The sequence below is a fragment of the uncultured Methanobrevibacter sp. genome (genome assembly GCF_900314695.1).
GTDB lineage: Archaea > Methanobacteriota > Methanobacteria > Methanobacteriales > Methanobacteriaceae > Methanocatella.
Genome location: NZ_OMWD01000020.1, coordinates 1 through 42,256 on the forward strand (window position 1 = coordinate 1; position 42,256 = coordinate 42,256).

A 42,256-nucleotide genomic window follows, 5' to 3' on the forward strand; every position below is an offset into this window, starting at 1 on the left:
TGATATAAAAGTTTCTATAATCAAATTTCACCACATCTACAAAACTTACATCATACCCGAAAAACTCAAGTACTCACAAAAGCACATTCATTATAATAATAATTTAATTAATACAATAAATATGATAAAATATAGCTACATGCGGAAAAGCAGTCATCATAGTCAGAATTGTAAATACAATATGACTTAAACCAACGCCATAAAACATATAGCACATCTAATACAGACGGAAATTATACTAACAAATTCAATTAAAAATCATTGCAATTAATATTTAAATAATTAAATACAAATATAAAATTATAAAATTTGTATTTTACTAATCATATGAACGTATATTTTTAAAAAAGATAATATTATCAAATATAACTATAACATTTAATAAAAAGTTTCGTCATACTTCCATCGAACAATCAAGTATTACAAAAAATAAAATAATTAATACCATATTTGATATTATAAATATTTCAAGACATCCCCAACAGATAATATATAAAACTTTCTATCTAATTCAAATAATAATTACTTTATATATAGGCTAACCAAAGATATTATTGGTGATAAATTATGAAATTTGGTATAGAATTCGTACCTCAAATACCTTTAAAAGAACTCGTAAGATTAGTAAAAATAGCAGAAGATGTCGGTTTTGAATACGCATGGATCACTGACCACTACAACAACAAAAACGTATACGAAACCTTAGCATTAATTGCAGCTGAAACTGAAACCATTAAAATGGGTCCTGGTGTAACCAACCCATACGTAAGAAGCCCAGCAATTTCCGCTTCTGCAATCGCTACTATCGACGAAATTTCAGAAGGAAGAGCAACCTTCGGTATTGGTCCTGGTGACAAAGCAACTTTCGATGCTTTAGGAATTGAATGGACTAAACCTGTATCCACTATCAAAGCAGCAATCGCTGACATTAACACCTTATTAGCAGGTGAAAAAACTGAAGCTGGAGCAGCTTTAGGTGGAGTTAAAAAAGTACAAGATGCAATCCCTATTTACATGGGTGCACAAGGACCTAAAATGTTAGAAACCGCTGGAGAAATCGCAGACGGTGTATTAATTAACGCTTCCAACCCTAAAGATTATGAAGCAGCTATGCCAATGATCAAAAAAGGTCTTGAAGCAGCTGGTGGAGACAAAGCATTCGACGTAGGTGCATACACTGCAACCTCTATCGGACCAGACTCAGACGCAGCTAAAAACGCAGCTAAAATCGTAGTTGCATTTATTGCAGCAGGTTCACCACCTCCAGTTATCGAAAGACACGGATTACCTGATGGATTCAACACCCAAATGGGTGAATTCTTAGCTAAAGGTGACTTCGGCGGAGCTATTGGTGCTGTAACCGATGAAGCACTCGACGCATTTTCCGTATGTGGTACTCCTGATGAGTTCATCCCTAAAATTGAAGGCTTAGCTGAAATGGGTGTAACTCAATACGTAGCAGGATCCCCTGTAGGTAAAGACGTAGAAGAATCCATTAAATTATTAGGAGAAGTAATCGCAAGTTTCTAAACTTGCTACTTTTTTCTTTTTTTATTTTTTTAAACCTTTATACACAACTTAATAACATACTATTTTTCTAACACAATTTTTAATTATAACAAAACCATAATTATATAATATTCATTTATTATATTGCAGGTATTATAATGGAAATTGAAAATTTATGTAAAGAAATCAGACAAAGGGCTTTTGAGCGAAAAGATCCAAAGACTCCAGAACAGGTTGGTGCCAGCTGGTACAATGATGATTTAACATACAGTGGCGTTTCAAAAACATTATTCATCATATTGCCAACACCAGGCTGTGCATGGGCACTTGGAGATAGTGGCGGATGTACAATGTGCAGCTACGTATCAGATTGCACTCTGGAGCCAATCGATACACAAACAATCCTTAGAATTTTTAACGAACACCTACAAAGACATCCAATAGCTGAGGAAGATAAGATTTCAGTTAAACTCTTTGCATCAGGCAGCTTCTTAAACCCATATGAACTTCCTAAAGATGCCCGTGATGAAATTCTGAAAACATTGGTTGACCTTGGAAATGTCAAAGAGATTATTGTTGAGTCACGGCCAGAATATGTAAAAGAGGATGTACTTGATGAAATTTTTGAAATTATAGGAGATACATTATTTGAAGTAAGCATTGGTCTTGAAACTTCAAATGATTATACACGACTTAATAAAATCAATAAAGGTTTTACAAAAGAAGACTTTGAAAATGCAGTCAAATTAATGCAAAACATGTCTGAAAACAAAGGATACAATTTGAAATCTAAAGCATACATCTTTGTAAAGCCAATTTTAATTTCTGAAGCACAGGCAATTGATGAAGCAATAGAAACTGCTCGATATTGCGATTCAATTGGAGTAAACAGACTTTCATTCTGCCCTGCAACAATTCATGGAGGAACAGTTATCGAAAGATTATGGAGACAAGGCGCATATCAGCCACCATGGATCTGGTCTTGCATTGAAATAATCAATACAGTACGTGATGAGTTGGACATACCTGCACTTTTGGACACATCAGGATTTGGTTCAAGAAGAGGCCCATACAATTGTAAAAAATGCAATAAAGATTTAAAACATATGATAATAGCCAATAATTTAACACAAAGTAAAATAGAATATGACTGTGAATGTAAAGAAGAATGGTTAGCTGAAATAGAAAATAGTGATATGAACTCATCAACCGTTGAAATAAAACACATTCCATTATATTAATATAATTTAAAATAGTAAATAGTTATTAGGAGGAAAAATTATATGAAAACTAAATTCATTAGTTTATTAGCCATTATTCTAGGATTACTTATTATAATATTTCCAGTAATGGGAATTGTTGGCGTTAATGGCTTAATTAGCTTATCAGTATTATTAGTATCCATATACTTGCTTATCGTTGGAACCAGCATAATTGATTACAATAAAACCGGAGCAATATTGAATTTGCTTTTGGGATTAATACTATTGCTGTTAAGTATCTTTTTAATATACAATCCAGCATTCCTTGGAGTTATAGCAGGATTGACATTATATATTGCTGGAATAATGTTGATTGTTGTTGGACTTGTTTCATTAATTAATAACCGTAGCACAAGATATGGTTTTTACATTGGAATAGCTGGAGTAGTTCTTGGATTATTATACCTGATTATTGGAACATTCATTACTGATCCTATTGTTCTTGGTACATTAATCGGAGCATGGTTAGTGATTAGCGGAATTTTAAAGCTGATGGATGGCTAAAGACTATCCATATAATTTCTTTTTTTTTTGGTGTTTATATTGATTGGAATCAGCGCTGATTTTGACCCTGTTCACAAAGGTCATGAAAAATTAATCAAGGAAGCATGTAAAATTGCAGACAGTGAAGGCAAAAAGGTAGTTGTCTATCTGAATAAGGGATTTAGTGCGAATCATGCCCCATTTTTTGTAAATTTTGAAGCCCGTCGTGAAATGGCACTGGCTTTAGGTGCAGACGAAGTCAAATCATTTGAAGGGTTGCACCACAGACTTATATTATCATACAGCGTCCCAATAAGACTCCAGCAAATGATTGATGATGGAGTTACAGATTATATTACTTCAGCAAGCATCAGCCTTGATGAAATCAAATCCAAAGCTCAAAAATTCATTGATGAAGGCAACTTCGTTGGAATGCCAAAACATTATACAAACAGAAATGAAATTCGTTGGTATGCATTAAATGAATTTTTAGGATCCAAATTAAATTTCCATGTAGTGAAGGAGTTGAATAAATCCGAATACTCCGGAAGATTAATTAGACAGTCAATTATCGATAATGGAATGTCCATTCCATCAAATATTTATAAAGTACTCCCAAAAACCACTGTTGAAATTCTTGAACGGGAAATTGCTTTGGGCAATGTTCCGGGCAATAGAAATTGGGACGAAATATATAAAAGAATGAACACATATTCCAGAGGAAATCTAGAAAAAATAGCTTACCTGAATGGGAAAACCATTAATGAAATTATTAAACGAAGAGTTTACAGAGACCCAGAATCAATTTGGGCAGTTTTCAGAAGGTCTGAATATGGTCCGGTCATGACTCGCCTAGCCATCAGTTCCATTGAAATGAATGTCAGCAAAAAAGAAGTAATGGATCTTATGAAAAGTTATGAAGAAAAAGGAGTTATTCCAGAAAATCAGAAAGTTCAAAAGGTAATTGACAGAGCATGGTATGTTGCAAGCATGACAGATGAAGGTGTTAGTGCTCGTGAAGCTAATGATGAGTTTAGAAGCAAAAACATTGCCGTTGATGCCCCGTCAACTCTGGAAGCGGGACTTAACTTAACCAAATTTGAAAGCAAAATCACCAAAGAAGGCATTGCCACTGACCTGTATGTTGACAAAAAAGGAAAAATTTCAGTTCAGTTCAAAAGTGAAGGAAAAAAGATAAAAACCAATTTAAGATTGCCTGCACGTGAAGTGACATATTTAAGATATATTATGGATTCTCATTTTATTCCGGTTAACGGAACTATAAAAAAAGCTAAAAAAGGGTTTAAAGTTATGGTTACAATCGGCTGAATTTATCCAAAGCAGCTTTAACCATTATTAGTTCGTTTTGACTGAAACACTCGATAATTTCATTTAATTCTTCACTTTTTCTTTTTGAATTGGCTAAAGTGTTTTTGATTCTGGACAATGAACGGTTCTTAAAGTCACCACCCTCAGTTACGGAAATTACATCAAAAAATTCATCTTCCAGATTATAATTTTGAGCAATCTGATAAGATTCTATCAGAAGTGCTGAAAGTGTTTTGGTATAAGTGCTTCTGAGTAATTTTAAAATAGCAACATCACCGATTTTATCACTTATCACCACAACATCCAAAAAATCATTCAAAAACAACAATTCATCAGCGCTTTTACCTGAAATGTAAAGTGTTGGATTGTCAGAATCAATTTTTCCAATAATTGCCCCATCAATCAAATTATCAACATATTTGTCAATTTCTAAAGTTGACTCTGGAGAGATATTGTTTAAATCCAAATAGATTCCTTTCACGCATTTACCGTATTTCTTAGCTATCTCTATGGATGATGCTGGAGATGTGGCTGAAATCAATAAATCCGATTTGGCTGCTACCTCCCTAAAAGATGACACCACATCCACATCCGAATTGTCAATGGATTCGATAGTGGATTTTGACCTGTTTTCTTTGGATGTTATAAATTTAATATCATCTAATTTAATTAACTTTACAAGATTTTGACAAACTTTTCCAAAGCCAATCAAACCAATTATCATAAAATCACTTATTTTTTAAAAAGAAGCATATCTTTTAAATTGACACCAATATCACGAGCAATAGTATTGCATTTAGCACATAATAAGAAATAAACATCTTTATCAGATAAGTCGATTTCAGTCAGTCCTTCATAATTGCCCATTCCCTTGGATATGACAAATTCATGAGAGTCAAATATCTGCCTAAATTCATCTGAGATTTCACTGTCAACATAACCTACAGTTCCAGCACCAATCTCCACAATTTTTCCAAATTCATCAAGGCCTGCTTCAAGAGCTTCCTTCATGCATGCATCATTTAAGATAGGTTCTGATTTAACTGCAATTGTAATGTCCAATTCATATTCCTTAATTTTTGCCATCAATAATTTATCAAAGACTATTTCGCCAGTGTTATCCACCAAATACAATACTTTATCATGTTTTTTGAGTGAATTTTCAAATTCAACAATATCCTTAACGGCAAGTTCATCATTTAAGGAATCATTTATTATTGCATCTATATCATCATCTAATGTGAATGCTCCAAAATCCAAGATATTACCTATGATAGCTATCTTCACATAATTTTCCAAACTGTCATTTTCTTTGAGAATTTCCTTTACAATAGGCAAATATTTTAAAGCTATTTCATTTCCTTGGATTTTTTCCCTAAAATATGGATCTTCACAGCCTGTTTTGCTCTTGATAATATTGTGCATCATGGACCCTGTTTTATTGGAATTGGTGTCTTTTGAAAAGTTATCCGCCAAAAAATTAAATATATCATTCATGATTTCAATTTTAAGCAAATCATCATCACAGGACAAATCCATTGCTTCACGAGCCTGCCTTAAAAAACAAGGGCCACATTCATAACTAATCTTCAATATTAACCACCATAAATAATTTGAACTAATTGAATTTCATCACCATCATTGATTACCGTATCTTCAATGACCAAATCGCCATTCTGCTTTGATACAATGGTTTGTGGAGACAAATCCATATCGTTTAATAAATCTTTTATTGTATAATCATCATTGGGTAAATCCCTTTTCTCATCAATACTTTTATATTTTAAAATAAATGACATTTAATCACATCCCAATTCTTCTAAAAATGAACATGCTTTGCATAATCTGTTTGCAGAAGGTTCACCACATCTTTCACATCTGCCATGAGCATAATCTTTTTTAAGCTCTTCCTTTAAGATTCCCTTGATTTTATCATATCCTCTCAGAGTTGAGTATTTTATTGTAGGGTGCTTTTCTGCCAATTGGTTGATGACTTCTGAAACTTCACCTCTGAAAGATTGCATCGCATATGGGCAGCTGTCAAAATGAACTTCCAATTCTTTGGCAACGACATAAATACCTATTTCACGTTCCGGAATTTCCCTTAACGGTTTGATTTTAACTGTGAATTCTTCAGCTTTGGATTCAGTTTTTGCACCTAATTTGGTTAGATTGTCAGTGTTTCCTTCAAGATAATTCATCATGATGGCCTGCACTTCATCATCCAAATTATGCCCGGTTGCAATTTTAGTTGCTCCCATTTCACGAGCTGCCTTGTTAATGATTGTTCTTCGGAATACTCCGCAATATGTGCATGAGCCCTTATGATTTTCCCTTTGCATTATCTCATCCAAAGTGATGCCGTATTCCTCCTTTAAAGACACAACCTTGTGTTCAATACCAAGGCGCTCCGCATGTCTTACTGCAATATCCACGCCATCCTGGCGATAATTGTCAATTCCCTCGTCAACAGTTACGGCACAGATATCGATGACATTCATTTTGCGAAAACTGTTAAGAATCTCCAATGTGGTTACACTATCCTTTCCGCCTGAAAGAGCTACCAAAACCTTGTCTCCCTTGTCCAGCAATTTCTCTTTTCTAACTGTTTTAATAACTTTTTTTTCAATTGATTCAATAAAACAGTCCTTGCACAATAGCTGACCGGATTGTTCTCGTTTAATAATAACTTTTGGATTGCTGCATTTACTACATTTCATTTTATACTACCTACATTTGCTCTACAAATTGAGCCAATTGGTTTAAAGTATTTACCTCAAAGACCTGTGCTCCAACATCCTGATACAGTGAAACACAGCTGTCAACTACATCCCATTTATTTCTATCTTCAGGATTCAGGATGATGACCTTTTTGGAATCCCTTACAATTTCTTCAAGCACATCAACACTTGCAGGTTTTCCATTGACTTTAGGTCCTGACCAATCACGGCAATCAGACAATATGATTACATAAGATTTATTGTTGATTTTTGCCATGTCCTGAAACTGTGTGAATGAAGAGTACATGTCTGAAGTTCCATGAACCATCATGTTTTTAACTCTCAAGTCCTTAACTTTAACAAAGGAATCCAATAGGTATTCTTCCTTTAGTGCATGAGTGGTTTCAATTACCTTATTGTCAAATTCGAATGTTCTTGATTTTTTGAATGCTGTTTGGGCTGAAAACATAAGCATGAAAAACCAGCTGCTGATCCACTCACATGAACCGCTTATATCATTTAAAAACAGGTGCTCGTTTTTATGTGGTCTCGGTTTTGCCTTAACAAGCTCAAATGGAACGCCACCATACTTCAGATTAGCCCGGATGGTCCGCCTAATATCAATTTTATTGGTGTTGGTTTGAACTTTCCTTCTTGAACGTTTATTTGCAATTCTTTTACCTAATCTCTGACAGATTTCAAGCATACGCGGGTCGAACCTGTTGAGCTTGGTTAAATCCTTGTTCATCAGCTCGCCGTCTCTTTCAAGCTGCTTGACCTCTTCAAGAAGCGGTTGGCCGGACAACATCTTCAGCTTTTCATTGTTGATTCTTTCCTTATTTAATTTTCTGAAAGCATTATTGTTCTTTTTGATGACATACTTATTGGATTTGGGTCCGGCACCCTTATATGCAGTTCCGCGCATATCCTTTTTTGGATTTTCCTTTTTAACTTCCTTTTTAAAGATTCCATCAAAAACCTTATTGAATCTTGGAATATCGTATTTGTCTTTGACATATACCGACATCAATGCGTTTTTCAAAAGCTGCCTGTCATCTTCACCCAAAGCCATATAAACCTGAACTGCTGATTGTGTGCTTCTTACACTGACCGGCAGCCCCTTTTGCCTAAGCTGAGCGGATAAAGTTGCAATTTTATTAATCATTTTATCTTTTATCTAAAATATCCTTAACAACTCTTTTTTTATCGCTTTCATTTTTGATGGCTACACCAATACTGTCTTTTAAAGACTTGTCCATATCTTTAGTTCCCAGATTGGAAACAGATCTGACCCAATCGACAGTACCCCTTACAGAAGGTTTTTTCATTAAATTGAGATTGCGTATTTTATGGACAAGATTAACTATGGTTGATACGGTTTCATCATCAGCTTCAGGTATTTTTGATTTGACAATTTCAATTTCCCTTTCAACAGTAGGGTAAGGAATATATAAGAACAAACATCTGTCTTTAGTTTCATCAAGCAGAGATCTTTGAGAATTGGATGTTAAAATAACAATCAAATCATTTTCAAGTTGAAAAGTTCCTAAATCGTTAATGGTAATTTCCTGTTCGCCCAATGCCTGAAGCAGAAAACTTTCCACTTCTTCATCAGCCTTATCAATTTCATCTATCAACAGTACTGAATCGTTCTTATTTAAAAATGCATTAAGCAATGGTCTTCTAATAAAAAATTCCTCATCAAAAATTTTATCTTCACCATTTGAATCATTTTTTGCAGCTTCCAAATGCAACAATTGTTTTTGATAATTCCATTCGCCGACAATTTGTTCAAAAGTAATGCCTTCATAGCATTGTATTCTGAAAAAATCCCTTTCAAAAGTTTTAGCTATTACTTTGGCAAGTTCTGTTTTACCTACTCCCGGAGGACCTTCAATAAGCATTGGCTTTTGAAGAAATAACGCCAAATATAAAGTAGTTGAAATTTCGTCATTAGAGACATATTCCGCATCCAATAATCTTTTGTCAATATCTTTTATAGAAATGTTATCAACCTGCAATGTGAAACCTTCATAAAATTTAATTATACATAAAATTTAATTATAAAATCATATAAACTTTATTGTAACTTTTTATAAAATGAATTATTAAATTAATAATATAGACAAAAAATGGAGGTAAAAGATGGAAAAAGAAAATACGATTATTATTGCATTAGTAGTTCTTATCATTATTGTTGCTGTAGTGGCCGTATTTGTTACTGGCGTAGGAATGCACTTAAATAATAGTGACCCTGTTGTAAACAAAACAGCTTCAAATACAACACATACTAAAAATATTACTGCAAATTCAACAGCTACAAGCGATTCTTCATCTGGTGAATCAAACGGTCCAGTCCGCGATACTGGAATGTCTGCTCCTAGCGAGGATTCCAGTGATTCAGGATCAAGCAGTGAATCAAGTTCAGATTCTTCATCACAAGCAAGTTCAAGTGAATCAAGTAGCACTCCTCAAGCAGGACAATCTGCAGACGCTGCCAATTCAGGCGACTTTGATTAAAACTATTTTTTTAAATCGTCAGGATTTTTGAATAATTCAAAATCCTGAACATAATCTTTACCCGTAACCATTGCAATTTCTGCTTTTTTAAGTTCAGAACCCAAGTATGCTGCATGTTCCATACGGGTAACCAATTCTTTTGTAATTATTTCTTCATATATTTCTTTTGCAGTATGGCCGGTGATTACCAAATCAGCCTTATTCTTTTTAAAATGAGTAGCTATGATGCGACTTTCACTTACGGTAGTTCCATAGTCAACTGTGATTTTAAAGCTTCCTGCCTTATCCCTAATAAATTTCAATGGCCTTTCCTGTTTGATTTCAGGAACTCCATCAAGCTCATTAACAATTACATCATTTCGTTTATGCTTATCCTTAAATACGACCATATTAATTCCCAAATCCTTCGGGATAGATTTTCTATTTTTTGCAAGAAACATCATTTTAGATGCAGTAGCCAATTCATAGACACTACCTCTTGTTTTACCACTTTCTTCAGGAGTAAACAGAATGCTTGCACCCAATTCCATACCAATTCCAGCAAGCAATACATTTACACCGCCAGAATCAGCATCCATTAATTCAGTGACATTGCCTACACCAAAAAACATTGGCGCCTTATTGGTTTTATGAAATTCATGGCAAGCTATAAATGATTCGACAATACTTGAACTGTTGACCGGATCCAAAATCAAATCTGCAACATATGTTAAACCTTCAGTATCCTTGATTAACTGATGCATAGCTTCAACTCTTTCAGAAGGGGATTTGGGAGATTTACCCTGTGAAAAATTGGTCGGAAGCAACACTGCAGGAATATTTTTTTCTATCAGCAAATCTTTAATTTCAGAATTGTTCCCCAAATCCAAACTCAAAACAAAATCAATCCCATTTTCAGCTGCAACTTTGATTTCTTTAGGATTTAAAGTGTCAATGCTCAATGGCCTATCTCCGACAATTGGGCGCAACGTTTTTATCAGGTCGGGAATTTTATCTGAAAAATCCTCACCGGCAGCCATTCCAATGTCAATCATATCCGCTCCGGAATCAACAAAATATTGGCATTTGTTAATCAATGCTTCCTTGGATAGGAATGGTGCATTGGCGATTTCTGATAAAACTCTCATTGGGAAATCCTCACCCACAGGAAGGTTTCCAATTAAAATATTATTAGGTTTTTCAAGAAGTTTGGCGATAGTTTCATGGTCTTTTTCAAATTCTTCAATAAATTTGAATGCCTCATTTCTTTTTTCTTCTTCAATCAATTTATCTGCAGGTTTATCTTCAGAAAGGTCAATGTTTCCTATTAAATTTAAAACCATTGCCAAATCAGCACCGTCTGTAGATCCTTTAAATGTTGGAATTCCAAGTTCTTTTGTAATTTCTTTTGTTCCTTTTTTAATCAATCCAGGAACCAAAATCATGTCAATTTCATCCAATTGATTTGAAAAGTTATTTTTTACTTCCTTAATTATTTGTCTAGGAGTTAAAAATGCAGCAACCTGAGTATTGTCTGCAATATGAACTATTATATCTTGTTTTGAATCTGAAACTACTTCTTTGATTAAAGGATATGCCAACTCACCAGTGATTATTAAAACTTTCATGTTCTCCCCACACATTTTCTAATAATATATTATTAAATAATTATTATATTAACTCTTTGAAAATTAATTATCCAACAATAATAAGAATTGTTAAAAAACTTATAATAAATTCTAGAAAATATAATAAAGACATAAACTGATTTATTAAAAGGATAAACAAAAATCTAATTATTCATTCAAAATTAACCAACAAATTTACTTAAAAAATAATAAAATTACATAAAATTTATATATTTTAGAATTTATAATGATTATACATGATAAATATATGGAGGAAAAATTAATGATTGAAATTCGTTTTCATGGAAGAGGTGGACAAGGTTCCGTAACTGCTGCTGAAATCTTGGCTAAAGCAGCATTCAAAGACGGAAAATATGTTCAAGCTTTCCCATTTTTTGGAGTTGAACGTAGAGGAGCTCCAGTAATGGCTTTTACAAGAATTGATGATGAGCCAATCGATTTGAGATACCAAATCTATAACCCGGATTATGTTTTAGTTTTAGATGATGGTTTATTGAATGTAGTGGACGTATTTTCAGGAATTAAAGACAATACCGAAGTTATTATTAACACTACAGAATTTAAAGGCAGTGGAGAACACAAAGTATACGATATTGATGCAACTGGTATTGCACTTGATATGTTAGGACGTAATATTGTAAACACAATTATCCTAGGATATTTTGCTAAAAAAACCAATGTAGTAAGTATTGAATCTCTTGTAGAAGTGATTAGAGAAACCTTCCCTGGAAAAATTGGTGAATTGAATGCGGAAGCTACTCAAAAAGCTTACGAAATGGGGTAAAAAGGTGAGATGATGGTAAATATAGGATGTGTAATAACAACACCAGGAAGTAGTAAAAACAACAAAACTGGAAGCTGGAGAACATTCAAACCTATCTTGGATAAAGAAAAATGTATTGACTGTGACAATTGTATTGTATTTTGTCCAGATTCCAGCGTGAACAAACAACATGATATTGATTATGATTACTGTAAAGGATGTGGAATTTGTGCATATGAATGCCCATCCGATGCAATCGAAATGGTAAAAGAATAAAGAGAGTGATTTAATGATAAGAGAAGTAATGACCGCAAACAAAGCAGTTGCAGAAGCTGCAAGATTGGCTAAGCCACAAGTTATTCCTGTTTATCCAATTACTCCACAAACTACAATTTCAGAATATTTAGCACAATATGTTGCTGATGAAAAAATAGATGCTAAATATGTTAAAGTAGAATCAGAACACAGTGCAATAAGTGCTGCAGTTGGAGCAAGCGCTACTGGAGTAAGAGTATTTACAGCAACATCTTCACAAGGATTAATGTTAATGCACGAAATTTTATTTGCAGCAGCAGGTATGAGAACACCATTCGTATTGGCTGATGCAAACAGAGCAATTTCTGCACCATTAAATATTTGGAACGACCAACAAGATTCCATTGCACAAAGAGATGCAGGATGGTTACAAATATATGTTGAAAATGCACAGGAAGCATTGGACACTACTTTAATGGCATACAAGATTTCAGAAAATCCTAAAGTATTACTCCCATCAATGGTATGTTTAGATGGATTTATTTTAACCCATACAGTCGAACCTGTAGAAATTCCAGACCAAGAACCTGTAGATGAATTTTTACCTCCATACAATGCTCAACATGCATACCTTGATCCAAAAGACCCAATGTCCATTGGTAACTTAGCTGACCCTGATTATTATCTTGAAGCTAGACACGACATGCAAGTGGCAATGGAAAACTCACTTGAAGTAATTCAACAAACCTGTGATGAATTTGCAGAAATATTTGGAAGAAAATATGGTCTTGTTGAACCTTACAAAACTGAAGATGCTGAAATCATTTTAGTTGCTATGGGTTCACTTTGCAGTACCATCAGAGTTATTGTTGACCAGTTAAGAGAAAAAGGTGAAAAAGTAGGTTTACTTAAAATCAGGGCTTACAGACCTTTCCCAGTCGAAGCAATTGACGAAGCAGTTAAAAATTGTGAAAAATTAGCAGTGATTGATAAAAACGTAACCTTCGGTATTGGTGGAGCATTATACACCGACATTAAAGCAAAAATACACAAAGAAGCTTACGGATTTATTGCGGGTTTAGGTGGAAGAGACATTACACCTGATGCAATTTTGGAAGTTTATGAGAAAACTAAAAATGTGCCTGAAAAAGAAGTCACATGGATTGGACTTAAGGAGGAATAGATATGGTGGACATACCTGATAAAAATTTATTGGCACCTGGACACAGAGGATGTGCAGGTTGTGGAGCATCTATTGCAGTCAAATTAGCTTTAAATGCTTTAGGAGAAAATACTGTAGCTATTTCTGCTACCGGTTGTCTTGAAGTTATGACTACACCATACCCTGAAACTGCATGGGAAGTTCCATTTATTCACGTAGCATTTGAAAACTCCGGTGCTGTTGCATCCGGTGTTGAAAGTGCATTAAGAATTCAAGGAAAAGAAGATGTTAATGTAATCGCTTTCGGTGGTGACGGAGGAACTGTAGATATTGGTTTACAATCCCTTTCAGGAGCTATGGAAAGAGGACACAACATGACTTACATCTGTTATGATAATGAAGCATACATGAACACAGGTATCCAAAGAAGTGGTGCAACACCATTCGGTGCAACAACTACTACATCCCCTATGGGAAGCGCCAGTTTTGGTGAAGACAAACCTAAGAAAAACATGCCTATGATTATGGCAGCACATGGAATACCTTATGTTGCTACAGCATCAATAGCATTCCCTGAAGATTATGTTAAAAAAGTTAAAAAAGCTGCAGAAACTAAAGGTCCTGCATATATCCATTTACAACAACCATGTACAACAGGTTGGGGATTCTCTTCTGAGAAAACCATCGAAATGGGTAGATTAGCTGTTGAAACTGGATCTTGGATTTTATATGAAATCGTGGACGGCAAATTCGAAATCACTTACAGGCCTGAAGAACGTAAACCTGTAAAAGAATATTTAGCCCCACAAAAAAGATTCAGACACTTAAATGATGAAATAATTGATAAAATACAAAAATATGTCGATGCAGAGTGCGATGAACTAGGCTTATAGGAGGAAAAACAATGGAAAAAATTTCTGTAAATAGCAACTTATGTGATGGATGTCTCAATTGTGAAAGCATGTGCGCATCTGTTCACAGTGCTAGTAGAATAAAAATTATAGAACATCATTCTCTATTCTATTCCATTGTATGTCAACACTGTGAAAGTGCACCATGTATTAAAATCTGTCCAACCGATGCAATCAGCGACGAAAGTGTCGATACAGAGAAATGTATTGGTTGCGGATTATGTGTAATGGTTTGTCCATTCGGTGCAATGACTTTCCAAGCCAGCATTGCTGAAAAATGTGACCTCTGTGCTGACAGAGACGAAGGGCCTGCATGTATAAAAGCATGTACTAAAAGAGCTATTTCCGTTGTTGATCCAGCTAAAGTCAAAGCTAAGAATCAAGAAAAATTCTTGTCCAAAATGGCTGGATTATATGAACCGGAAGGCAAGAAAAGTGGCTTTGTCCATGTAATTACAAGTCAAGCAAGAGCAAGACTTGTTTTAGAAGAATAAAATAGATTATGTTAAATTCAGGAAATTGTACAAATTGTACAACCTGCGGAAGTTGTCAACAAACACCAAATGTTGACACTCCCAACTTATTTTGTATGCACTGCCAACCATCAGAAGCACCATGTCTAAAAGCTTGCAGTGAAGGAGCTATTGAAGTTTTAGGCGGCGCCATCACAATAAATGGTGAAAAATGCAATAAATGTGGAGACTGTGTTGAAGTTTGCCCAATTAATGTAATTAAAATTTAAATATCTTAAAATCAAAAAATAAGATTATAAAATTTACAAGGGTTTTATTTTGATTTCTAAAGATACAATTAAAGATACTGTTTATGAACTTTACAAAGAGGCAGTCATTGTTCTAGGTGAAGATGTTAAAAAATCACTTGAAGATGCTCTTAAAATAGAAGAACATGACCTTGCAAGATTAAATATTGAAGCTATCTTAAAAAATATTGAACTTGCAGAAGAAAAAGGAATTCCGATGTGTCAAGATACAGGTCTTCCAGTAGTTTTCGTAAAGTTAGGTAACGTTGAAGTTGAAGACTTGCGCGGCGGAATTGAAGAGGGAATAAAAAAGGCTACAAAAGAAATTCCAATTAGGCCAAACATCGTTGATCCTTTAACCCGTGAAAATACAAACATTAACGTTGGAGATTACATCCCGCCAATCGATATTGAACTTGTTGATGAAGATTATCTGGAAATAACCATATTGCCAAAAGGATTCGGTTCAGAAAACAATAATGCATTAAAAATGGCACTTCCTGCTGAGGGAATAGAAGGCGTGAAAGAATTTGTTGTCGAATCCGTTTTGAAAGCTAAAGGAAAACCATGCCCTCCAACTGTAATTGGAGTTGGAATCGGAGGAACTTCCGATTTATGCCTAAAATTAGGTAAAAAAGCATTGCTTGGAAAAGTAGGCGAAAGAAATCCAGACCCACAATTGGCCAAATTGGAACAGGAAATTTTAGATGAAATTAATGCGTCAGGAATCGGTCCAATGGGACTTGGTGGAAAAACAACAACATTAGATGTGAAAATCCTAAAAGCACATACCCATACTGCAGGCCTTCCAGTAGGAGTTTGCGTCCAATGTTGGGCAGACAGACATGCCACAGGAAGAATATATGACGAATAATCATATTTCCTAATTTTTTTAAAAAAAAAAAGTTATCTGAAAGATCTTGGAGTGGTTGACCTTGGAATATTTTCATGAAACTCAATTGAAACATCCATAATCTCAACTGAAATGTCTCCCATTCTTTCAAACGCTTTTACAACCCTAAATAGATAAATGAAATAGTTTGAACGCTCTTTTTCATCAAATGAACTTTCAGCCATTTGAGTTGCAATCAAATTAATTGCCTTTGATTGGAGAATGTGTATAGAATCTTCCAGCTCCATCAAATCATCTTTTAACTCTGTTTTTCCTTCGATAAATGATTTCATAGCTAATCGAATCATCTTTTGAGCAGTTTTATACATCTTTTTTAATTTTTTAAGAATATTTTCATCAATTTCATAAACATCATTAATAACAAATTTTGCAATATGACCGCAGTAATCTCCAATCCTTTCCAAATCGTATGCTACTTCATTATAAAGCATTGATTTTGAAAATTCGGAATGTTTATCAATACTAACAATGGTTTCAACAGATGTTCTAATTTTTTCAACCATAGTGTTAGTAGCATAATCCATTTCCAAAGCGCGATTGGCTTTTTCCTCATCATATTCCAGAACTGCATTGAAAGACTCTTCAAGTTGGGAATGGACATGCTTGGCCATATTATTCAACATATCATTAATCAAAACATTTCCGGAAGTTTCTTTTGGACTTATATAATCATTCAAAGATTCAGCTATTCTTTCATAACCTTTCAAATCAATCATGTATGCTCTTTTAACTGTACCATCCTTAACAAGAGGCTGTAACAATTTAGTAACATATCTGCGAGTGATACCCAATTGTTCGGCTATTTCTTCTTGAGTAGCTGGATTTTCGTATAAAATAAGATCCAATATCTCCTTCAAAGTTTGGTCCTTTTTACTCATGTTATCCCCTATTTCTTATATTCATCAAGCAAATCATTTGATTCGAATTGTATGTTTTTTGAAGACTTGTTAATTCCTGACTCTGTTTGAGTAGCATTTTCGTTATTGGAAACCTTATTTACTTTAGGTTTAAAGGAATGGCCCTTATTTTCAACCAATTTTTCTTCAAAATCTTTAATTCTGGATTTATGAGCGGTTCTTTTGTGAACATATTCATCTACTTTTGGTGAAATTTTCCTTTTGAATGTAGTGCTCTCTGTTTGAGGATTTTTTCTAACATGCACAACTCTTCTGTGAGTTGGTTCTACATCATTTTCAAAATATTTGCTATATTTCTCCTCAAAACTTCCGTCATTTATGCTGTCTGCATATTTTTTAGAATTATTATCTGATTCCCTGGCGGACATTAAAATTCTGACAATTACAAATACGAGCAGAATGAATGCAATAACAGCTATTGGAAAATCAAAAACTGCGAATATCGGGTGATACAAATCAGTGATTTGATTTCCCATATCTACAAAACCTCTTGCCAAAAATACTATACCTATTGCAGCTATAATCACCCCATGAACCTTTTTAACATTTTCAGGTTTCAATACCAATGGGTAAACACTTATGACTATTAAAGCTAGACCTAAAATCCTGTATAGATTATTATTAGCAAAATCTTGAAGGGAGAGATAAGCATTCAGGAAGGTACTCGGTAGAATTCCAAATTCGGCTAAAAATGAACATATCAACAATAGCTGAATAAGAGAAATAACTATAAGTGGAAATACATAAGCTACATCCCATTCGAAATCATGTTTAATTTTTACATCAGACACTGGTTTTTCCAATGCTTCAGAAAGCATGTTGTAAAGAACGGATGATATAACTGAACCTATTACAGTACCCGCAACTCCCAAAACGGAAGTCAATACTGCTACAAATGCTGAAATTAAGCCAACTAATATTAACTTAGAATAATTCATATATTCCCACCTCAATAGAATTTATTTAAAAAATTTAATTTTTTTCTTAAATAAATTTATCTTTTCAAATATTTAAAGTATTGTAAATTCTTATGAAAACCTTGAATAACAAGGAATTTTAATTAAAAATCAACTAATTACCAATTATATACTAATTAACCTACAATTAAACTGATAACAGAATATTGAATGTTGAAAATCAATTATTAAAATTTTTATAATGATTTTGAAAAATAAATTTTTAAAAAAAATATAGAGATAAACAAGCTTTAGGGGGGATTCGAACCCCCGACTTCCACCTTACCAAGGTGGCGCTCTACCGGCTGAGCCACTAAAGCATTATCGAGAAAATAAATATAAAATAGTGCAAGGGAAGGGATTCGAACCCTCGAAGGCCTATACCAGAGGATCTTAAGTCCTCCCCCTTTGGCCGCTCGGGCACCCTTGCATACAATATTGATATTATCCTTCATAGTATATAAACGTTATGGTAAATTCCTAAAATTTAGACCAAAGCATTGTTAATTGAATACAACCATAATGAAACTGAAGTCAATATTAATATTAATATAAGCCAGATTACCAAAAATAGCTTTTTAGGGTCAGATTCACCTTTAGTAATGTATTTTTCACCTTCAACATCACTGGATCTCTCACGAGTATTTTTATAGAAATCATCATTTCTCAAATAATTGTAAAACATTCTTGTGATAAGATAAAATATGAAAAACATGACAAGGCCTATTATAGGAAGCAACCCTCCTTTCAAAAACATTACTGAAATCGCTGAAAACAGAAGGCCTAAAAATACAAAAAATAATCCGGATAAAATTATTGAAACAGTCTTGTTAAAAATCATAGATTCACCATTAATTTGCAAACATTGAAATTTAGGAATGCCTAATTAATTATTTACTAAAAAACTATATAAATCTTAAGATAATTATATTTAATTATATTTTTTTAATAAATTTTAATTGGTGTATTAATTGAAAGTTGACATGGAAGAGTGTGGAGTTTGTGAAGATTGTATTGATGTGTGTGTAGAAGAAGCCATTACAAGAAGAGCATACACCATAATCATCGACCCTAATAAATGCGATAACTGTGGAGAATGCGTTGACGTTTGCCCTGTTGGAGCCATATACGAAGAATAACGATTTATATGAAGATAAAATTTACATTAGTTGATTATATTATAATTATATTGGTAATATGTGCAGTCATATTTGCATTTATACATATAACAACTGATGACTCCTCAAATATCCGAAAAACTGCTTTTGATTCATCAACAATAAACAAATTACCTGAAACTTACCTAAATTATTACAAAGACGGACATATAGTTAAAGCTACAATCGAAGGTTTCAACTCAACAAACGGCAATAAGACAACATTAAACGGCACTGTAAAATGGGTAGATGAAGGAAGCACTGTTAGAGTTCTTATTGAATCAAATAACAAGACATATCTTGCAGGATTATATAAAAATGTTCCTAATGCAGATATCTATATTGACAAGATATCCATAGAAACTGACGGCAGCGTTTACGACAATCTAACAGAATTCAGTGTTAATGCCAAAAATATTACCTCATTAAACGATTTAAGAAAGAACATAACCAATGCCAATTATGATATTTCAACAACAATTGCAACAAATCCTATTAACAACGGCAAAATGCAGGAACTTGAAAATGTAATCAGCATGCACAGTAAACGATTGGCCATTAAAACCACCAACACCGAATTTGAAAATCAGTTGATTATAACAAAAGCTGATAAGCAAACTTTGGATGATGGAAACAGTGTTTTAGGAAACGTAAGTGGCGTTACTGAAAAAATTACTATCAGAATCTATAATTGCAGCGACAGTGATATGCAAAATATTAAAAATAACTATGATGTTACAAATATTCGAAATTTTTAAGTTGTGTAAACCATGAGTGTGATTTATTCTACTTTAACTTCACTGATAAATAAAGTAAGTGATGAATTTCGCAAATCTTTTTTATTTACAATCATCTTTACCATTTTAGGATTTATTGAAGGCCAGTGGGTAAACAGCTTTTTTAAAAAATTATACCCTAGTGAAAACTTTTTAAATTTCTTAAATAAAAACAGAATACTTAAAAACCACATTTTCAATCCTTTAATAGTGCTTTTTATCTTTGCAATATTTCTATTGCTTGCTTTAAATTCCGTTTCGACCAGCCTGGCCATAACATTAATGTTGGCTTTCGCAGGATTTTTTATTGGATCTGCTGTAATTCCAAGATATTTTTTAAATGACACAAGAAATATTCTGGAATTTAAAAGAAGAGATATGTATTCTATCGGATTTTGTTTGATACTTATCAGCATAGTATTTTTCTTTGTAAGCATAGCTTCTGTAGGAGGAATACCACTTTTAAAACCATCAATTAGATATCTCTTAAAGCCCATATTAACCATGCCAGTATTTTTAATCATTCCAGGAACCTGTCTTGTTGCAAGCTCATATCTGAAAGATTATCAGGATGAAAAAATCACCCGTTCACAGGCAAGATTCAGATTCATTTTTTTGCTCGCCATGGACTGTGCATTATTATTGCTTCTAGGTTATAGGACACCACTACTTGCAGCATTTCTTGTCATAATTATCATAGGTTTCTATGGAAATATTGTTTCTCTTTGGGAAGTTGTAATTGGAGCATTAGTTGGTGTAGGTGCAATAATAGGAATAGGTTATTTTCGTTCACTTGGAGAGCTGACAATAACCTCATCAACCAGCCCGATATATAGCCTGCAGACAAGAGCGGACTTTACACTTCACGTGTTGAATTTGCTTGACTTTATTGGAGGAAACTTTGGCGTGACCCATGGCCACATGCTTGCCAGTTCAATTCCTGGAAGTGATTTGGGGCCAAGGATGATGGTTGGAAAGCTTATTGCATGGAGAACCGAAGTGACAATCACACCAACATTAATCGGGCAAATGGTGGTTGATTTTGGAAAGGTTGGAGTCTTTGTTGAGATGACAATCCTAGGTTTCATTTTAGGCATAGGATTTAAACTAATGCAGAAAACCAAAAATTACTTCTATATCGGAATTTACTCACTGATTTTAACATACACAATTTTAGGTGTAGAAACCGGACTTCTCGACATTCAAGTCATAGTATACTTTGCAATTGCAATTCTCATTTATTTAATTAATATCAAAAGAAGCCACATCTAATCTTTTTTTAGGTTTTCATTATTACTATTTTTAAAAGATAATACAAAAAAGTATTACTTTAATAACATTTATATATTAAAATTCAGTTTAAATATTTAATGTCAAGAGATGAACAGGATTTATTAACCATTAAACTTAATAAAAATCCCAATTAACTTGATATTACTAAAAAAAAGAATGAATAATACTTTTTAGTAATACTTGGTTTATAAACCAAATAAAAAAAAGTATTACTTTTGGAAATAATGGAGGAATTTAATTGCATATACCAGACGGATTTATACCTATTTCACAATGTATAGTATACTATGTAATTTTAATAGTTGCTCTATACTTCTCCGTAAAATGGGCAAGATCCAATTTAGACGAAAAACGCATACCTCTTTTAGCAGTACTTGCAGCAGGTATTTTTGCAATCATGTCCATGAACATGCCAATTCCATTCGGTACAAGTGGTCACATGGTTGGTGGAGCATTAGTAGCAATAGTATTTTTAGCTCCGGAAGCTGCTGTATTAGTATTTACAGTGGTTTTACTCATCCAAGCATTAATATTCGGTGATGGAGGAATTACTGCTTTAGGAGCAAATGTATTGAACATGGCAATCATTGGAGGTTTTGTTGGATTATACACCTTCAAAGGATTAAACGGAGCTATAGGAAAATACCCTGCAGCAGGTGTTGGAGCATGGCTTGCAACAGTAATTGCAGCTTTAGCATGTGCTATTGAAATGGGTATTGCAGGAACATTCCCAATGAATATCGGTATCCCATCAATGGTATTATACCATGTATTTATTGGAATAATCGAAGCAGTATTAACAGTTATTGTTCTTGCTGCATTAGACAAATTCAGACCAGACCTACTTGCATGGAATCAAGGAGATGCATAAAATGGATAAAAAAGACAAGACATTAATAGCTGTTGCAGTTGTAATTTGTGTTATAATCTGTGTCCTTTCACCATACATCGCATCTGGTGACCCTGACGGATTAGAAAAATCAGCTGAAGACTCAGGTCTTGATGAAGATTTCTCAGTTGAAGACATAAAAGGCATACCTGAAGCGGTACTGCCGGATTATGCATTTGCAAACGATCCGGATAACCAAGCACTGCAAATAGTGGCTCTGGTAATAGGTGTAGTGATAACCTTAGGCGTAGGATACGGGGTTGCATACATCGTTAAAAAGAATAGAAGTTAAATTTTTTAATTTCTATAATTTTTTCTTTTTTTAAAAGTAATTGAAAATTACTCAAAAAGACATAACCAAATAATAATATAAGATGAATTTTTAATATTTAACTAGTGAATCCATATGGTTGATATAACACAGATAATGAGGTTTGATGATTTAGCCTCAAAAAACAGCCCCATACATAATTTGGAAGGGCGCATAAAGTTAATTTCCACTATTTTTATCATATTAACTTGCGTTATCTCAAAAGAACTGTTTATTCCAATAATACTTGAAATATTCTTATTGGTTATACTCAAGCTTGCCAAACTGTCATATTGGGATTCTGCAAAGAGGCTTTTAATGCTGCTTCCATTTGGTGGAGCAATCATAATTTTCCAACCATTCGTCCAACCAGGAAATGTAATTTGGAGCTATTCATGGCTGACCATTACCGATGTCGGTATCAATTGGGCAATACTGCTTTTGGCCCGTATGATTGTATCCCTAACAGCAATCATTATCTATTCATCAACTACACCACTTCAAGAGATGGCAAGTTCATTTAGAAAATTAAAAATGCCAAGAGACTTGGCAATGATACTTTCCATTATGGTGAGATTCCTCTTTTTATTTGTTGATGAACTCGCAGCAATCAGAAAAAGCCAAAAGTCAAGAAATTTCAATATCCATTCCAACAACACCCCCTACAAATGGAGAGTCAAACAGGTAGGTTATACCATCGGAATGATGTTTTTAAAATCATATGAACAGGGAGAACGTGTTCACAAAAGTATGGTGAGTCGTGGTTTTTCAGATGCGTCTGAAATGTTCGATGAAAAAAAATCTCCCGAAAAAAGCGATTACATATACCTGCTTTCAATAATCATCATAGCAATAATACTTGAAATCATCATAATTAAATATTCAGGACAGTTAGGTTATATTGGACAAAATTTAGCAATTAATTAGGTGTTTACATGGAACAAATTCATTTAGAGACAAAAAATTTATCATTTACATATCCGGATGGAACTGAAGCTTTAAAAAATGTCAATATCCAAATAAAAAAAGGTGAAAAGATAGCCATTATGGGACCTAACGGTGCAGGAAAATCAACATTATTCTCCCACTTTAACGGTTTGACAGAACCTACATCAGGACATATTGAAGTAGATGGTGAAAAAATTGTTTATGAAAGGGAAGAGCTGCTTAAAGTAAGGCAAAAAGTAGGAATAGTATTCCAGGATCCTAACGACCAATTATTTGCACCGACCGTGAAAGAGGATGTTGCATTCGGACCTATGAATTTAGGTCTTGAATATGATGAAGTGAAACGAAGAATCGAAGAGTCTCTTGAAATGGTCGGAATGACCGGATTTGAAGATAAAACTCCTCATCACTTAAGTGGAGGGCAGCAGAAAAGAGTTGCAATTGCCGGAATCATTGCCATGAGACCTGAAATAATGATACTTGATGAACCAACTGCAGGACTTGATCCGGAAGGTGTTGACAAAGTATTGGACATTTTAAACAATCTAAACAATGAAGGAATAAGCATAGTAATTTCCTCCCACGACATAGAAATGGTAAATCACTTTGCAGATAAGATATTTGTCCTGTATTCAGGTGAAATAATTGCCGAAGGAGATAAACACCAGATATTTTCCGATAAGGAACTGTTAAAAAAAGCTCATTTAAAAGCACCGATAACAACTGAAATATTATATAAACTGAAAGAAAGAGGACTGGATGTTGATACTGAAAAAATAAGTGTTGATGAGACAGTCGAAGAAATTTTAAAAATAAAAAAAGGTTAATTTGTTGATTTTCTTCTTTTAAACCTTTCTTTTAATTTTACTATAAACTCAAATTCTTCTTCAAGTTCGGGGTGATTGCCAAATCCACAGTTCGGACAATGAACCTGATTGCAACCACTATGTTTACCACAATTAAAACATCCACGGTTTTCCACTGCTTTTTCATCAAATTCAAAACCGCACATACGACATTTCATAATAAACACCGCCAAAAAAAAATAATTAAAAAAAAATAATGAAAAGATTGAAGTTATTCCACTTCAATATTTCCAGCTTCTTCTTTACGAAGACAAATGTCATATCCTTTTACACTCATTTCGATTGGATCACCTAAGGTAGCTACTTTTTTAACAGTGATTTTTGCACCTTTAATGAAACCCATACCTAACAAGTGTCTTCTTAAACCTACATCACCAGTTTCGTGGTATTTTACCAAAGTAACTGTTTCGCCAGGTTTTACATCTTTTAATGTTTTCATCATATCACCAATGTAAACTTAAAACAAAATATTTAGGTACACTTAATTTTGTAAAAACTAATATATAAATATTTAGTTATGACTAAAAAATTAAAGATAATGATAATAAAATTATCCCATCTAAACAATTTTTCAGTTCAGAATATTCTTGAATCTATCCAAATCCTGCCAATAGACCTACATTGTAGATTAAGAAAGCTACAATATATGCTGTTACCAATGTAATAGCACACATAATTAACGGCCATCTCCAACTGTTGGTCTCCTGTTTGATTGCACCAATAGCAGCGAAACAAGGTACATACAATAGACAAAATGCCATGAATGAGTATGCAGATAATGGAGTGAATAAATCATGTACCAAAGCTATTGTTCCTTCTTCGTCATCTTCTTCAAGTCCACCTAATGTGGTGAAAGTGGATACTACAACTTCTTTAGCAACCAAACCAGTTAAAATAGCAATACCTGCTTGCCATGTGGAAAACCCTAGTGGGGCGAATACAGGTGCAATTGCAGAACCTATCATACCAAGAACACTTTCTTGTGATCCATATTCGACACCGAATGGGACTGAACTTAAAATCCAGATTATAATAGCTGAACCGAGAATAATAGTACCAGCTTTTCTTAAAAATCCTTTGGTTTTCTCCCAGGTGTGCAACAATACTCCTTTCAGAGATGGAACCTTATATGTTGGAAGTTCCATAACAAACGGAGCAGACATTCCTTTAAACATAGTCCTTTTAAGTATTCCCGCAACAATAAGTGCTACAACAATACCTAGTAAATAGATAGATAATAAGATTATACTTTTATTTGCAACAAAGAATGCGCCAATAAATATTGAATAAATAGGCAATCTTGCAGTACATGACATGAATGGAATAAGCATCATTGAAAGCAAACGGTCAGATTCATTTTCCATAGTCCTGGTTGCCATAACTGCAGGCACTCCACAACCAAATCCTAAAATCATAGGAATGAAAGCTTTTCCATGAAGACCCACAATTGAGTGCATAACTTTATCTAAAGTGAAAGCAGCTCTTGCCAAGTAACCGCTGTCTTCCAATATGCTCAAGAACAAGAACATAAGAATAATTTGCGGCAAGAACACAATTACTCCACCTACACCACCAATAATTCCGTCTTGGAGAAAAGAACCCAATATTTCATTTCCGACAGCACCAGCTAAATATTCACCAAACCATGCAAACCATTCATCAATAAAATCACAAAACGGAGTTGCGATTGTGAATGTCAAATGGAATAATAAAAACATTACGAAGATAAATATGAATGGGGCTAAAAACCTATTAGTTACAATTCTATCTATTTTATCAGTAGTAGTTTCTTTTTCAACATCGGGTCTTTTAACAGCTTCCGCCATTAATCCATTAATATATGCATACCTTGCATTTGCTACAACTTCTTCTGCACCCGCATCATACAAATCATGAAGGTGTCCTGCAACTTTATCAGCTTCAGCCATGATTGCAGAACTTTGAGAAGATTTCTGAACTTTTTCAATTACAATAGAGTCTCTTTCCAATAACTTTATAGCAGTCCAAACAGAAGGAACATCCAATAAGTTACTATCCTTTTCAATTAATGATTGTAAATCACCTAAATGTTCTTTTAATTCATCACCATAGGACAATTTTGCACTGGAATCAATTGGATTTGATGCTTGTTTTTCCACAGTTGTCAATAATTCTTCAAATCCATCCCCATCTTTAGCACTGATTTCAATGACGGGAAATCCTAAAAGTTCACTCATCAACGGTATATCAATGATATGATCTTTTTTCTTTGCAAAATCATTCATGTTAAGCGCCATTACCATATTTGCGCCCAGTTCCATCATTTGAACTGTTAAATATAAATTACGTTCCAAATTGGCAGCGTCAACTACATTAATAATCACATCAGAGTCATCATCTACAATGAAATCCCTTGAAACGATTTCTTCCATAGAATGAGCACTTAATGCATAATTACCAGGCAAATCGATAACATCATATTCGTAGCTGCCATGTTTGAAGTGACCTTCTGCTCTTTCAACAGTTTTTCCAGGCCAGTTTCCTACATGTTGACGCATACCAGTTAATCGATTGAAGACAGTAGTTTTACCCACATTCGGGTTTCCTGCCAATCCTACAATTAATTCTGTCATTAACCATTCTCCCGTTTAATTAACTTATATAAATAATATTCTATCTTTCAAATATTATTTCATACTAAAAAAATTTTTTTAGTTTAAGTCTTCTAATCCATAAAAAAAAAATTAGGTTAACCTAAACATATATTTCTATGAATGTTATGCTATTTAAATATTTAGGCATGCCAAAGAAAAAACCAAACTATTTATATTAAAAAGAATTATAAGAATATTAAAAAAGCATTTACTGATATAGTTTACTAGGTTGATATGATGAGTGATGCCGTTGAACAAGCACAGATATATATAGAAAAAGAAGATTATAAACAAGCCCTAAAATTAGCCAGAAAAAGACATGGAAAAGATGATATTGAAGAATATATTGCAATTTTAGACTTATTAATCGATGAGGAATACCTTCCTGCACTTGAAGAAAAGGGAATGTACTACCAATACTATGATGAAAATCATGACAATGGAGATTACGGCGAGAAATATTTCGATGAATATTTAGAAAAGCAACCTAGGTCAATTAATGCAATATGTGACAAGGCATTATCCAGATTCAACAAGGGAAAAGTCGATGAGGCGATTGAATACATGGATAAGGCTTATGACAAATACAAATCCTATGCCAAAATTGAAAAGCCTAGAATCAGCAAGAACGAAGTTTTAATGGGAAAGATAGAACTGTTAATTCAAGCCAAAAGGTATGATGATGCATTAGCCTACCTAAACAAATATGAAACATTGACAAACGGCAATGAAAAATCTGATTTATACAAAGGGGTTGCGCTTCAAAAAAATGGAAAAAATGAAGAGGCAATCAAATACCTAGACAGATCATTGGGAAGCGAAGACACAATCATGGCACTCAATGCAAAAGGGGATGCCCTTTATGAGCTTAAAAGATATGATGATGCTCTGAAAGCATATAATTCATGTATACAAAAAGAAAGCAGTATTAAAGATGATGATTTGGATTTGATTACTAATTTCAATTATAAAGCGGCATTCTGCTGTGTTAAACTTGGAAAGGATGACGAAGCCATCAAATACTTGAATAAAACCATCAACTTCTTAAATGAAAAGGGCAGGCTTCCAAATGATATTGAAAAAATCTACCGGAAATGTTCCTTTGAAAAAGAAAGAATAATGAAAACCGGAAAGGTAAAAGATAAGGAGTTTGGACAAACAAAATTCATGCCTATGAAAACTTCAATTATAATTTTAATAATTATATTAATTTTATATGGAATTTTAAGATTGTTTGGCTATGGAAATTAATTTTAACCATTTTTTGAAAATATCTTTTAAAAAAATTTAGGTATGCCTAAAAAAATAGAAAGCTTTAAATACTATAAAATCAAACTTTAATACAAGTGACATGAATTTAGGTAAAACTAAATGTTCACTTAACAAAACATATTATTAGTCAAAAAAATAATAATACAATCTCCAAAAATATAGAATAAAATATTGAATTAGCTTTTCTCAATTTTCTAATTCAATATTAATGGAAAATTCTTCTGCCAAAAATTTTCCAAAAAGAAACACGATTGGTGTTTAAACTCCTCCATATACTTAAACACCAATTCATCCCTTTTTTTAATACTAATTTAGACTTTAATATCCTTCACCGTCATAATTTGAAGGATCATCATAGATTTCTTCATCCCAGTAATTATCTTCAATATAATCATCCATTTTTTGGTTTAAACCCCAATTATGATTATCATAATAATTATAAGCATCAAAACTAGGTCTGGATGTTGGTACATTAACGTCCTGAGATGAAAAAGCTGAACTGTACTTTTTATCCCCGTCAAATTTTACTTGGACATTATACCATCCTGCATCATATTTTATGCGAAGAAATTTGCTATAGGACTTATATTTCCATTCATAATGACCACTGGAATCAGTGATTGTATAATTGATTTTTCCATTGGTATTGATTTCCCTGCCACGGTCATCAACAAGCTTAATTAAAATAACTCCCTTGCCGTTAAGCCATTTGTCAGTAGATATTTTTACATTAACATTTTCTTTTGCAAAGGCTGGACCTGTAAGCAACACAAAGCCAACACAGACAATTGCAAAAATGATGATGATTTTTTTGTTCATGGTTGCACCTCAATAGTTCATTGTGTATAATATGTTACAAATACTATTTAAATATTAATTCAGATATTAATTAATAAGGAGATATTATTATGATAGAATATGATGAGATTATTGAAGATTCTCCATTATTAGTAAATCATGTGATTACATTGATGAAAACCCATGACTTTTACATCAATAAACACATCAAAAGCGAAACGGAGATACTTCCCAGCCAATATTACATGCTGCTATTTTTATATTATGAAATGGGTACAAACCAATCAGACATTGCAAAGGCATGTCTGATGGACAGAAGCGGAGTTTCAAGGGCATTTAAAGATTTTGAGGAAAAAGGATTGATCACTAGAGAAATTGATGAATATAACAAAAGAGCATATAAGATTACTTTAACCAAAAAGGGAATTGAAACATCAGAATTTTTATTGGAAAAAGAAAAAGAATGGGACGATATGATTTGTGAAGAATTGGATATCCCCCGTGAAGATTTGCTGAAACTTCTAACCAGAGTATCACTAAAGTCCCTTGAATTCAACAGGAATCAATTCTAATCGACTTCCATTCCAGAAAAATAACTATCATAATATGCTCTATGTCTTTTAAATGATTTGAAAGATACACATAATACCATCCCTTTTATTTTCATTATTTTCCACATAATCACCTAACTTTTTGTTTTTGCTCCAATATGCACAAATGCTTTTTTAATGAAAACGAGTTTGCAAAACTACAACAATTCTTCAATTGAATAAATATTTCCAAACAACTCCAATTTTTCAAAATAAAGCAAATATTACTTAATTACTTCAACAAAGTATAAATTAAAGTTAAAACAATTAATAGCTATGATTGAATTAGTAATAGCTTGTTTTATAGGCATATTGATTGGAACAACAACAGGAATGATACCTGGAATACATGTTAACACTGCCGGAGCAATATTGTTCGCATCTTCAAGTTTTCTGTTGACATTCCTATCACCGGAATTTCTATGTGTCCTGATGGTTGCAATGTCAATAGCCCATGCACTGATTGAATTTGTACCGTCAATGCTTTTGGGAGTGCCACAGGAGGGAACCGCAACATCAATACTACCAGGACACAGAATGGTTCTGCAGGGAAGGTCCAAAGAGGTCATAAGAATAGTGTCAGTCGGAGGATTTGGAGCAATCATAGTTACAATATTGATGATGCCAATCTTTGCAGTTGCACTTCCAATAATGCATGATTTGACAAAACCATTTACATGGATTATCCTGCTTGCTGCATCCGTTTATTTGACTTACAGCATGACAAATTCCATGAGGGATTTTTTATGGTCCCTTCTTCTTTTCATCCTTTCGGGAATCTTGGGCTGGATTATCTTTCAAACCCCAATTTCATCAGGAGTGTCTCTAATGTGCACATTTTCAGGTCTTTTTGGAATAAGCACAATATTATTCAGCCTTAATGATTCATCAACAATACCACATCAGAACAAATTTTATGAGCTTAATCTGGATTTGGGGAAATATAAAAGCATTTTTGCAGGAGGAATAACCGGGGCGATTCTTGGTTTTCTTCCGGGATTCGGACCTGCACAGGGAACCGTGATAGCACAGGCTGCAAGCGGCACAAATGACAATGATGACGACGATACTGTCAATTTTTTACTTGCAACATCTGGACTGAATGTTTCGGATTGTCTTTTTTCATTGATTGCAATCTATATCATCGGAAATCCCCGAAGCGGAATTGCCGTATACATGTCATATCTAATCTCTGAGATGACACTGAACCATTTGATGATTTTTATCTTTGCATCATTGATAGCAGTGTCCGTTTCATTGGTGTTGTCTTTAAAATTAGGAGATTCATTTTCCAGGCTGATGGGTGGTGTTGATTACAAGAAATTGTCCATTGGAGTAATATTGCTTCAGATATTAATATTATACATATTCATTTTTTATTATCAAGCTCCTGTTTTTTATATGACTCTGGCTTTGATTACTTCAACCGCCATGGGAATGCTTCCCCACTACATTGGAGTTGGAAAATCCCATTTGATGGGAATACTGATTGTTCCAGCAATCGTCATTTATATGCAAATGTTTATTTAGGTTAAATTATGAAAAACAAATTAATTAACAATATTTACGAATATATAAAAATATGGAGAATGAAAATGAGCGAATATGAAATCATTCTTGAAGAGGCATATTCAAAAAAATTAGGTATGGGTTCAACTGCAAAAAAAATATTTCAAGAAATCAATAACAAACCAGAAGCAATATTGAATTTTAAAAATATTGAGTTTATGAGCAGATCATTTGCACAAGAATACGTATTTCAAAAACATAACTGCAATACAAAAATAACTGAAGTAAATATGTCTGAATCAATTAAACAACTATTATATATTGTATCTGAAGATTTTGAAAAAACTTGTTTGAGATAGTAGATAATCAACACACCATCTGTTATTTTCATTATTTCTAAAATATAAGCATCTACACATCACCAACTTAAAAAACCACATTTTAAACATCCAAAATCATGAATGATTAATTGAAGTTATCCCCAATTAATTTCTAATTGTCTTTTAATGAAACCAATATTTTCCAAATTAATGTTTTGAACATTACTATTTTAAATAAGTAATTAATCAACCATCCCCCTCAATTTTAACATTACAAAAACATTTTTATATTCATCAAAAACAAAATTTTTAAACATAAAGGAGATAAAAAAAAAAACATGAAATACAAAAGCATAATATTGATTCTTTCTATTTTTATCCTAATCAGCATTGCCAGTGTAAGCGCTGGTGAAGTTGACGATAAAGTAATGATGAGTGATTAAAATCCAGAAATAGAATCAACATCTATAGAAAAGGATTTGAAAACAACGGATGACAATCAAGTACTAAGCAAAACAAATAATGATGAAATACAAAGTGTAAAAGATAATGAAATTACAGGTGCCGATGTTGATCCAAATACAAACGCTACATTCGATGATTTGAAAAAAGAGATTGGTGAAGGAGGAAATATCACACTGAAACATAAATTCTATAATTACAATGGCACAGGTCAAGAACTAGAGTTTATTAATCTAGGTGTTCCTAATAGTGTTATTGATGGTAACGGTACTGTTATTGATATGAATGGATTAGATACTCAGGTATTCCACATAGAAAGTAACAATATAACCGTTAAAAATCTGACTATTAAAAATGCATGCCGTGATACAGAGGGTCTTGCTTTTTATGTTAATGGCAACGATGCTAAAATTTTAGATTGTAATTTTATTGATAACAATGGACAATTGAAGGGTCTAATTTACTTTGAAGAGAATATCAATGGCGCTGTGACAAATTGTACTTTTATCAATAACAAAGGAGACCAATATAGCTGGGGTGGTGCTATTTACAATACAAATGGTAATGTTGCTGTGACAAATTGTTATTTTAGCGGCAATTCTGCTGGGGAAGGTTCTGATATCTATTCAGAAGCCTATCCCGTTACTGCAGACACATGTATCTTCACAGATACTGGCACAACTTACAATGTGCAGATTGTTCCTCCCGCATTGAATGTGGATGATTTCGAAGCACTCAATAATTCCGGTGAAAAATTAACATTTGACTTAAAAACAAACAGCAGCATGCCTGTCGACAATGGAAATATCTCAATAAGCGTATATGATGAAAACAATGACAGCTTAATTGGAGAATACAGCTGTTTAAGCAGTGAAGGATGGGTAGTGAATTTGCCGGTCGGCTCCTATTACGCTATTTTCAATACTGAATATGCTGGATTTGAATCAATCAACAGAACCATAACAGTAATTCCAAACACAGAATACTATATTAATGTAACTCCGGTGACAACCAGCAACAAGACTGTCACAATCTCTGCAAAATCCAATATCCCTACTGACCTCATTGGGGGCAGATTAGTGTTTATCCTGCCAAACGGTGAGGAAATCAACGGAACATACGATTCCAACGGAACCTGGATGATCATGCACACATTTGATAAATACGGAACTTACGAAATCAATGCAACATATACTAATTTTAAAATAATGACTGTCAACAGCGCAACCATAACAATTAGAAAAACCAATTCAACTATTCATCTTGATGATATTATTTTAGATTATCCTGAATCTGAAACCGTTACTGTAGCAACTGAAGGCGCAACAAGCATCACCGATAAGATTGACGATAAATCTGTTAGTGTTGTTGATAATTTTACAATTCAAATTTCAGATTTGGATGCCGGCAACTACACTTTAGCAGTGACAACAATACCTGATGAAACCCACCTCTCCGTAACTAAAACAGTGACAATTACTGTTAATAAGGCATCAGTGAAAATTGTTGCAAGTGATTTGGAACTAAACTTAGATGACAAATCCAAAGTCAGTTATGCATTGGAACCTGAAGAAGCTACTGGACGAATTTATTTTATAAGCGATAACCCAGAGGTTGCCAATGTCGCATCTGACGGAAACATCACTGCACTTTCAGCAGGCACAGCAAACATTACAATCACATTCGAAGGGAATATAAACTACGAAAAAACCACCAAAACCATAAAAATCAAAGTGAACAAGGCCAATTCAACCTTAATCATCCCATCACAAGAATTGGAATACAAGCCTTCCTTAAACATCACCGTAGATGCAACAGGCGCTACCGGAATTATCGCAAAAATCGATGGCAAAGACGCTAAAACTGATGGATTTACAATAGAAATTCCAGTGGATGCTGGAATCTACACCTTAAACGTGACAACAATACCAGATAAAAACCATAACCCAGTAACTAAAACAGCCAACATTACTATCAATAAGTAGATACTAACATTGGTGCAAATGATTTGGAACTGGCATTTGGAGATAAAACCAAACTCGTTTATGTATTGATGCCCGAATACGCTGAAGGAAACATAACCTTTTCAAGCAACAATCCAAGCGTTGCCAATGTCACTACCCTTGGCGAAGTCACTGCACTTTCAATCGGTACAGCAAACATTACAATCACATTCAAAGGAAATAAAAACTACGAAAAAACCACCAAAACCATAAAAATCAAAGTGAACAAGGCCAATTCAATCGTAAACATCGGATCATCAGTATTGGATTATGGAAATTCCCTAAACATCACTGCAGATACAACAGGAGCCAAAGGAATTACCGCAAAACTAGATGGTAAAGATGCAAAAGTTAACGGATACACAATAGAAATTCCGGTATTGAATGCAGGCAGCCACACTTTAACAGTAACAACAATACCTGAGGAAAACTACAATGCAGTCACCGAAAACGCTACAATAACTGTCAGGAAACTAAATTCAACATTAACAGTCAATAACGTTACATTTGATTACAACTCTATCGGATCCACAACAGTAACATTTACAGGAGCTACAGGAGTTAATGCAATAGTGGTAAACCAATACCAAGCTAACGTAACTGTCAACGGCACCAACATAACAGTATCCCATTTGAATGCAGGCAAATACACATTGCAAGTTACCACAATTGCTGAGGAAAATTACAATCCAGTTACAAAAACAGCCAGCATTACTGTCAACAAGCTCAAAACAACTTTAAGTGGAAAATCTATTGCCACAGTATACAATGTAAACAAAAACCTTGTCATTACATTAAAAGACTCCAAAGGCAATGCACTAAATGGCGTTAATATAACAGTCCAGCTGAAAGATGCAAAAACATACACTACTAAAAACGGTCAAATAAAAGTGTCTACAAAAGGATTGGCTCCTAATGCCTACACTGCAAAAATAACATTCAAAGGCAACACCAACTATGAAAAAACATCCAAGAATACTGTTAAAGTCACAGTCAAAAAGGCAACACCAAAAATAACCGCCAAAAAGAAAACATTCAAACGAACAGTCAAAACCAAAAAATACAGCATTACTTTAAAAACCAACCAAAACAAGGTTATGAAAGGTGTTAAAGTTACACTTAAAGTCAACAAGAAAACCTACTCTGCAAAAACCAACTCCAAAGGTAAAGCAACATTCAAAATTACCAAGTTGACTAAAAAAGGCAAGTTCAATGCAGCAATTACCTACAAAGGCAACAAATACTACAAAAAAGTAACCAAGAAAACTAAAATAACTATTAAGTAGATGCAGCCGCATCTACACCGTTTTTTATTTTTTCTGAATTAAATCATTACTTTTAATCCAAATTAGCTATTTTTTCCGTTTCACAAGTACATGAAACAATATTGGATTTTAAAAACTTTAGATAATCAACACATTATCGGCTATTTTTTCTGCCTTTTTGGTGATTTTTGAAATATCTGCACCTGGAAATGCATCAATTATGCACAAATCTGCCTTATCGATTTTTAAATCCTCAAAAGATTCATTGAAAATTTCAAAATTATCAGCGATTTCATTTATTTGCAAATTGACTTTCAGCTGATCAATCATTTCCGGATTGATGTCATTAAATATTACCTTTTCAAAGCCATATTTCAGCAAATAGATTCCCAATGCTCCCAAACCGCACATCGCATCAATAGCCACACCTTTTTTAATTCCATTATTATTCAAATAGTTATGTAGCTGAACCAGCTTTTGCTCGGTGGTGACGGCCACTTCAATATGGTGTCTGGACTGGTTTTTAACAATGATTATCTTTTCATCAAGCAGTGTTCTCATGACATTTATCTGGGTATCGTCCCCGTCAAGAATTTCAAAATGATTAATCTGTGAACCTTTATCAAACATTCCAACGGTATTTTGAGGACTCCCCTTTAAAACACATGCCACTTCAGAAACTTCCCCCATCAATCTTGATGTTACTTCATCATTGAAATCAGGATGGAGCAGTATCAAACTGTTTTTATTGAGAAATTGCGGATTCAGACTGCTGTAGTAGAAATTGGACAGCGGTACCGGTGAGTTGCGCCTTAGAGTAGCAGTTTCGGGAACTATATCCTCCTCCACCATTATTTTTAAAATATGTGCCATCACAACATCAATCGGTCTTTTTCCACAGGAACATCTCTTAAAGTCATCATCGAGACTTTCAAAGTCATCATAGTCACAAATCGGTGAAAATTTTTTTATCTGAATATCCCTGCATTCCCCACATTCATGAAGGGCATTAATTTTCTCATCCAAATCTTTCTTGTCAAACATGATTGCACCCACAATTGAATTATATTTAAAGTATTGTTTTAAGTCAGTAATTATGATTTGCAAAGTAATAAAAGTTTATTAATTAGTAATACTAATTTTAAGAATATAGAAAAAAGACTCAGCAGGTTTTAAAAATGGAAACAAAAGAAAATTTAAGCAAAAATACAGTTATGCCCCAATATGACGTTTTAAAACAAAATTACACAACTGAAGAAAAAATTCTTTTAGATGAAATTCGTGAAAATTTAGTGGATTTAGCTATATCATCCGGTGAAAATTTTCAGCCAAACAAAGACAAACTGTTAAATGACATCAAAGTATTTTTATTTAATAGATTCTCCGGAGAAAATCAAAATAAAAGAATCCCAAATGAATATTTAGACAACTTATCCCGCAAGCTACTCAGGGATATAATTGGATATGGTAAAATCGACTCATTGATTCAGGATGATGAGCTTGAAGAAATCATGATAATCGGCATAAATAAACCAGTTTACGTTTATCACAGAAAACATGGAATGATGAAAACAAACATCCGTTATGATGACGAGCAGGAGCTAACCGATTTAATAGATTCAATGGCAAGGCAAATCAACAGACGAATCGATAAGGAATCACCAATTCTGGATGGAAGACTAAGCGACGGATCAAGAATCAATGCGACAATTCCCCCAGTATCCGCAGATGGGCCATCACTTACAATCCGTAAATTTAAAAAAGACCCACTGACCATCATCGATTTGATAAATTCAAAAACACTGTCATTGGAACTGGCCGCATTTTTATGGTTGTGTTTTGACGGACTCGGAGTCAGGTCAGCCAATGCTATAATATCAGGAGGAACAAGTTCCGGAAAAACAACAACATTAAACGCATTGGCATCATTCATCAATCCAAAAGAAAGAATAATAACCATAGAAGATACACTGGAACTTCAAATACCCCATGAACATGTTATCAGAATGGAAACCCGACCTTCAAATGTTGAAAACAAAGGAGAATTGACCATGAATGATCTGGTAAAAAATTCCCTAAGGCAGCGTCCTGACAGAATAATCGTTGGAGAGGTGAGAGCTGAAGAGGCAATCACATTATTTACCGCATTAAACACAGGCCATTCAGGATTTGGAACACTCCATTCAAATAGTGCACGGGAAACAATTACAAGATTGACAACAAATCCAATGTCCGTTCCAAAGATAATGATTCAGGCAATTGATTTCATTATAATGCAAAAAAGAATATACACACCATCAGGAGTTTCATACAGAAGAATCAGTGAAGTTGCAGAAGTAGTTGGCTCAGAAGAGGGAGTAATCCAATTGAATAAAATTTTTGAATGGAATCCTGAAACCGACAGCATTGAAAACGTGAGCATTTCAAGCAAAACATTGACCCAAATTGCAAACTTAAGTGGAAAATCACTGTATGAAATTAATAAGGAGATTGAAAATAGAGAGTTATTGCTTAAACATATGGCAAATCAAAACATTCATCGTGAAAATGAAGTCAATACCATTTTAGAGATGTATTATGCAAATCCTCAAAAAGTTCTAAACAGAATCCTTTTAAACGGGTGATATTATTTTTAAAAAATTCTTTATTGCTCTGGGAGGAATGTTCCTGTTTGTGGTGAACTCCATAAAAGGCATTTCTCTAAAAGATATCAAAATTAAAAAAGAGAATAATTCCAAACTGGATTTAAAAATGTTTTCCAGAATAAATTTTGAAAGCGAAAATGAAAATCCAAAAAAGAATGAAGATAAAATCTACATAATCAGAAATAAACTGGTCAAATACTTCCTTAACAAAAAAACCATAATTCTTCTGATTGCAGTTTTATTTTTGATAACCTATCTCACCAGTTTTGAAATTGGAGGCATTTATTTAATCCTAATCACAATGACTTACACATTCCTGATTTATTATCCTCAGATTAAAGAAAAAAACAGCTATTCAGATTTGAATCAGGAACTTCCCTATGCATTGAGACATATGAGCATAGAACTGAAGTCGGGAAAGGGATTGCATGATACCATGCTGACAATTAAAAATTCAAATTACGGATCTCTGTCAAAGGAATTTACACGGGTTCTGGAAGAGATAAAGTTCGGAAAACAAACTGAAGAGTCCTTGCAGGAGATGTCACATAGGGTCAACTCAGAGGGCTTAAGCAGAACCATCCATCAAATAATCGGCACATTGCGAGTTGGAGGCAATCTGGCAAACAGCCTGGACATCATTGCAAAAGACATTTCCTTTGAAACCCAAATAAAGCTAAAGGAATATTCTCAAAAATTGAACTCATTTATTCTGATTTACACATTCATAGCAATTTTAGCACCTGTCATCATTTTGATAATGCTTATGGCTGGATCAACGGTAATGGGAGATGTGATTTCTGGAAATCTATTAATATTAATCTATTCATTATTTTTCCCACTAGTGATTATGTTAATGGGAATTTTCATCAAAAAATTAGAGCCTAAAATTTAAAAAAATCCTATAAAAAAAGAGATAATATTGGTGTTTATTTTTTTTGAGGAGATTGTAAACACCAACGACTTTTTGGAAAATTTTTGGCAGAAGAATTTTCCATTTATATTAAATTAGAAAATTGTGAAAACTAATTTAATATTTTATATATTTTGGAGATTGCATATTATTTGACTGATTATATAAATAATATGTTTTGAGAGTAATGTTTTAATACGCCTAAAATTTAGGAGTACCTAAATTCACATCACTATGTATAACATAGTAAATGATAGTATATAAATGTTTCGGTATTTTTTAGGTTAACCTAAAAATATGGAACATATTATATGTCACGTGTTATAATATATCACGTGTTATATAACAGGTAGTATAAACTAATATATAAATATTTTGATTAACCAAAAAAAATTAAAAAAAGTTAGAGATTGAATCCCTAACGTTTGACAGTTAAAGTTGTTTTGACTGTGTTTTTAATGTAGGTGAATTTTATAGCGTATTTTTTACCTGCACTAAGTTTATTTATGATATTTTTCTTAATGATGAATCGAGCGATTCCTTTTTTATTGGTTTTTTTAGTGATTTTTATACCATTAAGATTCAATGTTATCTTTTTGCCGCTGACTGCTTTTTTACCGTTCTTGAGAGTTGCTTTGACAGTGAGCTTTTTAGAAGACTTTTTAACAGAATATTTTTTGGTTTTAAGATTTTGTTTTACATTAATGGTCTTTTTGATATTCTCACCTTTGTAAGTTGCAGTTAATTTATGTGAACCCGGTTTTATAGTATTAGGTATTTTAAAAGCAATTACGCCTTTGGCATTGGTTTTGACCTTGTATGTTTTTTGTTGATCTTAATGGTCACTACCTTATTTTTACCAACAGGTTTGACATTGTCCCCCAGTATTGTAGCTTTAAACTTGGATCCGTCAAAGTAATACATTACAACATTTTTCTCACCTGAAAATCTTGAACAAATCACGATTTTAGTGGTTCTGCTCTCACATGTCTTTGGATTTTTAACAGTGATTTTTTGTGCCTTGGTCAATTTTGTGAATTTAAGAGTTATGTATCCTGAATCATCAGTTTTGTAATTCTTAGATTTTCCATTGATAGAAACGGCAACCTTAGCCTTTTTTACAGGCTTTCCGGCAGAATCCACTATCCTAAGTTTATAATTGCAATTAGCATTATAAGTCCTTTTGACATTGGAAGAGACAACAGTGTTTTTTATTATAATGTAATTGACGATTGAAGTTCCATTGTAAGTTGTTGTGATGCTGTACTTTCCAGGATTGCTGTTGATATTAAGTTTAGCCAATCCATTTTCATCAGCAATGACTGTGGACTTTTTACCATTGAATTCAAAAACAACCTCTTCACCGACACCGACTTTCGCAACAAATGGAGTATCATTCCTATAGTATTTCACCAAATTTTCAGTAATATTCAAATCGGAAACAGTGTAAGCTTTTAAAATAGCTACACTCTTAATACTTGCTAAATCAATCCAGGTCTTACCATCCTTACTTACAAAAGAAGTGCCTTTTTGAGTATGGATTCTGAGATCATAGAGAAGAGATGCCTTATTTTTGAAGGTTATTTGGAAAACATCTCCTTTTTTGATTTGAACATATTTGTTTAATTTGATTGTGGAATATCCTCCAAATTCACTAATACCATTTTGAGAATAAACATCAACATCATTTACAGATATTGTAAATCCATAATTCCTGCCCGTTTTATCAAAATATGTTCCAACTGCTGCAATCAATTCATCTTCATCAGCTGTGAACACATTATAGTAATAATTATAACCATTCACCAACTTTATCTCACCACCAACATCGACTTGATAAATCCTATTATAGGAATCGTTATTAATTATATATCCAACACTTTCAATACATGTAGCAAATGACGTATCATAATAGGAAACATAGAAATATCCTCCATCACCCCAATCGGAGCCCCAACTATTTTTAACAATCCATGCACCATCGCCAGGAGCAGGTTTTAAGAAATTATTTCTGGAATAAGTATCATCCCACCCTACAACACAAACTCTATGATCTGATGTTGGCTTACCATAATAATACTGTGCTGAACTTGATTTATTGAAATAAGTAGTTTTATTAAAATCAGCATTGTGACTGACTGCCAAAGCACCATATTTAAGCAACGCATTTTTAATCAAATCATTGTCCAGAGAATTCTTTCTTTCAGGAACAACAACCACATTTTGAATGTGAATGTCCTCGGGAGTGATAAGCAATGGAGAAATTTTACCAAGTTCATCATAGCTGTCATATTCACTAGGGAAAATTCCCATCCAATCAATCAAATAAGCAATAGGAGCAAAAGGAGTTCCACCTTCATCCATATCCAACTGTCCGTATTTTGAATATTGAAGCATTGAATTTTGAACATTGTTTTCAGACAATGAATATGTTACATTTGCATACCTCATTAATGCAGACTCCAATGCTGCCAGATTACCAAATACCCAACATGCACCCACAAATCCTTGGTTTTTAACGGGTGAAACCCAACCATATTCTCTCAAATCAAATTTTTCAGGTAACGGACCAACAATAGTATTGTTATATATCATAAACGGATTGGCAGTATTTTCAAAGTTATAAAAATAATCAGTATTGCCGAACGACCATTTATCCCCATTGAAAGTATTTCCTTCATCACTTACTTTTCCATATACAGTATATATGCTTGTAACATTAGAAGGATTTTTAAAGTAGTTATTTTTCAAAGTCAAATTAGAATCGTATGCATAAACTGTAGATACATTAAAAGCAAGATTATCCTCAAATGTGCTTTGTCTGATAATTACTGTCCCCATATCAAAGTATCCGGCACCCCCATAAGATATCTCATTAGATGCCAGATTAGATTTGAATGATGAATTTGAAATATCCACACTAGTAAAACTGGTATATATTGCACCACCATCATATTCAACGGAATTTTCAACAAAATCTGAGTTTTTAATGGCTAAAGTTCCACCTAATTGAAGAATAGCACCACCAAATTCAGAAGTACAGTCATTGAATTTGCTATTTCTAACAATGACATAACTTTCTTCATCATTCACATCTGCAAAAATAGCACCACCATTCTTTTCACTGGAAACATTATAAAATTCACAGCCAGATATTGTTAACTTAAAGATTGCATTAACACCAATTGCACCTGCAGTTTTATTGGCAAAGAGGTTTCTAAATTTAGAGTTTGAAATTGAAATGCTTCCCTTGTCTGTAGCAAATATTGCAGTTGCATATTTAGAAGTAGTGTTTAAAAAATTAGAGTTCAAAACATTTAAATTTGAATTTGATGATTGAACCACCCCATCCTATAGAGGATGGGGATTCCTGAATTATTTTCACTTAATAATGGTTAATTTAAGTATTTTATCAGGCTAATCCCCGTTGAACCAGCGGTTTAGAATATTAATTGCTGCGTTTGTGTCCCTATCAAGTATTTTTTCGCATTTTTGACATTTCCAGTTGCGTGTTTTGAC

General features: G+C 33.5%; 45 protein-coding genes and 2 tRNA genes. 27 read left to right on the forward strand and 20 right to left on the reverse strand.

What is annotated here, in order from left to right; translation table 11 throughout:
- Positions 1-567 precede the first annotated feature (567 nt).
- The 4 genes from mer to QZN45_RS07540 all read left to right on the forward strand — a co-directional run bounded on the left by mer (position 568) and on the right by QZN45_RS07540 (position 4,583).
- Positions 568-1,530 carry a 5,10-methylenetetrahydromethanopterin reductase gene (gene mer / locus QZN45_RS07525; RefSeq protein WP_292882687.1) on the forward strand — a complete coding sequence of 321 codons (963 nt, stop codon included), beginning with the start codon at positions 568-570 and terminating at the stop codon, positions 1,528-1,530.
- Between the two features lie 137 nt (positions 1,531-1,667).
- Positions 1,668-2,750 carry an archaeosine biosynthesis radical SAM protein RaSEA gene (locus tag QZN45_RS07530; RefSeq protein ID WP_296812249.1) on the forward strand — a complete coding sequence of 361 codons (1,083 nt, stop codon included), beginning with the start codon at positions 1,668-1,670 and terminating at the stop codon, positions 2,748-2,750.
- Between the two features lie 42 nt (positions 2,751-2,792).
- The gene (locus tag QZN45_RS07535) at positions 2,793-3,275 is read left to right on the forward strand and encodes a DUF308 domain-containing protein (RefSeq protein ID WP_292609186.1); all 483 of its coding nucleotides are present in this window, start codon (positions 2,793-2,795) and stop codon (positions 3,273-3,275) included.
- 30 nt (positions 3,276-3,305) lie between these two features.
- Positions 3,306-4,583 (forward strand): adenylyltransferase/cytidyltransferase family protein, encoded by a 1,278-nt coding sequence (locus QZN45_RS07540; RefSeq protein ID WP_292609259.1) that lies wholly within the window; start codon positions 3,306-3,308, stop codon positions 4,581-4,583.
- On the opposite strand, the gene QZN45_RS07545 is transcribed toward QZN45_RS07540, so the two are convergent.
- From QZN45_RS07545 to QZN45_RS07570, 6 genes are read right to left on the reverse strand one after another with little or no spacing between them, the layout of a single operon-like run.
- Positions 4,570-5,307, reverse strand: coding sequence for an NAD(P)-dependent oxidoreductase (locus tag QZN45_RS07545; protein WP_292609188.1), 738 nt, complete (start codon positions 5,305-5,307; stop codon positions 4,570-4,572). The two genes, QZN45_RS07540 and QZN45_RS07545, sit on opposite strands and share 14 nt — an antisense overlap.
- An 8-nt stretch (positions 5,308-5,315) precedes the next feature.
- On the reverse strand, positions 5,316-6,176 hold the full coding sequence (locus QZN45_RS07550; protein ID WP_292609190.1) for a DUF89 domain-containing protein: 861 nt from the start codon (positions 6,174-6,176) through the stop codon (positions 5,316-5,318).
- Between the two features lie 2 nt (positions 6,177-6,178).
- The gene (locus QZN45_RS07555; protein ID WP_292882693.1) at positions 6,179-6,382 is read right to left on the reverse strand and encodes a MoaD/ThiS family protein; all 204 of its coding nucleotides are present in this window, start codon (positions 6,380-6,382) and stop codon (positions 6,179-6,181) included.
- Positions 6,383-7,303 carry a TIGR00269 family protein gene (locus QZN45_RS07560; RefSeq protein WP_296800544.1) on the reverse strand — a complete coding sequence of 307 codons (921 nt, stop codon included), beginning with the start codon at positions 7,301-7,303 and terminating at the stop codon, positions 6,383-6,385. It abuts the gene before it with no gap.
- A gap of 10 nt (positions 7,304-7,313) precedes the next feature.
- Positions 7,314-8,468, reverse strand: coding sequence for a VWA domain-containing protein (locus QZN45_RS07565; RefSeq protein WP_292609196.1), 1,155 nt, complete (start codon positions 8,466-8,468; stop codon positions 7,314-7,316).
- Position 8,469: 1 nt separating this feature from the next.
- Entirely contained in the window at positions 8,470-9,324 is an 855-nt protein-coding gene (locus QZN45_RS07570; protein WP_296812252.1) for a MoxR family ATPase, read from the reverse strand.
- Between the two features lie 124 nt (positions 9,325-9,448).
- Here QZN45_RS07570 and QZN45_RS07575 point away from each other — a divergent pair, with 124 nt between their 5' ends.
- Positions 9,449-9,823, forward strand: a complete 375-nt coding sequence (locus tag QZN45_RS07575) for a hypothetical protein (RefSeq protein WP_296812253.1) — start codon at positions 9,449-9,451, stop codon at positions 9,821-9,823.
- 2 nt (positions 9,824-9,825) lie between these two features.
- Here QZN45_RS07575 and QZN45_RS07580 read toward each other — a convergent pair whose 3' ends face one another.
- Complete coding sequence (locus QZN45_RS07580) at positions 9,826-11,430, reverse strand: dihydropteroate synthase-like protein (protein WP_296812254.1); 1,605 nt, start codon at positions 11,428-11,430, stop codon at positions 9,826-9,828.
- A 283-nt stretch (positions 11,431-11,713) separates the two neighbouring features.
- Here QZN45_RS07580 and porC point away from each other — a divergent pair, with 283 nt between their 5' ends.
- Genes porC through QZN45_RS07615 form a run of 7 tightly spaced genes read left to right on the forward strand, consistent with a single transcriptional unit; the run spans position 11,714 to position 16,176 of the window.
- A complete protein-coding gene (gene porC / locus QZN45_RS07585; protein ID WP_295116090.1) occupies positions 11,714-12,235 on the forward strand; it encodes a pyruvate synthase subunit PorC in 522 nt (173 codons plus the stop codon).
- A gap of 12 nt (positions 12,236-12,247) precedes the next feature.
- Complete coding sequence (gene porD / locus QZN45_RS07590) at positions 12,248-12,490, forward strand: pyruvate synthase subunit PorD (RefSeq protein WP_292609206.1); 243 nt, start codon at positions 12,248-12,250, stop codon at positions 12,488-12,490.
- 13 nt (positions 12,491-12,503) lie between these two features.
- Positions 12,504-13,652, forward strand: a complete 1,149-nt coding sequence (gene porA / locus QZN45_RS07595; protein ID WP_292609208.1) for a pyruvate synthase subunit PorA — start codon at positions 12,504-12,506, stop codon at positions 13,650-13,652.
- Between the two features lie 2 nt (positions 13,653-13,654).
- Positions 13,655-14,524, forward strand: a complete 870-nt coding sequence (porB, locus tag QZN45_RS07600; RefSeq protein ID WP_394340026.1) for a pyruvate synthase subunit PorB — start codon at positions 13,655-13,657, stop codon at positions 14,522-14,524.
- Positions 14,525-14,535: 11 nt separating this feature from the next.
- Positions 14,536-15,036 (forward strand): 4Fe-4S dicluster domain-containing protein, encoded by a 501-nt coding sequence (locus QZN45_RS07605; RefSeq protein WP_292609210.1) that lies wholly within the window; start codon positions 14,536-14,538, stop codon positions 15,034-15,036.
- Between the two features lie 8 nt (positions 15,037-15,044).
- Positions 15,045-15,284, forward strand: coding sequence for a 4Fe-4S binding protein (locus QZN45_RS07610; RefSeq protein WP_292609213.1), 240 nt, complete (start codon positions 15,045-15,047; stop codon positions 15,282-15,284).
- Between the two features lie 49 nt (positions 15,285-15,333).
- The gene (locus QZN45_RS07615) at positions 15,334-16,176 is read left to right on the forward strand and encodes a fumarate hydratase (RefSeq protein ID WP_292609215.1); all 843 of its coding nucleotides are present in this window, start codon (positions 15,334-15,336) and stop codon (positions 16,174-16,176) included.
- Positions 16,177-16,208: 32 nt separating this feature from the next.
- On the opposite strand, the gene QZN45_RS07620 is transcribed toward QZN45_RS07615, so the two are convergent.
- The 5 genes from QZN45_RS07620 to QZN45_RS07640 form a co-directional block, all read right to left on the reverse strand.
- On the reverse strand, positions 16,209-17,093 hold the full coding sequence (locus tag QZN45_RS07620; RefSeq protein ID WP_296812255.1) for a phosphate uptake regulator PhoU: 885 nt from the start codon (positions 17,091-17,093) through the stop codon (positions 16,209-16,211).
- A gap of 8 nt (positions 17,094-17,101) precedes the next feature.
- The gene (locus QZN45_RS07625) at positions 17,102-18,070 is read right to left on the reverse strand and encodes a hypothetical protein (protein WP_296812257.1); all 969 of its coding nucleotides are present in this window, start codon (positions 18,068-18,070) and stop codon (positions 17,102-17,104) included.
- 265 nt (positions 18,071-18,335) lie between these two features.
- A tRNA-Thr gene (locus QZN45_RS07630) sits at positions 18,336-18,408 on the reverse strand.
- 27 nt (positions 18,409-18,435) lie between these two features.
- Positions 18,436-18,518 (reverse strand) — tRNA-Leu (locus QZN45_RS07635).
- 57 nt (positions 18,519-18,575) lie between these two features.
- Complete coding sequence (locus QZN45_RS07640; protein WP_292609220.1) at positions 18,576-18,929, reverse strand: hypothetical protein; 354 nt, start codon at positions 18,927-18,929, stop codon at positions 18,576-18,578.
- 130 nt (positions 18,930-19,059) lie between these two features.
- Between QZN45_RS07640 and QZN45_RS07645 the strand changes: the two genes are divergently transcribed.
- From QZN45_RS07645 to QZN45_RS07675, 7 genes are all read left to right on the forward strand, one after another.
- The gene (locus QZN45_RS07645) at positions 19,060-19,227 is read left to right on the forward strand and encodes a 4Fe-4S binding protein (RefSeq protein WP_292609222.1); all 168 of its coding nucleotides are present in this window, start codon (positions 19,060-19,062) and stop codon (positions 19,225-19,227) included.
- Between the two features lie 8 nt (positions 19,228-19,235).
- A complete protein-coding gene (locus QZN45_RS07650) occupies positions 19,236-20,003 on the forward strand; it encodes an adhesin (RefSeq protein WP_296812259.1) in 768 nt (255 codons plus the stop codon).
- A gap of 12 nt (positions 20,004-20,015) precedes the next feature.
- Positions 20,016-21,293, forward strand: a complete 1,278-nt coding sequence (locus QZN45_RS07655; RefSeq protein ID WP_296812260.1) for an oligosaccharide repeat unit polymerase family protein — start codon at positions 20,016-20,018, stop codon at positions 21,291-21,293.
- A gap of 259 nt (positions 21,294-21,552) precedes the next feature.
- Positions 21,553-22,185 (forward strand): cobalt transporter CbiM, encoded by a 633-nt coding sequence (gene cbiM / locus QZN45_RS07660; RefSeq protein WP_292609228.1) that lies wholly within the window; start codon positions 21,553-21,555, stop codon positions 22,183-22,185.
- The gene (locus tag QZN45_RS07665; protein ID WP_296812262.1) at positions 22,178-22,495 is read left to right on the forward strand and encodes a PDGLE domain-containing protein; all 318 of its coding nucleotides are present in this window, start codon (positions 22,178-22,180) and stop codon (positions 22,493-22,495) included. The genes cbiM and QZN45_RS07665 overlap by 8 nt, the downstream gene beginning before the upstream one ends.
- A gap of 114 nt (positions 22,496-22,609) precedes the next feature.
- Positions 22,610-23,440, forward strand: coding sequence for a cobalt ECF transporter T component CbiQ (cbiQ, locus tag QZN45_RS07670; protein ID WP_296812264.1), 831 nt, complete (start codon positions 22,610-22,612; stop codon positions 23,438-23,440).
- Between the two features lie 8 nt (positions 23,441-23,448).
- On the forward strand, positions 23,449-24,288 hold the full coding sequence (locus QZN45_RS07675) for an energy-coupling factor ABC transporter ATP-binding protein (RefSeq protein WP_296812266.1): 840 nt from the start codon (positions 23,449-23,451) through the stop codon (positions 24,286-24,288).
- On the opposite strand, the gene QZN45_RS07680 is transcribed toward QZN45_RS07675, so the two are convergent.
- The 3 genes from QZN45_RS07680 to feoB form a co-directional block, all read right to left on the reverse strand.
- The gene (locus QZN45_RS07680; protein WP_292609236.1) at positions 24,285-24,485 is read right to left on the reverse strand and encodes a hypothetical protein; all 201 of its coding nucleotides are present in this window, start codon (positions 24,483-24,485) and stop codon (positions 24,285-24,287) included. The two genes, QZN45_RS07675 and QZN45_RS07680, sit on opposite strands and share 4 nt — an antisense overlap.
- A gap of 53 nt (positions 24,486-24,538) precedes the next feature.
- Positions 24,539-24,766: a FeoA family protein gene (locus tag QZN45_RS07685; RefSeq protein WP_292609238.1), complete on the reverse strand. Its 228-nt coding sequence runs from the start codon at positions 24,764-24,766 to the stop codon at positions 24,539-24,541.
- 154 nt (positions 24,767-24,920) lie between these two features.
- On the reverse strand, positions 24,921-26,939 hold the full coding sequence (gene feoB, locus QZN45_RS07690; RefSeq protein ID WP_296812268.1) for a ferrous iron transport protein B: 2,019 nt from the start codon (positions 26,937-26,939) through the stop codon (positions 24,921-24,923).
- Between the two features lie 258 nt (positions 26,940-27,197).
- Between feoB and QZN45_RS07695 the strand changes: the two genes are divergently transcribed.
- Complete coding sequence (locus QZN45_RS07695) at positions 27,198-28,211, forward strand: lipopolysaccharide assembly protein LapB (RefSeq protein WP_296812271.1); 1,014 nt, start codon at positions 27,198-27,200, stop codon at positions 28,209-28,211.
- A 339-nt stretch (positions 28,212-28,550) separates the two neighbouring features.
- Here the strand turns inward: QZN45_RS07695 and QZN45_RS07700 are convergent, their stop codons facing one another.
- On the reverse strand, positions 28,551-29,051 hold the full coding sequence (locus QZN45_RS07700; RefSeq protein ID WP_292609257.1) for a hypothetical protein: 501 nt from the start codon (positions 29,049-29,051) through the stop codon (positions 28,551-28,553).
- Positions 29,052-29,140: 89 nt separating this feature from the next.
- Between QZN45_RS07700 and QZN45_RS07705 the strand changes: the two genes are divergently transcribed.
- The 5 genes from QZN45_RS07705 (at position 29,141) to QZN45_RS07725 (ending at position 35,200) form a co-directional block, all read left to right on the forward strand.
- A complete protein-coding gene (locus tag QZN45_RS07705) occupies positions 29,141-29,602 on the forward strand; it encodes a MarR family winged helix-turn-helix transcriptional regulator (RefSeq protein WP_296800570.1) in 462 nt (153 codons plus the stop codon).
- A 294-nt stretch (positions 29,603-29,896) separates the two neighbouring features.
- Positions 29,897-31,150, forward strand: coding sequence for a tripartite tricarboxylate transporter permease (locus tag QZN45_RS07710; protein WP_292883084.1), 1,254 nt, complete (start codon positions 29,897-29,899; stop codon positions 31,148-31,150).
- Between the two features lie 65 nt (positions 31,151-31,215).
- Entirely contained in the window at positions 31,216-31,488 is a 273-nt protein-coding gene (locus QZN45_RS07715) for an STAS-like domain-containing protein (protein ID WP_296812273.1), read from the forward strand.
- A 440-nt stretch (positions 31,489-31,928) separates the two neighbouring features.
- Complete coding sequence (locus QZN45_RS07720) at positions 31,929-33,896, forward strand: Ig-like domain-containing protein (protein ID WP_296812275.1); 1,968 nt, start codon at positions 31,929-31,931, stop codon at positions 33,894-33,896.
- A gap of 23 nt (positions 33,897-33,919) precedes the next feature.
- Positions 33,920-35,200 (forward strand): Ig-like domain-containing protein, encoded by a 1,281-nt coding sequence (locus QZN45_RS07725; RefSeq protein ID WP_296812277.1) that lies wholly within the window; start codon positions 33,920-33,922, stop codon positions 35,198-35,200.
- A 117-nt stretch (positions 35,201-35,317) separates the two neighbouring features.
- Here the strand turns inward: QZN45_RS07725 and QZN45_RS07730 are convergent, their stop codons facing one another.
- Positions 35,318-36,223, reverse strand: a complete 906-nt coding sequence (locus QZN45_RS07730; protein ID WP_296812279.1) for an SAM-dependent methyltransferase — start codon at positions 36,221-36,223, stop codon at positions 35,318-35,320.
- Between the two features lie 134 nt (positions 36,224-36,357).
- Here QZN45_RS07730 and QZN45_RS07735 point away from each other — a divergent pair, with 134 nt between their 5' ends.
- Together QZN45_RS07735 and QZN45_RS07740 are read left to right on the forward strand one after the other, a co-directional pair.
- Positions 36,358-37,803 carry a CpaF family protein gene (locus tag QZN45_RS07735; protein ID WP_292609246.1) on the forward strand — a complete coding sequence of 482 codons (1,446 nt, stop codon included), beginning with the start codon at positions 36,358-36,360 and terminating at the stop codon, positions 37,801-37,803.
- Between the two features lie 37 nt (positions 37,804-37,840).
- Positions 37,841-38,719, forward strand: a complete 879-nt coding sequence (locus QZN45_RS07740) for a type II secretion system F family protein (RefSeq protein WP_296812280.1) — start codon at positions 37,841-37,843, stop codon at positions 38,717-38,719.
- A 436-nt stretch (positions 38,720-39,155) separates the two neighbouring features.
- Here the strand turns inward: QZN45_RS07740 and QZN45_RS07745 are convergent, their stop codons facing one another.
- From QZN45_RS07745 to QZN45_RS11095, 3 genes are all read right to left on the reverse strand, one after another.
- Positions 39,156-39,323 carry a hypothetical protein gene (locus tag QZN45_RS07745; RefSeq protein WP_296812282.1) on the reverse strand — a complete coding sequence of 56 codons (168 nt, stop codon included), beginning with the start codon at positions 39,321-39,323 and terminating at the stop codon, positions 39,156-39,158.
- A 203-nt stretch (positions 39,324-39,526) separates the two neighbouring features.
- Entirely contained in the window at positions 39,527-42,049 is a 2,523-nt protein-coding gene (locus QZN45_RS07750; RefSeq protein ID WP_296812284.1) for a C1 family peptidase, read from the reverse strand.
- A gap of 105 nt (positions 42,050-42,154) precedes the next feature.
- On the reverse strand, positions 42,155-42,256 hold a 102-nt coding region (locus QZN45_RS11095), incomplete at its 5' end, for a zinc ribbon domain-containing protein (protein ID WP_367241215.1).

Coding starts and splice junctions, on each gene's coding strand:
- mer (WP_292882687.1), top strand. CDS start 568: ATGAAATTTGGTATAGAATTCGTACCTCAAATACCTTTAAAAGAACTC.
- QZN45_RS07530 (WP_296812249.1), top strand. CDS start 1,668: ATGGAAATTGAAAATTTATGTAAAGAAATCAGACAAAGGGCTTTTGAG.
- QZN45_RS07535 (WP_292609186.1), top strand. CDS start 2,793: ATGAAAACTAAATTCATTAGTTTATTAGCCATTATTCTAGGATTACTT.
- QZN45_RS07545 (WP_292609188.1), bottom strand. CDS start 5,307: ATGATAATTGGTTTGATTGGCTTTGGAAAAGTTTGTCAAAATCTTGTA.
- QZN45_RS07555 (WP_292882693.1), bottom strand. CDS start 6,382: ATGTCATTTATTTTAAAATATAAAAGTATTGATGAGAAAAGGGATTTA.
- QZN45_RS07560 (WP_296800544.1), bottom strand. CDS start 7,303: ATGAAATGTAGTAAATGCAGCAATCCAAAAGTTATTATTAAACGAGAA.
- QZN45_RS07565 (WP_292609196.1), bottom strand. CDS start 8,468: ATGATTAATAAAATTGCAACTTTATCCGCTCAGCTTAGGCAAAAGGGG.
- QZN45_RS07575 (WP_296812253.1), top strand. CDS start 9,449: ATGGAAAAAGAAAATACGATTATTATTGCATTAGTAGTTCTTATCATT.
- QZN45_RS07580 (WP_296812254.1), bottom strand. CDS start 11,430: ATGAAAGTTTTAATAATCACTGGTGAGTTGGCATATCCTTTAATCAAA.
- porC (WP_295116090.1), top strand. CDS start 11,714: ATGATTGAAATTCGTTTTCATGGAAGAGGTGGACAAGGTTCCGTAACT.
- porD (WP_292609206.1), top strand. CDS start 12,248: ATGGTAAATATAGGATGTGTAATAACAACACCAGGAAGTAGTAAAAAC.
- porA (WP_292609208.1), top strand. CDS start 12,504: ATGATAAGAGAAGTAATGACCGCAAACAAAGCAGTTGCAGAAGCTGCA.
- porB (WP_394340026.1), top strand. CDS start 13,655: ATGGTGGACATACCTGATAAAAATTTATTGGCACCTGGACACAGAGGA.
- QZN45_RS07605 (WP_292609210.1), top strand. CDS start 14,536: ATGGAAAAAATTTCTGTAAATAGCAACTTATGTGATGGATGTCTCAAT.
- QZN45_RS07610 (WP_292609213.1), top strand. CDS start 15,045: ATGTTAAATTCAGGAAATTGTACAAATTGTACAACCTGCGGAAGTTGT.
- QZN45_RS07620 (WP_296812255.1), bottom strand. CDS start 17,093: ATGAGTAAAAAGGACCAAACTTTGAAGGAGATATTGGATCTTATTTTA.
- QZN45_RS07625 (WP_296812257.1), bottom strand. CDS start 18,070: ATGAATTATTCTAAGTTAATATTAGTTGGCTTAATTTCAGCATTTGTA.
- QZN45_RS07640 (WP_292609220.1), bottom strand. CDS start 18,929: ATGATTTTTAACAAGACTGTTTCAATAATTTTATCCGGATTATTTTTT.
- QZN45_RS07650 (WP_296812259.1), top strand. CDS start 19,236: ATGAAGATAAAATTTACATTAGTTGATTATATTATAATTATATTGGTA.
- QZN45_RS07655 (WP_296812260.1), top strand. CDS start 20,016: ATGAGTGTGATTTATTCTACTTTAACTTCACTGATAAATAAAGTAAGT.
- QZN45_RS07665 (WP_296812262.1), top strand. CDS start 22,178: ATGCATAAAATGGATAAAAAAGACAAGACATTAATAGCTGTTGCAGTT.
- cbiQ (WP_296812264.1), top strand. CDS start 22,610: ATGGTTGATATAACACAGATAATGAGGTTTGATGATTTAGCCTCAAAA.
- QZN45_RS07675 (WP_296812266.1), top strand. CDS start 23,449: ATGGAACAAATTCATTTAGAGACAAAAAATTTATCATTTACATATCCG.
- QZN45_RS07680 (WP_292609236.1), bottom strand. CDS start 24,485: ATGAAATGTCGTATGTGCGGTTTTGAATTTGATGAAAAAGCAGTGGAA.
- QZN45_RS07685 (WP_292609238.1), bottom strand. CDS start 24,766: ATGAAAACATTAAAAGATGTAAAACCTGGCGAAACAGTTACTTTGGTA.
- feoB (WP_296812268.1), bottom strand. CDS start 26,939: ATGACAGAATTAATTGTAGGATTGGCAGGAAACCCGAATGTGGGTAAA.
- QZN45_RS07695 (WP_296812271.1), top strand. CDS start 27,198: ATGAGTGATGCCGTTGAACAAGCACAGATATATATAGAAAAAGAAGAT.
- QZN45_RS07700 (WP_292609257.1), bottom strand. CDS start 29,051: ATGAACAAAAAAATCATCATCATTTTTGCAATTGTCTGTGTTGGCTTT.
- QZN45_RS07705 (WP_296800570.1), top strand. CDS start 29,141: ATGATAGAATATGATGAGATTATTGAAGATTCTCCATTATTAGTAAAT.
- QZN45_RS07710 (WP_292883084.1), top strand. CDS start 29,897: ATGATTGAATTAGTAATAGCTTGTTTTATAGGCATATTGATTGGAACA.
- QZN45_RS07715 (WP_296812273.1), top strand. CDS start 31,216: ATGAGCGAATATGAAATCATTCTTGAAGAGGCATATTCAAAAAAATTA.
- QZN45_RS07730 (WP_296812279.1), bottom strand. CDS start 36,223: ATGTTTGACAAGAAAGATTTGGATGAGAAAATTAATGCCCTTCATGAA.
- QZN45_RS07735 (WP_292609246.1), top strand. CDS start 36,358: ATGGAAACAAAAGAAAATTTAAGCAAAAATACAGTTATGCCCCAATAT.
- QZN45_RS07740 (WP_296812280.1), top strand. CDS start 37,841: ATGTTCCTGTTTGTGGTGAACTCCATAAAAGGCATTTCTCTAAAAGAT.